General features: G+C 62.9%; 40 protein-coding genes (2 of these 40 running past the window's edge). 16 read left to right on the top strand and 24 right to left on the bottom strand.

Annotated elements, in window-relative coordinates; all coding sequences use genetic code 11:
* Window positions 1-465: the 3' portion of a CS1 type fimbrial major subunit gene (locus tag BLP99_RS12730; protein ID WP_076406331.1), read on the top strand. The gene continues 18 nt to the left of window position 1, outside the view; 465 of the gene's 483 nt are visible here — the last part of the coding sequence; the start codon falls outside the window, past its left edge; it ends in the stop codon at window positions 463-465.
* An 18-nt stretch (window positions 466-483) separates the two neighbouring features.
* Window positions 484-1752: a hypothetical protein gene (locus tag BLP99_RS12725; RefSeq protein WP_371128596.1), complete on the top strand. Its 1269-nt coding sequence runs from the start codon at window positions 484-486 to the stop codon at window positions 1750-1752.
* Window positions 1753-1821: 69 nt separating this feature from the next.
* Here BLP99_RS12725 and BLP99_RS12720 read toward each other — a convergent pair whose 3' ends face one another.
* A complete protein-coding gene (locus BLP99_RS12720) occupies window positions 1822-4929 on the bottom strand; it encodes a transglycosylase domain-containing protein (RefSeq protein ID WP_092180428.1) in 3108 nt (1035 codons plus the stop codon).
* A gap of 355 nt (window positions 4930-5284) precedes the next feature.
* Here BLP99_RS12720 and BLP99_RS12715 point away from each other — a divergent pair, with 355 nt between their 5' ends.
* Window positions 5285-5746, top strand: a complete 462-nt coding sequence (locus tag BLP99_RS12715; protein WP_072395320.1) for a RidA family protein — start codon at window positions 5285-5287, stop codon at window positions 5744-5746.
* Between the two features lie 16 nt (window positions 5747-5762).
* Here the strand turns inward: BLP99_RS12715 and BLP99_RS12710 are convergent, their stop codons facing one another.
* Window positions 5763-6752, bottom strand: a complete 990-nt coding sequence (locus BLP99_RS12710; RefSeq protein WP_371128595.1) for a LysR family transcriptional regulator — start codon at window positions 6750-6752, stop codon at window positions 5763-5765.
* A gap of 443 nt (window positions 6753-7195) precedes the next feature.
* Between BLP99_RS12710 and BLP99_RS12705 the strand changes: the two genes are divergently transcribed.
* Window positions 7196-8617, top strand: a complete 1422-nt coding sequence (locus tag BLP99_RS12705) for an amino acid permease (RefSeq protein ID WP_072395318.1) — start codon at window positions 7196-7198, stop codon at window positions 8615-8617.
* 125 nt (window positions 8618-8742) lie between these two features.
* Here the strand turns inward: BLP99_RS12705 and BLP99_RS12700 are convergent, their stop codons facing one another.
* From BLP99_RS12700 to BLP99_RS12670, 7 genes are all read right to left on the bottom strand, one after another.
* The gene (locus tag BLP99_RS12700; protein WP_256327854.1) at window positions 8743-11031 is read right to left on the bottom strand and encodes a glycoside hydrolase family 3 N-terminal domain-containing protein; all 2289 of its coding nucleotides are present in this window, start codon (window positions 11029-11031) and stop codon (window positions 8743-8745) included.
* 28 nt (window positions 11032-11059) lie between these two features.
* Window positions 11060-12712 (bottom strand): OpgD/OpgG family glucan biosynthesis protein, encoded by a 1653-nt coding sequence (locus tag BLP99_RS12695; RefSeq protein WP_072395314.1) that lies wholly within the window; start codon window positions 12710-12712, stop codon window positions 11060-11062.
* A gap of 169 nt (window positions 12713-12881) precedes the next feature.
* Window positions 12882-14288: an ATP-binding protein gene (locus tag BLP99_RS12690; protein WP_072395312.1), complete on the bottom strand. Its 1407-nt coding sequence runs from the start codon at window positions 14286-14288 to the stop codon at window positions 12882-12884.
* The gene (locus tag BLP99_RS12685) at window positions 14285-16087 is read right to left on the bottom strand and encodes a DAHL domain-containing protein (RefSeq protein ID WP_072432115.1); all 1803 of its coding nucleotides are present in this window, start codon (window positions 16085-16087) and stop codon (window positions 14285-14287) included. The genes BLP99_RS12690 and BLP99_RS12685 overlap by 4 nt, the downstream gene beginning before the upstream one ends.
* Window positions 16084-17043 carry a cytochrome-c peroxidase gene (locus tag BLP99_RS12680; RefSeq protein WP_072395308.1) on the bottom strand — a complete coding sequence of 320 codons (960 nt, stop codon included), beginning with the start codon at window positions 17041-17043 and terminating at the stop codon, window positions 16084-16086. Before BLP99_RS12680 ends, BLP99_RS12685 begins: the two co-directional genes overlap by 4 nt.
* Before the next feature lie 42 nt (window positions 17044-17085).
* Entirely contained in the window at window positions 17086-18960 is a 1875-nt protein-coding gene (locus tag BLP99_RS12675; protein WP_072395306.1) for a putative bifunctional diguanylate cyclase/phosphodiesterase, read from the bottom strand.
* The gene (locus tag BLP99_RS12670) at window positions 18957-21254 is read right to left on the bottom strand and encodes a GGDEF/EAL domain-containing response regulator (RefSeq protein WP_092180426.1); all 2298 of its coding nucleotides are present in this window, start codon (window positions 21252-21254) and stop codon (window positions 18957-18959) included. Before BLP99_RS12670 ends, BLP99_RS12675 begins: the two co-directional genes overlap by 4 nt.
* A gap of 230 nt (window positions 21255-21484) precedes the next feature.
* Between BLP99_RS12670 and BLP99_RS12665 the strand changes: the two genes are divergently transcribed.
* The 4 genes from BLP99_RS12665 to BLP99_RS12650 all read left to right on the top strand — a co-directional run bounded on the left by BLP99_RS12665 (window position 21485) and on the right by BLP99_RS12650 (window position 24635).
* Window positions 21485-22849, top strand: coding sequence for a response regulator c-di-GMP phosphodiesterase, NosR family (locus tag BLP99_RS12665; RefSeq protein WP_072395302.1), 1365 nt, complete (start codon window positions 21485-21487; stop codon window positions 22847-22849).
* A gap of 219 nt (window positions 22850-23068) precedes the next feature.
* Entirely contained in the window at window positions 23069-23485 is a 417-nt protein-coding gene (locus BLP99_RS12660; protein WP_072395299.1) for an NUDIX hydrolase, read from the top strand.
* A gap of 17 nt (window positions 23486-23502) precedes the next feature.
* Entirely contained in the window at window positions 23503-24141 is a 639-nt protein-coding gene (locus BLP99_RS12655) for a LysE family translocator (protein WP_072395288.1), read from the top strand.
* Window positions 24138-24635, top strand: a complete 498-nt coding sequence (locus BLP99_RS12650) for a GNAT family N-acetyltransferase (RefSeq protein WP_072395286.1) — start codon at window positions 24138-24140, stop codon at window positions 24633-24635. The genes BLP99_RS12655 and BLP99_RS12650 overlap by 4 nt, the downstream gene beginning before the upstream one ends.
* Before the next feature lie 66 nt (window positions 24636-24701).
* Here the strand turns inward: BLP99_RS12650 and metR are convergent, their stop codons facing one another.
* On the bottom strand, window positions 24702-25619 hold the full coding sequence (metR, locus tag BLP99_RS12645) for a transcriptional regulator MetR (protein ID WP_072395284.1): 918 nt from the start codon (window positions 25617-25619) through the stop codon (window positions 24702-24704).
* Between the two features lie 107 nt (window positions 25620-25726).
* Between metR and metE the strand changes: the two genes are divergently transcribed.
* Together metE and BLP99_RS12635 are read left to right on the top strand one after the other, a co-directional pair.
* Window positions 25727-28039: a 5-methyltetrahydropteroyltriglutamate--homocysteine S-methyltransferase gene (gene metE, locus BLP99_RS12640; protein WP_072395282.1), complete on the top strand. Its 2313-nt coding sequence runs from the start codon at window positions 25727-25729 to the stop codon at window positions 28037-28039.
* A gap of 270 nt (window positions 28040-28309) precedes the next feature.
* On the top strand, window positions 28310-29329 hold the full coding sequence (locus tag BLP99_RS12635) for an alpha/beta fold hydrolase (protein ID WP_072395280.1): 1020 nt from the start codon (window positions 28310-28312) through the stop codon (window positions 29327-29329).
* Here BLP99_RS12635 and BLP99_RS12630 read toward each other — a convergent pair.
* Window positions 29316-30203 carry a LysR substrate-binding domain-containing protein gene (locus tag BLP99_RS12630; protein WP_072432119.1) on the bottom strand — a complete coding sequence of 296 codons (888 nt, stop codon included), beginning with the start codon at window positions 30201-30203 and terminating at the stop codon, window positions 29316-29318. The two genes, BLP99_RS12635 and BLP99_RS12630, sit on opposite strands and share 14 nt — an antisense overlap.
* Window positions 30204-30360: 157 nt before the next feature.
* Here BLP99_RS12630 and BLP99_RS12625 point away from each other — a divergent pair, with 157 nt between their 5' ends.
* Window positions 30361-31998, top strand: a complete 1638-nt coding sequence (locus tag BLP99_RS12625; protein ID WP_072395275.1) for a 5-guanidino-2-oxopentanoate decarboxylase — start codon at window positions 30361-30363, stop codon at window positions 31996-31998.
* Window positions 31999-32025: 27 nt separating this feature from the next.
* On the opposite strand, the gene BLP99_RS12620 is transcribed toward BLP99_RS12625, so the two are convergent.
* Window positions 32026-32955: an AraC family transcriptional regulator gene (locus BLP99_RS12620; protein ID WP_092180424.1), complete on the bottom strand. Its 930-nt coding sequence runs from the start codon at window positions 32953-32955 to the stop codon at window positions 32026-32028.
* 326 nt (window positions 32956-33281) lie between these two features.
* Here BLP99_RS12620 and BLP99_RS12615 point away from each other — a divergent pair, with 326 nt between their 5' ends.
* Window positions 33282-33635: a putative quinol monooxygenase gene (locus BLP99_RS12615; RefSeq protein ID WP_072395271.1), complete on the top strand. Its 354-nt coding sequence runs from the start codon at window positions 33282-33284 to the stop codon at window positions 33633-33635.
* Window positions 33636-33676: 41 nt separating this feature from the next.
* The gene (locus tag BLP99_RS12610; RefSeq protein ID WP_072395269.1) at window positions 33677-33910 is read left to right on the top strand and encodes a hypothetical protein; all 234 of its coding nucleotides are present in this window, start codon (window positions 33677-33679) and stop codon (window positions 33908-33910) included.
* A gap of 51 nt (window positions 33911-33961) precedes the next feature.
* Here the strand turns inward: BLP99_RS12610 and BLP99_RS12605 are convergent, their stop codons facing one another.
* The 7 genes from BLP99_RS12605 to BLP99_RS12575 form a co-directional block, all read right to left on the bottom strand.
* Window positions 33962-34582 carry a flavin reductase family protein gene (locus tag BLP99_RS12605; RefSeq protein ID WP_072395267.1) on the bottom strand — a complete coding sequence of 207 codons (621 nt, stop codon included), beginning with the start codon at window positions 34580-34582 and terminating at the stop codon, window positions 33962-33964.
* Between the two features lie 169 nt (window positions 34583-34751).
* Entirely contained in the window at window positions 34752-35069 is a 318-nt protein-coding gene (locus BLP99_RS12600; protein WP_092180422.1) for a hypothetical protein, read from the bottom strand.
* 297 nt (window positions 35070-35366) lie between these two features.
* Window positions 35367-36686, bottom strand: a complete 1320-nt coding sequence (locus BLP99_RS12595) for an MFS transporter (protein WP_072395264.1) — start codon at window positions 36684-36686, stop codon at window positions 35367-35369.
* A gap of 299 nt (window positions 36687-36985) precedes the next feature.
* Window positions 36986-38131 (bottom strand): CfaE/CblD family pilus tip adhesin, encoded by a 1146-nt coding sequence (locus BLP99_RS12590; protein ID WP_072395262.1) that lies wholly within the window; start codon window positions 38129-38131, stop codon window positions 36986-36988.
* Complete coding sequence (locus BLP99_RS12585) at window positions 38128-40815, bottom strand: TcfC E-set like domain-containing protein (protein WP_092180420.1); 2688 nt, start codon at window positions 40813-40815, stop codon at window positions 38128-38130. The genes BLP99_RS12590 and BLP99_RS12585 overlap by 4 nt, the downstream gene beginning before the upstream one ends.
* Before the next feature lie 72 nt (window positions 40816-40887).
* Complete coding sequence (locus BLP99_RS12580) at window positions 40888-41385, bottom strand: CS1 type fimbrial major subunit (protein WP_072395258.1); 498 nt, start codon at window positions 41383-41385, stop codon at window positions 40888-40890.
* 90 nt (window positions 41386-41475) lie between these two features.
* Window positions 41476-42228 (bottom strand): fimbrial protein TcfA, encoded by a 753-nt coding sequence (locus tag BLP99_RS12575; protein ID WP_072395246.1) that lies wholly within the window; start codon window positions 42226-42228, stop codon window positions 41476-41478.
* Window positions 42229-42557: 329 nt separating this feature from the next.
* On the opposite strand from BLP99_RS12575, the gene BLP99_RS12570 reads away from it, so the two are divergent.
* Window positions 42558-42887 carry a hypothetical protein gene (locus BLP99_RS12570; protein WP_143007948.1) on the top strand — a complete coding sequence of 110 codons (330 nt, stop codon included), beginning with the start codon at window positions 42558-42560 and terminating at the stop codon, window positions 42885-42887.
* A 112-nt stretch (window positions 42888-42999) separates the two neighbouring features.
* Here BLP99_RS12570 and BLP99_RS12565 read toward each other — a convergent pair whose 3' ends face one another.
* The 5 genes from BLP99_RS12565 to BLP99_RS12545 all read right to left on the bottom strand — a co-directional run bounded on the left by BLP99_RS12565 (window position 43000) and on the right by BLP99_RS12545 (window position 55253).
* A complete protein-coding gene (locus BLP99_RS12565; protein WP_256327853.1) occupies window positions 43000-44349 on the bottom strand; it encodes a sigma-54-dependent transcriptional regulator in 1350 nt (449 codons plus the stop codon).
* A complete protein-coding gene (locus BLP99_RS12560; protein WP_256327852.1) occupies window positions 44342-46108 on the bottom strand; it encodes a sensor histidine kinase in 1767 nt (588 codons plus the stop codon). Before BLP99_RS12560 ends, BLP99_RS12565 begins: the two co-directional genes overlap by 8 nt.
* Window positions 46109-46196: 88 nt before the next feature.
* A complete protein-coding gene (locus tag BLP99_RS12555; protein ID WP_143007947.1) occupies window positions 46197-49034 on the bottom strand; it encodes an RHS repeat-associated core domain-containing protein in 2838 nt (945 codons plus the stop codon).
* Window positions 49035-49037: 3 nt separating this feature from the next.
* Window positions 49038-53492, bottom strand: coding sequence for a SpvB/TcaC N-terminal domain-containing protein (locus BLP99_RS12550; protein ID WP_092180441.1), 4455 nt, complete (start codon window positions 53490-53492; stop codon window positions 49038-49040).
* A 237-nt stretch (window positions 53493-53729) separates the two neighbouring features.
* Complete coding sequence (locus BLP99_RS12545) at window positions 53730-55253, bottom strand: fumarate hydratase (RefSeq protein WP_072395238.1); 1524 nt, start codon at window positions 55251-55253, stop codon at window positions 53730-53732.
* 486 nt (window positions 55254-55739) lie between these two features.
* Here BLP99_RS12545 and BLP99_RS12540 point away from each other — a divergent pair, with 486 nt between their 5' ends.
* Window positions 55740-56846, top strand: coding sequence for a GGDEF domain-containing protein (locus BLP99_RS12540; RefSeq protein WP_072395236.1), 1107 nt, complete (start codon window positions 55740-55742; stop codon window positions 56844-56846).
* Window positions 56839-57671, top strand: the 5' portion of a protein-coding gene (locus tag BLP99_RS12535) for an iron-sulfur-binding ferredoxin reductase (protein ID WP_076406353.1). The gene runs 103 nt beyond the window's last position; the window shows 833 of its 936 coding nt (coding positions 1-833); its start codon is at window positions 56839-56841; its stop codon lies beyond the right edge, outside the window. The genes BLP99_RS12540 and BLP99_RS12535 overlap by 8 nt, the downstream gene beginning before the upstream one ends.

The raw sequence follows: 57671 nt of genomic DNA, 5'->3' as shown, positions 1-57671 counted from the left end.
CGCTCCTTGCTGTTCAGCATCCTCACACTCCCGGCTCTCCCGGCATGGGGAGCCGTGGAGCGGGAAATATTCGAAGTTCTCGTCACCCTGCCGACCGTCGACTTTCACGTCCTGCCGGTAGACCCGCAACTGGTCGAGCGCGAGCAGCCGATGCAGTTCAACACCCTGACCTCCGGGCTCTTGCCGTTACGGGCCAACTACGAAGTCAAGAACGCCAACGGCGCCATCGATGCCCGCCTGGCCGAGCAGGCGTATTTGTCCAACGGCCGTGATCGCATCGACCTGCATGTCTTGTTCAATAACGTTGAATTGAGCCTCGATTCGAATCGGGTGGTTTCGGCCGCCGAGGCCCGGCCCGGGCGCCGCGTTGGCCTGGAGGTTTCCGCCGTCAGGACGGATGAGGATTATGCCCCCGGCAATTACCACGGCACCGTGCACATGGTGTTCGACGCGGTGGCCCCGTAGCTATTAATCGGAGAGAGTATGAGCCCTTCAAACACCATCGGACGCGGGCGTTCGTTGTGTCGCGTCGCCACGATTCTTGCCCTGCTGCTGGCCGGCATGTCGACGGCAAGCGCAGTGACCATGGACATCAGCGCAAGTTTCCGGCCCGACCCTTTGAAGCCCAGGGAGAACACGTTCACCAACACCACGCCGCTGGGGGGCTATTGTTTCCTCCATGCTGCGCAATGCAACGCCTTGGGTATCTCCAGCGTTTTTTTCCCCATTGATGTCAACGCCTCAGGTCCCATCCAGGACAACCACGCCTCCATTCGCCAAGGCGCGATGTTCAAGGTACCGGCTCAATGGCGCACGGTTACAGTGACCCACGCCATCACCGGAGAAAGCAGCGTCGTGGAAATGCGCGTGGCAGGCATCGGTGCGCAGTATCGGGATCTGGATGTCACTGCTCTGACGGGGGTGCCAAATGTGAACGTCGCGCACGGCTTGCTCTGGGGGAGCGCCTGGAACGAGGCCCCTTCGCCGTGTCGCAGTTCAGGCCTAGGGGCGGGGGTATCCGCGGTGACCTATTCGTTTTTCTGGCATTTCCCCCAAACCGGTGTATGCGCAAAACAAGCCAGATACCTGATCCCTTCGTTTCGTTATGACCAGGTCAGCTTCTCCTACGAGTTGCGTACCCCCAATCCCTTGAAGATGTCCGCTGGTCGCTACACCGGCACGATGTCTTATTCCATCGGGCCGGGCGGGGACTTTGATTTCGGCGATGTCATGGTCGCGAATGACTCCTTGCTGACGCTCAATTTCCAGCTGGAGGTCGAGCACACGCTCAGGGTCGAAGTGCCTCCCGGCGGGAACAAGGTCGTGCTGGAACCCCAGGGAGGCTGGCAGGCCTGGTTGAACCACGGGCAGAAACCGACACGGCTGTTTCGTGACCAGACTTTTCATCTCTGGGCCTCGTCGCGTTTCAAGATGAACCTGCATTGTCAGTTCGCCGACGCCAGCGACAACACCTGCATGCTCTGGGCGCCCAGCTCCGGACTTCTGGTGCCGGTCAATATCAGTGTGACCCTGCCCAGCGGCCTGACCGACGCTGCCGGCCAACCGGTCAACCGCCGTCGGCTCTATCTTGACGGCAGCGGCACGGAGCTGTTCCAGCCGGGGATCTTCATCGATCGCAAGCCGGGCATCCTGCATTTCGAAGTCGGCCGCGACCAGGTCGGGCAAATGCTGACAGGGGATGCCAAGCAGTACGGTGGCACGGTGACAGTGATCTGGGATTCGGAGGTGTAGCCCTTTCGTCCGATACTGCCGGTTATTCAAACGACGTTGTGCACACCCTCGATTCCACGGCGGTGATCCTTACCGACGAGCCACCAACGGCTGGCATTGGGTATGGGTGCCGGGTTGCAGGTAAGGGGAGAGTATGGGCGCCATGCCCTTGAGAACCTGCACCGGCAGGGCCGAAGTGAATTTGAAGTTCTGCGCCGAGGCGCCCGGAACGTAGGCGGTGAGCGTGCCGAAATGGCTGTCGCCGATGTAGAACACGAAGGTGGCGGTGCGGTTGATGGACTTGGAACTGATGACCCGTCCGCCGGCGCCGACGGCCTCGATGCGGTTGTCGCCGGTGCCGGTCTTGCCGCCCATCTGCAATGGCGTGCCATCGGCCAGTTTGAAACTCCCGGCCACCCGCTTCGCGGTGCCGGCATCGACCACCTGGGACAATGCCCCGCGCAACGCCCGCGCCACCTCGACGGGCATCACCTGCTTGCCGTTGTCCGGGTCATTGACCAACTGGGTTTCATAGGGGGTGTTGGCGGCGAAGTGCAGGCTGTCGACCCGCAGCGCCGGCAGCCGGACCCCGTCGTTGAGGATGGTGCCCACCAGCTCCGCCAGCGCGGCGGGGCGGTCGCCGGAACTGCCGATGGCGGTGGCCAGCGACGGTACGAGATGGTCGAACGGGTAGCCGACTTTCTGCCAGCGCTGGTGGATATCCAGGAAGGCTTCGATCTCCAGCATGGTACGGATGCGACTGTCCCGGGCGCTCTTGTGTCGGCTCTTGAACAGCCAGCTGTAGACCTCCTGGCGTTCGAACTCGCTGGCCTTGACGATCTGGCTGAACTTGGCGTCCGGGTTGTTGAGCAGATAACCCATCAACCACAGGTCCAGGGGATGCACCTTGGCGATGAAGCCCTGGTCCGGCAGGTCGTAGGCGCCGGGACCGTAGCTCTGGTAAAGCCGCTCCAGGCGTTCGTCGGTGAGTTTCTCGGCGCTCTTGGCCGATTTCAGGTGCGAGCGCACGAAGCGGTTGAAGCTCTCCTGGCTGTCGTTGGGAAAGAAGTAGCGGTGCACGGCAGCCAGACGGATCGCGGTGGGGTGCATGCTGTCGAGGAAGGTTTCGAGGCGCTGGCTGGTGTCCTTCTTCTGGTACTTCTTCCAGAACTTGAGCAGGAACGAGGTGCCTTCGCGGTCGGCGAACTGGGCCAGATATTCCTGGCGACGCGGATCCCTGTCGTCCTTGAGCAGCTCGGCGCTGTTGCTGGGGCCGGCGTAGGTCGCGTAGCGCACCAGGTCGCGCATCAGGCGAATGAACGGCAGGTTGATCGATTCGCGCAGGGAGTCGCGCAAGGTGGGGTTGCGGCCGTTGTCTTCGCTGCGGAAGTTGTGGAAGGTATGCAGGCCGCCGCCGGTGAAGAACGCCTCGCCGGGGCTGGCGGAATAGGTCCGGTCCAATGCCGCCTCGAGCATTTTCGGCAGGTTGCGGTCGCTGTTCTGGATCAGGTAGTCGACGGCCCAGCGGGACAGGCGGTCCTGCTCGGCGATCTCGGTTTTCTTCAACTGCGCCGGGGATTGTCCGGCATAACGTTCGTGCAGTTCGGCGATGATCTGCAGGTAGGTGGTGAGCACCCGCAGCTTGGCGGTGGAGCCCAGTTCGAGCTTGCTGCCTTCGTTGATATCGAAGGGCTGGTCGGTACTGTCGGTCTGCACCCGCACCCGCGAGCCGTCCGGGGTCAGCTCCAGCAGGGTGAAGCTGTAGCGCACCTGGGTGGTGCTGGTGGGGGTCAACAGGCGTTCGCCCATCAGGCCGATCTCGGCCGCGAAGGCCGGGTCGGCCAGGCGCTTGAGGTAGTCGGTGGCCTGGGCCTGCAGATCGCTTTGCAACGTGCTGGTGGCCGAGAGGTCCAGGCGATCGAGGTCGTACAGTGGACGGTTGAGCAGCGTGGCGAGGCGACTGCGGGCGGCGCTGATGCCTTTATTGGATTCGATGGGCTGGATCGTCGGGTCCTGGACCCAGTCGCGATAACTGACCTTGCTGGCCAGGGCGGCCTCGGCCAGGGCCGCGTCGATCACTCCGTTCTGCGCCAGCAGCCGGAGGTGGCTGTCGGTCAGGCGCGTCAGCTCGTCGCGGCCCTTGGACAGGTAATGGGAAGGGCGCCGCTGGGCGATCATCAACGACAGCATCTCCCGCAGGGCCAGGCCCTTTTCGGCCAGGCTCCGAGGGTCGGTGGCGTCGCTGAACAACCGTTCGTTGGCCCGTTTGAAATCGGCGCCGTACCAGACCCGCAAGCCTTCTGCCATGCCGTGTACTTCACCATGACCCGGAACGGCGGAGAGCGGCACGCTGTTGAGGTAGTCGCGGATGATCCGTTGCCGCGCCTCGAGGGTTTGCGGGCCGGACTGATAGGCACGCACACTGGCGGAAATCATCTGGCGGATCTTCTCCGCGCCCGAAACGGTGAGGCCATCGGGGGAATGGCGGTATTTCTCCAGTTGGGTCGCCAGCGTGCTGCCCCCGGCCGATTGCCCCGGCAAGCTCAACAACTTGGCCACCTGCGACCACGCCGCCATGCCGAAGCGCGGCCAGTCCACTGCCGGGTTGGCCTCGGGGTAGCGGGGATCGAGCAGGAAGCGGTTCTCGATGAACAGCAGGCTCTGTACCACCACCGGCGGGATGGCGTCGAAACTCGCATATAACTGTTGCGGGTACTTGAACTGATACAGCGGTGCTGCGCGGCAATCGGTGATGGTCAGGCCGGCCTGGATCTTTTCCGGGTAGGGGACGAACAGCCCTTTGTCGACATAGTCCATCAACGCCGGCGAAAACCGCGCCTGGGCCTGGATCACGTAATTGCGCTTGAGCAACCGCGGCAGGAACTCCCCCAGGGCGCTGTAGCCCAACCGCCGGTCGAACGGTCCGTCGCCGGGATAGACGATGGCATCGCTGGGGCCTGGCTGCACCGAATAGCTCAAGGATCCGGCGTACCGGCTCAGTTCACTGGCCTGGAACCTTGAAGTGCGCATCTCCTTGGCGGCCGCCAGGCCGACCACCACCACGATAATCAGCAGCAACAACCAGAAAGCTCGCCAACCATGTCGGACGCGGCGTTTTTCTTGGGGTAAAGGCGCTTCTTCCATACGCTCAGTCGGGACCACAGGTTTACTCGAATCGGTTTGCCACAAAGCGCCCATAGTCACTGATCCATTCACGCAGATTGATCGGACTTGCTTGAAGCTTAGACGGTGGTTGGCGCTGGGGGAGGGGAAATTGGGACAACTCCCTAAGTTTGAGGTAGACCTCTTTGAAATCACTCGGGGAAGGGGAGGCTGGTTTCTATATCATTCCGACCCTTTTGCTCGGCGGTGGCGAGAATTTTTCGGCGGGTTGTCGGAGCGATATCCCAGGATAGCGAAGCACTCAGCGAAACGGTGGCGTACTTTTGCGCCTTTGGAGGCGCATTAATGCACCAGGGGTAGCGTTCAATCCGGTGTTAGGCTTTCGGCCAGTCGGATCACGTCGATCCCATCATTCGCCAAGGAGAATCCAATGGCCGCTTCACGACCTTTCAACGACGACACCGCCTACTGGGGCGTTCCATGGGAAGAGGGCTACGGCTACCCGCAGGCGCGGCGGGTTGGGAGCGAGATCTTCGTCTCCGGCCAGTTCAGCCATGACGAAGAGGGTAATCTGGTAGCGCCGGCCCGGCTGGATGCTGACGGTCGCCCGAGCGATTTCTCGTCGATGGGCGAACAGATGCGGGTTTCCTACGACAACATTGCCAAGTTGCTGGCCCTGTATGGCGCCACGATGCAGGATGTCGTTGAAGAGACGCTGTATGTGTTGGACATGGACGCGGCCTTTGCCGTTGTCGGCAAGGTGCGCAAGGCGGCCTATGGCACTGAGCGCCCGCAGGCGGCCAGTAATATTATCGGTGTGTCGCGGCTTGCACAGCGTCCACAGCTCATCGAGATTGTGTGCCGTGCCGTGATTGGCGCCCAGGCCAAATGACCGACGTTCCCGGTTTCTACCAAGAAGCCGGGATGGCCTGCCGACCTTCGACCAGCGGTTTGAGGTCGGCCACGGCAGCCGCGCAGAATGTCATGAAAGCTTTCACTCGCCAGGACTTCCTGATGTCCTGATGGGTAAGCAGCCATAGCTCATCCTGAAGCTCCTGCACCACTGGGCCGGCCCGAAGCAGTCCTGGAGTAATGTCGCCCAGCATGCAGGGAAGGAAACCAAAACCCAGGCCCGCCGCAATCGCGGCGCTCGCTGCAGCCACGGAATCAGTGCGGTAGGCAATGTACTCGGGGGGAACCCGACATTCGACATAACGGGTTGCCTTCAAGCCGCACAGGCCTCCCGAGTAGGAAACCCACGACTGTCCATCGGCGAATGGATCGGCAATCGCTGCCTGCTTGGCGCTGCCATACGGGGCCCAGGCAATGTTGGCGAGCTTGCGACCTACCAGAGTATCAGCCGGCTTCTTCGTCGCGCGCACCGCAATGTCTGACTCGTCTCTCGCAAGGCTCAGCGTCTGGTTGCCGACCAACACTTCAATGGTGATCCCCTCATTGAGGGTTTTGAAGTCCGCGATGATCGGTGTAAGGAAGTACAGCAGAAGCGAGTCGCTGGTGGTAATCCTCAGTTTTCCCAGCGGGCCCTGGCCGACACGGGAAACCCTGCGAGTCACACTGACAATGTCCAGTTCGACTCGCTCTGCCAGTGCACGCAGCTCTACACCTTCGGCAGTCAGCAGATACCCCGCCTTGCGATGATCGAACAGCGCGACCCCCAGCGTTTTCTCCACCTGCGCGACCCGGCGCGAGACGGTGGAGACGTTGATGCCGAGCTTCTTCGCCGTAGCGGCGCGGTTGCCACAGTCACTCAGGATTTTGATGATCCGCAAGTCGTCCCAGGATAGCTGGCTGACCGCTTCGCCGACATCCCATTTCGGGCCAGTGGCGTCAGTGGTTTTTGGCGAGGCGCTTTCAGGTGACTGGTTCACTAACGTCATTCCGCGTGTGGTGGACTGATGATACGAGAAGGCGTCCGGTCAACCAAGGCGATGTCCGATCCCCTCGCCACAGATAATCCTCCCGCCCCGACGGTCACAGGCGCCTGAAAGCCTTGTGCCAGAGCCATCGCCCTGGCCCCAGGCATGACGCTGAATCCTCTCTGTGCAATACTGCGCGGCGCTTTTGGAAACGTCTCTCATCCAGATAATACATCTCCAAAAACACGGTTTTCCCTGAGGCTTATCCCTGAATTTCCCTGGTTTTACAGTGAATCTCTCTATCCCCGGCTTTTTATACTGCACGACCCATCGGTCTTGAGGCTCTGGTCTCCAGGACGGTCTGTCCACGAAACAGACCCGGTTTCGGCAAGGCGGCAGGCTTATCGGCCCGTGGTCTTGGAAACCTGGTGGTCAATCCAATAACAAAACGAGGTTGTATCCCTATGCCTGTCGGCAATCATCTGCCCCATGGCGAGACCGCTCAGGGTGGTCCGCTCAAACGTGAGCTCGGCGAGCGCCACATCCGCCTCATGGCGCTCGGCGCCTGCATCGGTGTCGGGCTGTTCCTCGGTTCGGCCAAGGCCATCGAGATGGCTGGCCCGGCGATCATGCTGTCCTACATCATTGGCGGCCTGGCGATCCTTGTAATCATGCGCGCTCTCGGCGAGATGGCCGTGCACAACCCGGTGGCCGGTTCGTTCAGCCGCTATGCCCAGGATTACCTCGGGCCGCTGGCAGGTTTCCTGACCGGTTGGAACTACTGGTTCCTGTGGCTGGTGACTTGCGTCGCCGAGATCACGGCGGTGGCGGTGTACATGGGTATCTGGTTTCCCGACGTACCACGCTGGATCTGGGCCCTGGCCGCACTGGTCAGCATGGGCTCGATCAACCTGATCGCGGTCAAGGCCTTCGGTGAGTTCGAGTTCTGGTTCGCCCTGATCAAGATCGTGACCATCATCGCCATGGTCATCGGCGGCGTCGGCATCATCGCCTTCGGGCTCGGCAACGATGGCGTGGCCCTGGGCATTTCCAACCTCTGGGCCCACGGCGGCTTCATGCCCAACGGCGTGTCCGGCGTGCTGATGTCCCTGCAGATGGTGATGTTCGCGTACCTGGGCGTGGAGATGATCGGCCTGACCGCCGGTGAGGCGAAGAACCCGCAGAAAACCATCCCCAACGCCATCGGCTCGGTGTTCTGGCGGATCCTGCTGTTCTACGTCGGCGCGCTGTTCGTGATCCTGTCGATCTACCCGTGGAACGAGATCGGTACCCAGGGCAGCCCGTTCGTGATGACCTTCGAACGCCTGGGCATCAAGACCGCCGCCGGCATCATCAACTTCGTGGTGATCACCGCCGCGCTGTCGTCCTGCAACGGCGGCATCTTCAGTACCGGGCGGATGCTCTACAGCCTGGCGCAGAACGGCCAGGCCCCGGCCGGTTTCGCCACCACTTCGGCCAACGGTGTACCGCGTCGTGCATTGCTGCTGTCCATCGCCGCGTTGCTGGTGGGTGTGCTGCTCAATTACCTGGTGCCTGAGAAAGTCTTCGTCTGGGTGACGTCCATCGCCACCTTCGGCGCGATCTGGACCTGGGTGATGATCCTGCTGGCCCAGCTCAGATTCCGCAGGGGCCTGAGCACTTCCGAGCGTGCCGCGCTGAAATACCGTATGTGGCTGTACCCGGTCAGTTCGTACCTGGCGCTGGCATTCCTGGTGCTGGTGGTGGGCCTTATGGCGTATTTCCCGGATACCCGCGTGGCGCTGTATGTGGGGCCGGCGTTCCTGGTATTGCTGACGGTGCTGTTCCATGTCTTCAAGTTGCAACCGAGGGGCGTTGCCCAAGGTTCGGTTGGAGCGGCTTCGTAGCCGCCCTGGATGAAACCGCAAGCCCCGATCGATTGATCGGGGCTTTTTCATAAGTGTCGTGTGCGCAAAAGGCCCTAGGCTCGCCCAGGAGCGGGTCTGGTCGTCTGGTCTGGGTGAGAGTGGGTTCAACGCGAGACATTTTCCCGCGGCAGGCGTGGAATTGCGGAGTGCTGGACCGGCAGTCGGGCACTGGTCGTGACGTCGAAGCTTGCCCCATTGGTGGTGGTGGAGCTGCCTCCGACGAACACCTGGAAAGTCCCCATTTCGACGAACCGCAGCAGGTCCGGGCCCAGTAACGCGAAGTCGTCCTGATCCAGCAGGAACTCGACGGTCTTCGTTTCACCCGGGGCCAGTCGGACCTTGGTAAAGCCACGCAACGTACGCACCGGGCGCGTGTAGCTGGCGATGTTCTGCCGTAGGTACAACTGGACGATTTCCTCACCGGCTCGTTGGCCGCTATTGCGCACATCAACCTGCACGCCGAGCGTCTCATCGAAGGTCAGTTGCCGTTTGCTGAGCTCAGGTGATCCGTAGCTGAACGTGGTGTAGCTCAAGCCGTGACCGAAGGGGTAAAGAGGGGTCCATTCTTCATCCGTGTATCTGGAAGTGAAGAGATTGGCTTTGTCCGGCGGTCGTCCGGTGTTTTTATGCGCATGGTAAAGAGGAATCTGGCCGACGGTGCGCGGAAACGTGACAGGAAGTTTGCCGCTGGGATTTACATCGCCAAACAGCACATCGGCCACGGCATTTCCCATTTCGGATCCCAGGAACCAGGCCTCGATGATGGCGGGCACTTGTCTGTCCATGGCCTGTATGGCCAACGGGCGGCCGTTCATGAGAACCACGACCATGGGTTTGCCAGTGCTTTGCAATTGCGCCCAAAGCGTGTCTTGCGCCCCGGGTAAATCAAGGGAGGTGCGGCTGCGCGCCTCTCCACTCATGTTGGCCGTCTCGCCGAGCACCGCAACAATCACATCGGCGTCGCTGGCGGCGTCCCGAGCCTCTTCGAGACCGGAAATATCGAGGCTGTCGGGAGAGGCGCCAGCCATATGGACAACGTCAGTTGTGGGCGATACCGCACGTCTTATGCCCTCTAGTACCGTTATCGACTCTTCGGCACGACCGACGCCGAACCAGGGGCCCAGGGTGGACTGGGCATCATTTGCCAAGGCGCCGACCACGAGAATCTTTCGCAGGCTTTTCGACAGCGGTAGCAAGTCCCCGTCATTTTTTAGCAGCACAATGGATTTCTGTGCGGCCTCTCGTGCCAGCGCGCGCGCGTGGGGTGTCATTGTCAGCGCTTTTTCGCGAGCCGGGTCGCTGTATCGATAAGGGTCGTCGAACAGGCCCAGCCGTTGTTTGGCCTCAAGCACGCGTCGCACCGCATCATCGACCAAGGGGGTGGGGAGTCGACCGCTACGTACCAGAGCAGGGAGCTCCGTGGCATAGTTGCCGCTGACCATGGCAATGTCCACTGTAGCGCCCAGCGCCAGTCGGGCTGCCTCTTGCTTTGTCGAGGCGACGCCATGCTGTATCAGGTCACCGATGGCCTGGTAATCACTGACGACTATCCCTTTGAATCCCCATTCACCGCGCAGCTTGTCATTGATCAGTCTTTGACTGGCGTGCATCGGCGTGCTGTCCATATCGTTGTAGCCGGGCATGATCGAATCGACGCCGGCCTGTACGGCGGCACGAAACGGTGGGAGGTAGACTTCCTCGAGCGTTCGCTCGGACATATCCGAGGTGTTGTAGTCACGCCCCCCCTCGGCGGCGCCGTAGCCGACAAAATGCTTTGCGGTGCTCAGGATGGCCGATGTATCGGGAACGCCCTGGCCGCGGAAACCGCCCACTCGAGAGGCTGCCAAGGCTGCGCCCAGGAAAGGATCTTCGCCGGCTCCTTCGACGACTCTTCCCCAACGTGGGTCCCGTGCGATATCCACCATCGGCGCATACGTCCAATGCAAGCCGCTCGCCGTGGCTTCGACGGCTGCTGCCCGGGCGGTTCGTCGAGACAGCTCCGGGTCCCAGGCCGACGCCTCGGCCAGCGGTACGGGGAATACAGTACGGAAGCCGTGAATCACATCGAAGGCGAACAGCAGCGGAATGTGCAGACGCGCATTCTGGATGGCTTCGCGTTGTAGCGCCGCCGTGTGCTCGGCGCCATAAGCACCTATCAGGGAACCTGCCTCAGTGATACCGATGGTGGGTCCATCCTTGACGTCGACAGTGGCTCTCATCGGGGTGATGTGAACGGCCAGTTGGGTCAGTTGACCGGCCTTTTCCTCAAGGGTCATCTGGTTGATCAAGTGTTCGATAAAAACCGCGTCTTCCTGCGGTTTCCCGGCTCGCTCGCCGGCCCGGGGCGCGGGATGAACACCGATCATGACGATCAAGACAACCATCAGGGTCATCGTGGTCACGCGTATGCTCGTCATGGGACTAGGCCTTGGGGGTGACGGGGGATGAGCGAAGGGACGCTTGCTGCGCCAGTGCCTGGGGTTTTGAGTTGAAGGGGTGGTACTGGAAGAGCCAGGTTTCGGAAAGCGTTTCTTTCCCAAGGCGCAAATACAGGCGCATCTCGACCGGCTCGCTGCCCTCGGCAGTCAGATCGAATTGAGCGTGCCAGTGCCCCGGCAGCCCGCTGCCTGGCATGGATGCGGTCAAAACGTTAGAGAACGATCCTCTGGACGCCCATAGCACGGCTTGTGGCTTCGTGTCGCAGGTCAGCGTTTCAAGCGGCGCTCCCATGAACTCCACAACGAATTTGCGTACTCCCTTGGGACGCGGGGAGCCTGGAATGCCCCCAGTCCCCAGGCGTGTGGCTACGCAGCGTGCCAGATTGCTGGGATACGGCTCATCGGAAAGCCAATGCAAACGATATTTCAAGCGGTAGTGATTGCCGGCTTCGGCGGGCTCCTTGGGGACCCACATCGCGACGATGTTGTCGTGGATTTCGTCGTCGGTCGGGATTTCCACCAGTTGTACGCTTCCTTCGCCCCAGTCCTCCAGAGGTTCTACCCATACGCTGGGGCGGCGCTGATACTGGACCCTGTCCAGATAATTGGCGAAAGATCGGTCACGTTGAAGCAGTCCGAATCCGCGGGGATTGTTGTCTGAAAATGCCGAAGCCATGGTACGTGCAGGATTGTTCAGTGGGCGCCAGATGTGCTCGCCCGTTCCCGTCCAAAGCGCCAGTCCATCGGAGTCGTGGACCTCGGGGCGCCAGTCGATAGCCGTCAGCTTGGCCGGTTCACCGAACCAAAACATGGACGTCAGCGGGGCGATGCCGAAGCGATCGATATCCTGGCGCAGGAACAGCTCGGCCTCGATGTCCATCAGTACCCCTTCGGTGCGGCTGATCACAAAACGATAAGCGCCACACAGACTGCTGCTATCGAGCAATGCGTAGACCGTCATGGCCGACTGTTGGTCATGGGTTGGCGTCTCGAACCAGAAGTGGGTGAAGTCCGGAAATTCTTCAGCCTTGCTCGCCGAAGCAACGTCCAGTGCTATACCCCGGGCTGAAATTCCATACTGATACTGTTCGCCAATGGCTCGAAAATACGAGGCCCCCAGAAAAGCCACCCAGTCGTTTTGTTTCCAATCAAGTTTCTTCTGGTTTCCCAGGCGACTTTCCTGGAATCGAAAACCGGCAAAACCGCTGTCGGCTCCAAGTGCCTGAGCGGGGCTGTCGGCAGGCATGCTGAATAGCGTCTTGTCGTAATCGATAGGTTGGGAGATGCCGTTGGCGATGACATGCATCTTGACCGGGACGCGGAAAAGGTCGCCCAGATGGAAAAACGTGAGCGGATATTTGCCGGGTCCCTTCGCGAACAGTGCACGAGTGGTGTCGAAGCGGATAAGACCTCGCGCGTTGTAATCGATTTTCGATAGAGAGGATTGCGCAGGAGTGGCGGGCCGTACGTACGGTTTCATCGCCATTTTTTCGGCGAGCGTGATCAGCTTTTCGTAAGTGAAACGATTGGTGTCATCGATTTGCGCGGTGTCACCGACAGCCGTCAGGGGAAGCTTCAATGAGGCAAATGTTGCGCAAAGCGATGTGAACCTGAGCAGATCTCGCCGATTCAACATGGGAGCCTTCCCTGAGAGTGAACATTTGATGCAGGGATGTTCAATCGACAGGCAATGCTCGTCTACTGTCAAACCTGACAGGTATGGGTAGGCATCCGAAGGTTGGAGTCGATTATCCAGTGGCTGCAGGTATGCCTCGTCACGGAACAGGCGACTGCATCCGGATCGCTTACCCCACCTGCTTCATCTGCCGAACCGGCAACTCCACGCGGAACGTGGTGCCCACGCCGACCTCGCTGCTGACCGTAATCTCCCCATTGTGTTTCTTCACGATCCCATAGGACAGCGACAGACCAAGCCCCGTGCCCTGGCCGATGGGCTTGGTGGTGAAGAACGGGTCGAAGATCTTTTGCAGGGTTTCCGGCGGGATGCCCGAGCCGTTGTCGGCGACTTCGATCCAGACGCGATCACCCTCCACGCCGTTGCGCAGGGTGATGGTGCCGCGCTCCGGGCCGATGGCCTGGGCGGCGTTGACGATCAGGTTCATGATCACCTGGTTGATCTGCGACGGCAGGCACTCGACTTCCGGTAGAGGGGTGTACTCCTTGACCACGTCGGCCTTGTACTTGATCTCGTTGGCCACGATGTTCAGGGTCGAATCCATGCCCTGTTGCAGATTCGCCATCTGCCATTCCTGGTTGGAGTCGACCCGGGAGAAGTCCTTGAGGTCCTTGACGATCTGTCCGACCCGGGCGATGCCATCCTTGGACTCCTTGATCAGCAGCGGTATGTCTTCGACGAGAAAGTCCAGTTCCACCTGTTCGCGCAGCTTCGCCAGGCGCACCACCGTCTCCGGCGAGGCGATGGCCTGTTCGGCGCTGCCATAAGCCAGGAGCATTTCCTCCAGTTTGCCGAAGTAACCGTCCAGCGCCCCCAGGTTGGAGGAAATGAAGCCGATCGGGTTGTTGATCTCATGGGCGACCCCGGCGGCCAACTGGCCCAGGGAGGCGAGCTTTTCCGATTGCACCAGTTGGGTTTCCAGCATCTTGCGTTCGTCGATTTCCATCTGCAGCAAGGAGCTGGCCTGCTTGAACGCCTGGGTCCGTTGTTCCACCAGCTCTTCGAGCTTGTTCATCTTCAACTGTGCGCGGGAGGTCATTTCCCACTTGGTGGTCAGGGTGTTGGCCATCTGCTGGACTTCGATGTTGTCGAAGGGCTTCTTCAGGATCAGCAGCCGGTCATGGCCGTTCAAGCGGTCCAGTAGTTCATCCCAGGAGTAATCCGAATAAGCGGTGCAGACCACCACCTGCAATTGCGGGTCGCGTTTCCAGAGTTCCTCGATGGTCCTGGCGCCGTCCCAGCCCTCGGGCATGCGCATGTCAACGAAGGCCAGGGCGTACGGACGATCCTGTTCCAGCGCCTGCAGCAGCTTGTTCAAGCCTTCCTGCCCGCCATAGGCCGAGTCGAGTTCGAAGACCGGGCCGACAGGTTTCGGTGCCTCGCCGAACAGGGCGTTCTCCATGTCTTGCAGGTCCGTGTTGCTGTCGTCCTGGGGCGTGAGGATCTTGCGGAAATCGTCATGAATGGCAGGCGTATCGTCGATCAGCAGGATGCGCCGGTTGCTCAGGCTGTTCATGGCTCACCTTCCGCGAGTTTCAGGGGCACTTGCAACACGAACGTCGCCCCCGTGCCTGGCCCGTCACTGTGGGCGGTGAGATGGCCGTTCATTTCAATGGCCGCCAGTGCGCAGCTGTGCAGGCCGAAACCGTGGCCTTCCTTGCGGGTGGTGAAACCGTGGGCGAAGATGCGGGTCATGTTTTGCGCCGGGATGCCTTCGCCTTCGTCCTTGACGCTGATCTGCAGGGTCTCGCCATCCACCACTTGGGCGCTCAGGGTCATGTTCCGCGCATGATTGGACACCCCGGCCATGGCGTACTTGGCGTTGCTGATCAGGTTGATCAGGATCAGCAGCAGGCGGTGCTTGTCGCCCATGATCCGGGGTACGTCGCCGTACTCCTTGATCACGGTTACATGGTGGCGGGTCAGGGCACCGGAATTCATGCGCAGGGCGTCTTCGAGCAGTTCGCTGACCACCAGCGGCTCCATCAGGCTGTTGGCACCGGCGTAGGATTGCTGGGTGGAGACGATGTCCTTGATGTGGTCCACGCTCTTGCTCAACTGCGCCAGTTCATCGAGCAGGCCCTGCTGTTCGACCGCCATGGCCTCCACCAGCTGGTTGAGGTAGCCGGGCAGCAGCTTGCCCTTTTCGTCTTCGGTGAGGAAATGCCCCAGGTCGTGGGGGTGCTCGTTGATCAATTGCATCGCCTTGCCCAGCCCCTGGGCTTTGCTGCCGCGCAGTTTGCGGCTGACCAGATCGGCGGAGATATTCACGCTGTTGAGCACGTTGCCCACGTTGTGCAGGACGTTGGTGGCGATCTCCGCCATGCCGGCCTGGCGGGCGGTATCCATCAGTTCGCTCTGGGTGTCCTTGAGCTGGCGGGTGCGCTCCTCGACCCGTTGCTCCAGCTCGTCGTTGGCGCTTTGCAGGGCGCTGTTGACCCGCTTGATCTCGGCGAAGCTGCGCACCAGCCGGATCGCCAGCCAGATCAGGATCAGCACCAGGAACGTGGCGAACACCAGCAGGTACACATGGTTGCGCTGGTGCTTGCTGGCCGCTGTCTCCTGGTCTTTCTCCAGCAGGTGGGTGATGGCGTCCAGGTGATCGGAAACGGGGACGGCTTCGATACCCTGCAACAATTCGTTGACCCGAGGTTGTTCGCGCAGGATCAGGGCGATGTGCCGGCTCAGGATATCGACCGAACCCCCCAGTCCCACCGGCAGGCGCTCTTTGTTGATGTCGAGCCGGTTCAGGCCCAGCAGCACTTCGGCGGCGACTTCAGGGGTGGTGAGATGGGAAAACTCCATGCTGCTGAGCAGCAGGTCGTAGGTATCGATGGTGACGCTCTGCAGTTGCAGTTTTTCCGTATCGGGCAGTTGGGCGAACTGGGCCTGGATGTCATCTTCGGCGGTCGGCAGGAAGGCCAGGGAGTTGCGCAGCACCGCATTGTGGGACTTGAACTGTTCCACCAGGCGGGTCTTTTCCTTGACGGCCTTGAGGTATTCGTCCCGCAGCCCCTCCCACCGCGAGGGTGTGTGGCGGCCCGGCTCCGACTCGATGGCGTCCAGGCGCTGCCACAGGCGCGTCATCTCGTGCAGCGGCGAGACCAGCGGGTCGTAGTTGTGGCTCAGGGCGATCCGTGACTTGAGCACTTCGTTGTCCCAGATGGCGTCCTGCTGCTTGAGCAGGCGGATCAGGTCCCGGGACTCGATGTACGAGGCGGCCTGCTGCGCACTGGAATTGACATACATGAACAGCAGGATCGAAGCGAGCAGGAGGCCGACAAGCAACAGGCTGATGCGACGAAGAGGGCTCATAGGGGCTTGCCCTCCCATTCACCGGTCAGGGTCTTGAGGAATTCGACGATCAGCTCCGTGTCGTTCTTCAAGGGCTCACGCCCTAGCTGGTACTTGAACATCACCTGAACCGCCTGTTCCAGGGTCGACGCGGAACCGTCATGGAAATACGGGGCGGTGACGGCGACGTTGCGCAGGCTGGGGACCTTGAAGACCTGGCGGTCGGCTTCGTCGCCAGTGACGTTGAACCGACCTTCGTCGGCCCGGGCAGGGTGGCCCCGGTCCTGGATGTAATCACCCATGACGCCGAATTTCTGGAACATGTTGCCGCCGATGTTCACCCCCTGGTGGCAGGCGATGCAGCCGTATTCCTTGAAACGCTGGTAGCCGAACTTTTCCCTGGGCGTGAGGATATCGGTGTCGCCCAGCAGATATTTGTCGAAGCGCGAGTTGGGGGTCAGCAGGGTGCGTTCGAAGTCGGCCAGGGCATGCTTGATGTTCGGTTGGGTGACCCCGTCGGGGTAGGCGTCGGCAAAGTCCTTGGCGTAGCCCGGGTCGTCGGCGATGCGCTTGACCACGGTTTCCCAGGTACTGCCCATTTCCGCGGGGCTGGTCACGACCACATGCACCTGTTCTTCCAGGGTGTCGACGCGACCGTCCCAGAACTGGTGGAAGTTCAGGCTGGCGTTGAACACGGTGGGGGTATTGACCTCCACCGGCTTGCCGTCGAAGCCCAGGGAAAACGGTTTGTCGTCGGCGCCGCCCTTGTCCAGGCGATGGCAACTGGCGCAGGACAGGGTGTTGTTGACCGATAGCCGTGGATCATGGAACAGGCGCTGGCCGAGCTGGACACGCTTGGGGTCCAGGGCAGGAATGGGAGGCAACGGTTTGAGCGGTTCGTCCAGGGGGGCGGCATGGGCGGTCAGGCCCAAGCCCATGAGCAGGCCGAGAGCCAATAACGATACAGATGACGCCATCGGATGCTTCCTTGAATCTCTGGGTGGATGAATCCTGGGGATTCATGAAAACGGGTTCGGACGTTGTTCCCACTCGGCTACCCACTGGACAAAGGCTTGCGGCTCCACTGCCCTGCTGAAGTAGTACCCCTGGGCTTCCTCGCACTGGTGGGCCTTGAGGAATTCCAGTTGCTCAAGGGTTTCCACGCCTTCGGCGATGATGTGCAGGTTCAGGCTCCTGCCCAGGCTGATGATGGTGCTCACCAGCTTGGCGTCGTTGCTGTCGATGCTCAGGTCGCCCACGAACGACTGGTCGATCTTCAGCACATCCACCGGAAATTTCTGCAGGTAGCTCAGGCTCGAATAGCCAGTACCGAAGTCGTCGATGGCCAGGCGTATCCCCAGTTGCTTGATGGCCTTGAGGACGGCGACGGTGGTGTCGATGTTCTGCATCAACACGCTTTCGGTGATCTCCAGTTCTAACTGTGTCGGGTCCAGCCCGGTTTCCTTGAGGGTGTGGGCGATGCCTTCGACGAAGCCTCGTTGCCGGAAATCGATGGCCGAGACGTTCACCGACAGGTACAGCGGCTTCATGCCCTGGGCCTGCCAGCGGCAGGCCTGCTGGCAGGCTTCCTGGAGCACCCACTGGCTCAGGGGCACGATCAGGCCGCTGTCCTCGGCCACCGGGATGAAATCCGACGGGTAGATCAGCCCGTGGCCGGGCCGGTCCCAGCGCACCAGCGCCTCGACGCCGACCACCTTGCCAGTGTGCAGGTCCAGCTTGGGCTGGTAATGCAGCACGAACTCCTTGCGTTGCAGGGCCAGGCGCAAGCCGGACTCGATGGTCTGTTGCTGGCGGGCCCGGCGGTTCATGTCTTCGGTGAAGAAACGGTAGTCGTTGGGCCCGGTCTCCTTGACGTTGCGCATCGCCGTCTCGGCTTTCTTGATCAACGCCACCGCATCGAAACCGTCGGCCGGGTACAGGCTGACCCCCAGGCTCGCGGTGACGGTCAGGTCATGTCCATCGATGGGGTGGGGCGTGCTGATGGCCGTCAGCAGTTTTTCCGCCACACCCTTGATCTGCTGCGGATCCGTGACGTCACCCAGCACCACCACGAACTCGTCGGAGCCGTAGCGAAACACCGAATCGGATTCGCGCACCACGGTAGCCAGGGTCCTGGCCACACGCTTGAGCATTTCATCGCCCACCGGATGCCCCAGGGCGTTGTTGATGCGCTTGAAGCGGTCCAGTCCGATGAACATGACCGCCAGTTGCCGGTCATGCCGGCGGCACTGGGCCATGGCCTGGGTCAGGCGATCGCCCAGCAACATGCTGTTGGGCAGCTCGGTGAGCACGTCGTATTGCAGCAGGTGCGACACCTTGAGCAATTCCTGGACCCGCTCCTCGATGGTGCGCTCCAGGCTGCGCATCTTGCGCGCCGCATCCTGGGCCAGTTGCCATTTCCAGGTCATGGCACTGGCCATCTGGCGGATTTCCAGGGTGTCGAACGGTTTCTTGAGGATCAGCAGCTGGTCGTCGAATTCGATGCGCTCCGACATGGTTTCCCAGGTGTAATCCGAAAACGCCGTACACAGGGCGATCTGCAGCCGCGGGTCGGCTTCCCAGAGACGCTCGATGGTCTGCAGGCCGTCCCAGCCCGGCGGCATGCGCATGTCGGCGAACACCAGCGCATAAGGCTGGCCTTCGGCCTGGGCGCGCTTGACCAGTTCCAGGGCTTCTTCGCCCTGATAGGCCGAGTCGATCTGGAACTGCAGCCGGCTCACCTGGGGTGTGCCGAACAGCAGGCTCTCGGTGTCGTCCAGCGAGTCGTCGCTGCCGGCGCTGGGGCTGAGGATCTTGCGAAAGTCCTGGTGGATCGCCGGCGTATCGTCCACCACCAGGATTCGCCGGTTGGCAGGTACCGACATAGGGTTCATGGATTGCTCTCCGACAGCTGGCTCGCGGGCCGTGTCCAATGATCCGTCACGGGAACGATGGTACCGGCCTTGAGCAGTTCTCCGGCCTGGCCGCTGTCCACCACCGTGCTGAAGTAGTGACCCTGGGCCAGGATCGGCCCGCCGCTGCCGCTGGACATCAGCGTGGTGCGTTGCTCCTGGGTCTCGACGCCTTCGGCGATGATCCCGATGCCCACGTCCCGGGCGAAATTGATGATCGCCCGCAGGGTCGTGGCGTTCTCGGGGTCGGCGTTGGCGCTGTCGAGAAACCTCTGGGCGAGCTTGAGGTGGTTGACCCGATAGGTCTTGAGGTAATCGAAGGAGGAATACTCGGTGCCGAAGTCGTCGATGGCGATCTGCACGCCCAACTCGCACAGCCGCGGCAGCACGTCGTTGTGGGTCCACTTGGTCTGGGCCAGGGTGGCTTCGGTCACGTCGAAGCGCAGGTCCCAGGGCGCCAGTTCCCAACGTGCGGTGGTGCGCAGGACATCGTAGATCAGCTCCGGGCCGGTCTTGAGCTGGGTCAGGGACAGGTCGATGGCGATGACCGGGGGCGCCATGCCCTGGTCGCGCCACTGGCGCATCTGCTGGCAGGCCTGGTCGAGCACCCAATGGCCGAGGGCGACGATGATCCCGCTCTTCTCGGCCGCCGGCATGAACGCCGAAGGTTCCAGCCAGCCCCGTTCGGGATGCTTCCAGCGCACCTGGACACCCATGCCCAGGATCTTGCCGGTGCCGAGGTCGACCTCCGGCAGGTAGTGCAACTGCAACTCGTTGTTCTCGATGGCCTGGCGCAGCTCGTTGGTCAGGGTGACCCGGTCGGTAACCTCCTGGTTGATCTCTTCATTGTGGAAGTGGTACTGGTTCCGGCCTTTTTCCTTGGAGCGGTACAGGGCCATGTCGGACTGCGCCATCAGGCTGTCGGCGCTCGGGCTCTGGGGGGTGTACAGGGCGATGCCGATGCTCACGGAAATCCGCACATCGTTGCCGTCCAGGGAGTAGGGCGCCACCAGGGTATCGCGGATCTTGGCCGCCAGGGCCGCACAATGGGTCGGCTCGTGGACGTCCAGTTGCAGGATGGCGAACTCGTCGCCGCCCAGGCGCGCCACCACATCGTTCTCCCGGGTACAGTCTTTCAGGCGCTTGGCGACCTCCTGCAACAGCAGGTCGCCGATGGGGTGGCCCAGGGTGTCGTTGATCCGCTTGAAGTGGTCCAGGTCCAGGTAGAACATCGCAAACGGCGCGGCGCCCCGACGCGCGGCGGCGAAGGCCTGGTGCAGGCGCTCGATCACCGTGGCGCGGTTGGCCAGGCCGGTCAGGCTGTCGGTGCGGGCCAGCAGGGCGATCTTTTCCTCGGCCAGCTTGCGTTCGGTGATGTCCAGGATGATCCCTTCCACCTCCAGGAGCAGACCCTGTTCGTTACGCACCGGAATGTAGCGGTTTTCCACCCAGCGGAACGAGCCGTCGCCGGTGCGCATGCGAAACTCGATGGAGGCCCCCGTCGAGTCACGATCCAGCACGCGCACCATGGCCTGGTCGATCTTGGCCTGGTCGTCCGGATGGATCAGCATCTGTGCCCATTCAGGCGAGTTGACCAGTTGCGCCGCCACATGACCGAACTTGGTGATGTTGTGGGAGATGTACATCAAGGGAAACGGCGGTTCGCCGCGCAGGCGATAGAGGATGGTGGGGCTGTTCTGCACGATGATGTTGGCGTCCGCCAGCTCCCGGGTGCGTTCTTGCACCGCCTGTTCGAGCATGTCCATTTTCAGCGCGGCGTCTTCGGTCATCTGCCATTTGACGGTCAGGGTGCTGGCCATCTGGCGGATCTCGATGGCGTCGAAGGGTTTTTTCAGGATCAGCAGGCGGTCGCCCAGTTCGAGACGATCGGCGATGTCCTCCCAGGAATAGTCCGAATAGGCGGTGCACAGTGCCACTTGCAGCTTGGGATCGACGCGCCACAGCCGCTCGATGGTTTCCAGGCCATCCCAGCCAGGGGGCATGCGCATGTCGATGAAGGCCATGGCGTAGGGCTGGCCCTGTTCCAGCGCCGTTTCCACCTTGTTCAGGGCTTCCATGCCCTGGAAGGCCGAATCGAGGAGGAAACTGTGGCTGGCCGCCGCCACCGGAGCGCCGAACAAAGCCTCCTCGGCACTGCTCAGGCTGTCTTCGGGGGCCTCCTGGGGGCTGAGGATCTTGCGGAAATCCTCATGGATCGTCTGGGTGTCGTCGACGATCAGAATCCGCCGGTTGGCCTTGTCCAGGGGCAGGCTCATGGCCGTGCACCGGGGAGATGCTGACGATTGAACCGTGGGCACATCGGATATCCCTTTCACTGGCATGAGTAATCTGGCCTGTACTTGGCCCTTCATGGGGTACAGCATAGTCGTCCGATCGGGATGCGCTCGGCCAGTGATGGCAAATCGTGCCTAAATCTTCGCGATCTACTAGCCTGTTCTTATGCGGGGGTGGGTAGAACTGTTGTCGTTTACAGGAGGGGGTAGCTATGGAAGATCAATCGCCGGACGTTCCGGTCACGAAGCCGACGGTGCTGCTGGTGGATGACGAGGAGTCGATTCTCAATAGCCTGCGGCGTTTATTGCGTAGCCAGCCTTATGAGATCCTGCTGGCCGACAGCGGTGCCAAGGCCCTGGAAATCCTCAAGGAGCGGCCGGTCGATCTGGTGATGACCGATGCACGCATGCCCAACATGGATGGCGCCACGCTGCTGGCGCACATTCGCAAGCTGTATCCGTCGACGTTGCGCATCCTGCTCACCGGCTACGCCGACGTCGACATGATGACCAAGGCCATCAACGAGGGGCAGCTCTATCGCTACCTCAGCAAGCCCTGGAACGACGAGGAACTGGTGCAGGCGCTACGCCAGGCCCTGGCCCACCAGCATTCGGAAAACGAGCGCCAGCGCCTCGAAGCGTTGAACCGCGAGCAGAACCAGCAGCTCAAGACCCTCAACGCGACCCTGGAAAAGCGCGTGGCGTCACGCACCGCCGAGCTGCAGCAGACCGCCGACATGCTCGACCTGGCCTATGAAGAGCTCAAGCGCAGTTACGTGACCGGTACCGAGGTGTTCTCGCTGATCGCCAACCTGCGCCTGCCCAAGGCCAAGCAGACCAACCGGCAGATCATCGAGCTGATCCGGGTCTATAGCCGGCTGCATTTTCTCGACGAGTCCACCGACCGCGACCTGACCATGGCCGCGGCACTGTACAACATCGGCAAGCTGAGCTGGACCGACAACATGATGACCACGCCGGCCGACCTGCTGCACCACAACGAGCTGGAGCTGTATCGCGCCTATCCCAAGCAGAGCGAATCGCTGCTGATGACCCTGGACCCGATGAAGGACGCGGCGCGCATCATCCTGCATCACCAGGAGCGCTGGGACGGCAGCGGCTTTCCCGACCATCTCAAGGGCGAGGCCATTCCCTTCGGTTCGCGGCTGTTGAAGCTGGCGGTGGACTTCATCGAGCTGCAGCGCGGGCTGATTCTCGAGCGACAGATGAACAGCGACGAAGCGCTGGTTTACATCCGCAAATATGCCGGCAAGCTGTACGACCCGGACATGGTGGAAGACTTCATCAAGGCCTGTGGCGAATACCTGGAAGACGTGACCCTGTCCGACCCGACGGTGAAGGTGATGAACACCCGTGAACTGACGGCGGGCATGGTCCTGGCCCGTAACCTGAATGCGGATAACGGCATGTTGTTGCTCAACGCCGGCAAGGTCCTGAGTGCCCCGCTGGTGGATAAGCTCATCGCCTTCGAAGCGATGGAAGGGGCCCGGTACAGCGTATTTGTCAAGATTCCCGAGGAAGCGGACCCTGCCGCGCCGAAGCCGATGCTGGGGTAAACGGAGTCTGACGGGGGCCTGGGCTGCTGTTCATTCGAGCGTTGTGCAGAGGCATCGTGGCGAGGGAGCTTGCTCCCTCGCCACGATGCTCTGCTTTAATCAATTGCATTGCCTTGCATCGGGCGGGATCTGCGGATCCTGAAACGGGCATCCGGCTTTGCTCCCCGCCACTTCGGTCTGTAACCTTGGCGGCATTTTTTGCGTCGAGGCCGAGCATTCATGAGCACTTCCGTTATTCGCATCGCCGCCGCCCTGTTGATCGGGCCGGACGGTCGTACCCTGCTGGTGCGCAAGCGTGGCACCCGGGCCTTCATGCAGCCGGGCGGCAAGATCGAGGCCCATGAACAACCGGTGCAGGCCCTGGCCCGTGAGCTGGACGAAGAGCTAGGCCTGGCCATCGATCCGACGCAGGCCCGCTACCTGGGGGCGTTCAGCGCGCCGGCGGCCAACGAGCCGGGGTTTGTCGTAGAGGCGCAAGTGTTCCTCTTGAGCATCGATGCCCCGGTGTCGCCCGCCGCCGAAATCGAGGAAGTGCGCTGGATCGATCCGGCCGGCGACGGAGGGCTTTTGCTGGCGCCGTTGACAGGCGAGGCGATCCTGCCGTTTTATCGAACCACCTGTCTTGCGACCTGCTGACTCAAGGATCGATGCCCATGATTCCTCTGCCGGACCTGCTGATCTTCGCCGCCGCCGCGTTGCTGATGGTGCTCACGCCCGGGCCGAACATGATCTACCTGATTTCCCGCTCGATCTGCCAGGGCCGCAAGGCCGGGGTCACGTCCCTGCTGGGGGTGGTCGCGGGTTTCTTCGTGCACATGTTCGCCGCGGCCGCGGGGCTGACGGCGGTGTTCATGGCGGTGCCCATGGCCTATGAAGTCTTGAAATGGGCCGGTGCGCTGTACCTGTTGTGGCTGGCCTGGCAGGCACTCAGGCCCGGGGCGCGCTCGCCGTTCGAAGCCCGGCAGCTGCCGGCGGATTCGACGCGCAAGCTGATCACCATGGGGTTTCTCACCAGCGCCCTGAATCCGAAGATCGCGATGTTCTACCTGTCGGTGTTCCCGCAGTTCATCAGCCCGGAACACGGTTCGCTGTTTACCCAGAGCATCATCCTCGGGCTGACCCAGATCAGCGTCAGTTTCAGCGTCAACCTGCTGATTGCGCTGTTTGCCGCGGGCATCGCCTCGTGGTTCGTCCATAACCCCACCTGGCTGGCGGCACAGCGCTATTTCATGGGGTTTGTCCTGGGCGGGCTGGCGCTGCGGCTGATGTTCGAGCAACGGCGGACCGCGTGAGCATTCGACGGCTGCGCGCTGGCGATGCCCAGGCGTATCGCGAGTTGATGCTGCAGGCCTACGAGCGTCATCCGCAGGCCTTTACCTCCAGCGTCAGCGAGCGGGCGGCCATGCCCATGAACTGGTGGGAGTCACGCCTGACCGGCCGGTTCGATGTGGTCCTGGGGGCGTTCGTGGCCGACGAGCTGGCCGCAATCGTCGGCCTGGCCCTGGACCATCGGCAAAAGGCCCGGCACAAGGCAACGCTGTTCGGCATGTATGTCGTCGATGCCCATCGTCATCGGGGCCTCGGTCAGCGCCTGCTGGAGGCTGCCCTGGCCGAGGCCCGTCGGCATGACTTCCTGCGCCTGGTGCAACTGACCGTCACCGCCGGCAACGACCCGGCCATCAAGCTCTACCAGCGTTGCGGCTTCGTGCTGTACGGCCTCGAGCCGATGGCGATCCGCGTGGGCGACGAGTACTTCGACAAGATTCACATGTGGCTCGAGCTGTAGGCCAACCGGCCATGAGGGTCGAGCTCTTTTCTGGCAAGGGGATTCGTCCCCTTGCCACAACGCGCTTCACCGAACGGCGCTGACCCCGTCCAGCGTGGAAAACGAGGTGTCCTTGGCCGTCAGCAGGAAGTCGCGCATATAGGGAGCATCGAGCATGTCGGTCCGTACCGCGGCGTACAACGTGGCGAACAGGCCCTTTTCTCCCAGCCGCTTGGCTTTCACATAACCCCGTGAACTGTATTCATGCAGCGCCCAGTGGGGCATGCCGCACACGCCGCGGCCGCTGGCCACCAGTTGCATCATCATCACCGTCAGTTCGGACGTGCGGACCTGGGCCGGTTCGATGTCGGCCGGTTCCAGGAAGCGGGTGAAGATGTCCAGTCGATCCCGCTCCACCGGATAGGTGATCAGGGTTTCGCTGACCAGGTCCTCGGGCACGATGTAGGGTTTGCCCGCCAGCCGATGCTGGTTGGCGACGGCCAGCATGGCTTCGTAGGTGAACAGCGGCACGTAGGTAATGCCCGCCAGCTCCAGGGGATCGGAGGTCACCACCAGGTCCAGGTCGCCCCGGGCCAGGGCTGGCAGCGGGGCGAAGGCGAAGCCGGAGGCCAGGTCCAGTTCGACTTCCGGCCAGGCATCGCGAAACTGGTCGATGGTGGGCATCAGCCACTGGAAGCAACTGTGGCACTCGATCGCCATGTGCAAGCGTCCGGCGGTCCCCCCGGCCAGCCGGGCAATGTCCCGCTCGGCGCTGCGCAGCAAGGGCAGGGTCGCATCGGCCAGTTGCAACAGGCGCAGGCCGGCGCTGGTGAACCGTACCGGTTTGGTCTTGCGTACGAACAACTGCATGCCCAGGCGCTCCTCCAGTTCCTTGAACTGGTGGGACAGCGCGGACTGGGTCAGGTGCAGGCGTTCGGCGGCCTCCACCAGGCTGTCGGCTTCGCGCAATGCGTGCAGGGTCTTGAGGTGACGGAGTTCAAGCACCGGAGGCTCCATGAAGAAAACTTGTGATCAACACGAAAAGGTTGAGTTTGTCTCATGTGGGGCTGGCTGTCGACAATGGCGGCATCTTTTACAGGAGGACGCACACCATGGCCCTGGCCCACACCTTGGGATTTCCCCGCATCGGCGCCGACCGAGAACTGAAAAAAGCGCTTGAAGCCTACTGGAAGGGCGACCTGGACACGGCCGGGTTGCAGGCGGTGGGCCGTGAATTGCGGGCCCGGCACTGGCAATTGCAGAAAGACGCCGGGATAGACCTGCTGCCGGTGGGGGATTTCGCCTGGTACGACCAGGTGCTCAGCCACACCTTGACCCTGGGAGCCGTGCCGGAGCGATTCCACGCGACCCTCGACGCCCATGGCCAACCGAGCCTGGACACCTTGTTCGCCATGGCCCGTGGCGCCACGGTGTCTTGCTGCAGTGCCGAGCATGGCCAGACGCAGCACGCCCAGGAACTGACCAAATGGTTCGACACCAATTACCACTATCTGGTCCCGGAGTTTTGCGCCGGACAGACCTTCAGCCTGAGCTGGTCGCAGCTGTTCGATGAGGTGGACGAAGCCCACGCCCTGGGACATCGGGTCAAACCGGTGATCATCGGCCCCCTCACGTACCTGTGGCTGGGCAAGGCCAAGGGGCAGGATTTCGACAGGCTCGAGTTGCTGGAGCGGTTGTTGCCGGTCTACGGCGAGATCCTCAATCGCCTGAAAGCCCAGGGTGTGGAATGGGTGCAGATCGACGAGCCGATCCTCACCCTAGACCTGCCCCAGGCCTGGAAAAACGCCTTCGAGCGGGCTTATCACATTCTTCAGTATTCACCCCTGAAGAAACTGGTGGCGACCTATTTCAGCGGCTTGCAGGACAACCTGGGCCTGGCCGTGGGCCTGCCGGTGGACGGCTTGCACATCGATGCAGTCCGGGCGCCGGAGCAACTGGGCCAGGTCCTGGATCGCCTGCCCAGCTACAAGATCCTGTCGGTGGGCCTGGTCAATGGCCGCAATGTCTGGCGTTGCGAACTGGAACAGGCGCTGGCGCAACTGCAGCCGGCCCAGGAGCGTTTCGGCGACAACCTCTGGGTGAGCACGTCGTGCTCGTTGCTGCACAGCCCGGTGGATCTGGAACGCGAAGACCGGCTCGATCCCGAACTCAAGGGCTGGCTGGCCTTCGCCGTGCAGAAGTGTGGCGAAGTGGCCGTGCTGCGCGATGCGCTGAACGATCCACTTGCCCCCGGCGCTCGCCAGGCCCTGGCCGAAAGCCGCGACGCGCAGGCCCGCCGCGCCGCCTCGACGCGCATTCACAAACCCGAGGTCCAGGCCCGCCTCGCTGCGATCGGCCCGCAGGACAGCCAGCGCCGTTCGCCTTTCGCGCAACGGATCGAGCAGCAGCGCGCGCGGCTGAAGTTGCCGGCCTTCCCCACGACCACCATCGGCTCGTTCCCGCAGACCCCGGCCATTCGCCTGGCACGCCAGGCATACCGGCAGGGCAAGCTGTCGGCCAACGATTATCAGGACGCCATGCACACCGAGATCCGCCACGCCGTGCAGATCCAGGAACGCCTGGGCCTGGACGTGCTGGTCCATGGCGAAGCCGAGCGCAACGACATGGTGGAATACTTCGCCGAACAACTGGACGGCTACGCCTTCACCCGTTTCGGTTGGGTGCAGAGTTACGGCTCGCGCTGCGTCAAGCCGGCCATCATTTATGGTGACATCAGCCGCCCCAAGGCCATGACTGTCGACTGGATCCGCTACGCCCAAAGCCTGACCGACAAGGTCATGAAAGGCATGCTCACCGGCCCGGTGACCATGCTGATGTGGTCCTTTCCGCGCGAAGACGTGTCGCGCCAAACCCAGGCGCAACAACTGGCACTGGCCCTGCGTGACGAAGTGCTGGACCTGGAGGCTGCCGGGATCCGCATCGTGCAGATCGACGAGGCGGCGTTCCGCGAGGGGTTGCCGCTGCGTCGCGGGCAATGGCAGGAGTACCTGGACTGGGCCGTGGAGGCGTTTCGCTTGAGCGCGTCGGGAGTACGGGATGAAACCCAGATCCACACCCACATGTGCTACAGCGAGTTCAATGACGTGATCCAGGCCATCGCCGACATGGATGCCGATGTCATCACCATCGAAACCTCCCGCTCGGACATGGAACTGCTCGATGCCTTCGAAGCGTTCGACTACCCGAACGACATTGGCCCGGGTGTCTACGACATCCATTCGCCACGGGTACCGGACACCGCCGAGATGGTTGCGTTGGTGAGCAAGGCGGTCGAGCGGATCCCCGCCGAACAGCTGTGGATCAACCCCGACTGTGGCCTGAAGACCCGCGCATGGCCCGAGACCGAGGCGGCGCTGGTGAACATGGTGGCGGCGGCACGGCAGTTGCGCAGCCAGCTGGCTTGAATTCCCTCGCCACAGGGGGAGGTCTGTTCACACCCCAATAAGGAATGTTGATCGTTCCCATGCTCCGTGTGGGAATGCCCTCGTGACGCTGCGCGTCACCATGCAGAAGCGGAACGCGGCGCGTCCCTGGCGGCATGCCCGCCCGGGAGCGGGGCGGGCATTCGACCGCTCGGCAATCTTCATCAAACTGTCACGCAACTGTGGCAGCGCGCTTGAACGAATTTCATCAGACTCGCGCTCTACTGGGGTTCTGCGTTTTGGTGTTTCTTCATGCGTGTGTTCATTTTCCTGACCGTCCTGATGTTCGGCTTGCCGTCGTTGGCGGCGTCTCGTTGTGATGTCAATGTCGCGACCCAACGGGTCGATCTGGACCAGGTCAGCCTGGCGTACCAGAGTATTGGCCGTGCGTCCGATCCGGCGTTGCTGCTGGTGATGGGGTTGGGCGGGCAATTGATCCATTGGCCGGATGAAGTGGTGACAGCCCTGTGCGAGCAAGGCTTCCGGGTGATTCGCTACGACAACCGGGACGTGGGCCTGTCCACCTGGCGCCAGGCTCCCGGCAGCGCCAACCTCACGTTCGAAGCCTTGCGCTACAAGCTGGGCTTGCCGGTGGCGGCGCCCTATACCTTGACCGATATGGCCAGCGACGGGCTGGGCTTGATGGACGCGTTGCAAGTGCAGCGTTTTCACATACTGGGCGCGAGCATGGGCGGCATGATCGCCCAGCACATGGCGGCCATGGCGCCACAGCGGGTCGAAAGCCTGACCCTGATCATGACCAGCTCCAGCGCCCAGGGTCTGCCGGCGCCCAGCGAAGCGCTGGTGCAGCTGCTGTCGCGACGCGGTGCGCCGAACCGAGAGATGGCCCTGGAGCAGCAGGCCGACCTGCTGGCCGCCTTGGGCAGTCCCATGGTGGTGGATGATCGCCAGGCGTTGCTGCACCAGGCCGCGCAGGCCTACGACCGGGCCTTCAATCCCGAGGGCGTCAAGCGCCAGATCATGGCAATCATGGCGGAGCCCAGCCGGGTAGCGCTGCTCAACCAGCTGCAGGTGCCGACCCTGGTGGTCCACGGCACGGCCGATCCCCTGTTGCCGGTCATGCACGGGGTGCACCTGGCGGCCCATATCCGGGGCAGCCAGTTGAAACTGATACCGGGTCTGGCCCATCGCTTCCAGGAGGCGTTCAGGGAGCCGTTGCTGGGGGCGGTGTTGCCCTATCTGCGGCAGCACCGCGAAGACACCTCCCACTGGGCCCAGCTGGAACCGGCCCAGGCGCCTAATCTGCTCTAGTGCGGGCCTGTTCCACCAGCCAGGCCATCAGCGCCTGCAACGCTGGCGAAGCCTGGGCGCTGCGTGGACAGACCAGGTAGTAGCCCAGGCCGGTCCTGACTTTCAGGTCGAACGGTGTCGTCAGTCTTCCAGCCTTGAGATCGTCGCCGATCAGCGCCCAGTCGCCGATGGCCACCCCGGTGCCCTGGGAGGCCATGGACATGGCCAGGTCCAGTGTCTCGAAATGCTGGCCGTGGGCGATCCGGGCCAGTTTCACACCGGCGGCTTCCAGCCAGGCATTCCAGTCGCGCTCATCATCGGTGGGGTGCAGCAGCAGGTGGTGCTGCAGGTCGGCGGGGGTGCGCAGCGGCACGGGGCCTTCGAGCTGCGACCGGGAACACACCGGCGTCAGTTGCTCGTCGAACAGGTGCAGGCAGGCCAGCGAGGTGTCCGGCGGCTGACCGTAGATCACCGCGGCGTCGAAGGGTTCGCGCTGGAAATCGACACCGTGCCGAGCGGTGCTGGTCAGTTTCACCGGCAGGTCCGGACGTTCCTTCTGCCATTGCAGCAGGCGCGGCAGCAGCCAGCGCATCACACAGGTCGGTGCCTTGAGCTGCAGGGTCTGGCGTTTCTCGCCGATCTGCTCCACGGCATCGCTGATCAGGCCGAACACTTCCTGGACCCTGGGCAGCCATGCCTGGCCCTCGGCGGTCAGGCTCAGGCCGCGCGCGTGGCGCTGGAACAACGCATACCCCAAGTGATCCTCCAGGCCTGCGATCTGTCGACTCACTGCGCCCTGGGTGATGTGCAGCTGTTCGGCCGCCCGGGTGAAATTGCAGCACTGGGCCGTGACCAGGAAGGTATGCAATGCCGGCAACGGAGGAAGTCGTTTCATAGAGAGCCGAGTCATGACGTGAGGACATGGCTAGTATGACTTTTTATCCATTGTTGCCGCTATGGCCTGCCCGTTCCAATAACCCCATCCCCAAGGCAGACAGGCTCTATGCCAGCGGCTGCCGGGGGCTCGTCAAGACTGGAAAAGGGCAGGGGCAATGGCAACGTGCGGCGAAGTGTTGGTCAAGTTACTGGAAGGCTATGGCGTCGAGCAGGTATTCGGCATTCCCGGAGTGCACACGGTGGAGTTGTACCGTGGGCTGGCCGGCTCCAGCATTCGCCACGTGACACCGCGCCATGAGCAGGGCGCCGGTTTCATGGCCGACGGATATGCTCGGGTCAGCGGCAAGCCCGGCGTGTGTTTCATCATCACCGGCCCGGGCATGACCAACATCGCCACGGCCATGGGTCAGGCCTATGCCGATTCGATTCCGATGCTGGTGATTTCCAGCGTCCAGTCCCGCAGTCAGCTGGGGGGCGGCCGTGGCAAGCTGCACGAGCTGCCGAACCAGAGTGCGCTGGTGGGTGGTGTCGCGGCGTTTTCCCACACCTTGATGTCCGCCGCCGAGTTGCCAGGGGTGCTGGCCAGGGCTTTCGCGCTGTTCCAGGCTGGACGGCCGCGGCCGGTGCATATCGAGATTCCGCTGGACGTCCTGGTTGAAGAAGCGGATGCCTTGCTGACCAGTACGCCGGTCAATATCAGCCGTGCCGGTGCCGCGCCGGCCGCCGTGGCTTCCATGACGGCCCTGCTGGCGAACGCCAGGCGACCGTTGATCCTGGCCGGAGGCGGAGCCATCGATGCCGCGGCCCAGCTGACCGAACTGGCCGAGCGCCTCGGTGCGCCAGTGGCCTTGACCATCAACGCCAAGGGCCTGTTGCCGTCCCGTCACCCCTTGCTGATAGGCTCCACCCAAAGCCTGGTGGCCACTCGTGCGCTGGTGGCCGAGGCGGACGTGGTGCTGGCCGTCGGCACTGAACTGGCCGAGACCGACTATGACGTTACCTTCGCTGGCGGCTTCCAGATTCCCGGTGCGCTGCTGCGCATCGACATCGACCCGGACCAGACCGTGCGCAATTATCCGCCGCACCTGGCGCTGGTAGCGGATTCCCGTACCGCCGCCCAGGCCTTGCTGGACGAACTGGGCCGCCTGCCGCTGCCTGAGCGCGACACCGATTGGGGCGCGGCTCGCGTGGCGCGCTTGCGCGTCGCCCTGGAGCAGGATTGGGATGCCCCGACCCGTGCCCAGACGCTGTTGCTCGATACCCTTCTCCAGACGCTGCCCGATGCGGTTTTTGTCGGCGACTCCACGCAACCGGTGTATACCGGCAACCTGACCTTCAACCTCGAACAGCCACGCCGCTGGTTCAACGCGTCCACCGGCTATGGCACCCTCGGCTACGCGTTGCCGGCAGCCATCGGTGCCTGGCTCGGCGGCACGGACCAGGGCCAGGGGCGTCCGGCGGTGGTGTGCCTGATCGGCGATGGCGGCTTGCAGTTCACCCTGGCGGAACTGGCCAGCGCCGTGGAGGCGTGCACACCGGTGATCGTGCTGCTGTGGAACAACCAGGGCTACGAAGAAATCAAGAAATACATGGTCAGGCGCGCCATCGAGCCGGTCGGCGTAGACATCTACACCCCGGACTTTGTCGGCGTCGCCAGGGCCCTGGGCTGCTTTGCGCAAGCCATCGATGGCGTGGAGCATTTGCGCGCGGCATTGCTGGCGGCCCGCGACCGCCAAGGCCCGACGCTGATCGAGATCGACCAGGCGCTCTGGATGGCTCAGGTGTCGCGATGAGGCCGAGCCAGGCAGCGGCAAGTCACGTCAGACCGTCAGGCGCAACCGCGCCAGGTCCCGCAACGGCGGGGCTCCGAACAACCGGCTGTATTCGCGGCTGAACTGCGAAGGGCTTTCGTAGCCCACCCGATAACCGGCCGCCGAGGCTTCCAGCCCCTCGGCCAGCATCAGCCGGCGGGCTTCCTGCAAGCGCAGTTGTTTCTGATACTGCAACGGGCTCATGGCCGTCATGGCCTTGAAGCGATGATGCAGGGTCGAGACGCTGAGGTTCACTTCCCGGGCCAGGTCATCGATGCGCAGCGGTTGTTCGAAATGACCGTTGAGCCATTTGATCGCCTGGCTGATGCGATGGCTCTGGCTGTTGGCGATGGCGATCTCGTACAGCCGGTAGCCCTGTGGGCTGCGCAGCAGGCGGTAGAGAATTTCCCTGCGCACCAGTGGCGCGAGCATGGCGATGTCTTTCGGCGTGTCCAGCAGCCGCGCCAGCCGCAGCACGGCGTCGAGCATCGGCGTGTCCAGGCGCTCCACATACAGCCCGCGTCCGGCAGGCCGGGTCGGCACTCCCAACGGTCCGGCGTCGGCGATCAGGGCGGTGATTTCCGCTGGATCGATGTCCAGGCGCAGGGCCAGGATCGGGTGTTCGGGGGACACTTCGGCAATGCGCCCGCTCAACGGCACCGACACGGAAACCACCAGGTAGTGGAGCGGATCGTAGCTGAACAGTTCATCCGCCAGGTACACCTGTTTCCTGCCCTGGGCCATGATGCACAGCGCCGGTTGTGCCAGCGCCGTCGCAAAGTCATGGGGCCGACTGTGGCGTCCCAGGTGCAGCGAACCGATGGCGGTCGCGTAGCTGCCGTCTTCGCTGGTATTGCGATCGATGATCGACGCCAGTTCGGCGCGCTGTTGTTCCTGATGCGAGTCCAGGGGGGCGTGGGCGTGGTCGAGCGGCGACATGCCGGGATCCTCGAATGTCAGGGGCGATGGGCAAAGCTTATGTTTGTGCAAGGCGCAGCGGTAGCCACATCCTGTTGAAAGCTTGCCTGATCCTGCACGGCTCGCCGTGTCGTCGCCCGGGAATATCCCTGAAAATTGCTTGAAACCTTTTGTCTCAATTTCCCGGGTCCCTGTGATGCCATCGCCGTATCTGGCGCCAGCAATACGCAGGATTGTGCAAGGGGTCGGCAGAAATCGACTAACGAACCTGGTGGCGTGGCGCTTAACCTTTGATCCTGTCGCAGCCTGTCCCCGGCTGCACAACGGATTACCTGGGAGGGTTGAACATGTCTAAGCAGATCCCCGTCAGTCACATGGCTTTCGTGCGGGCCCGGTCCGGTTGCTCCCGGGCACTGGGTGCACGCCTGAGCACGCTGATCGCGCCCTCGCGCCAGGCCCCCGGTTGCATCCACTTTGCCCTGCAACAATCGCAATGCGACGCCGACTTGTGGCTGGTGTCGGGGCTCTGGACCGATCAGCAATCGATGGACGCCTACTTCAATTCCCCGGCCATGGGCATTTTCGCCGAACTGGTGCAGGACCTGGTGGTCAGCAGCCTGGACTTCCATACGTTCCGGGAAGTGTCTGCCACCCAGGCGACCGAAGGGTGCCTGGCGGCGGTACACAAACTGGCCGGTTGAAGGTTTAATGGCGGTCATTTCCACCGCCAGGATGCGTACACATGGCACGTAAAGCCTTTGAAACCTTCGAAGCTGTCTCCGCCGTCATCCCCAAAGAAGGGGGCGGCTACCATGCCGCCATCGCCACCAAGGCCATCGGTGGGGCCGGTGCGCCGCGTTTCAACAAGGTGCTCGAAGAGCAGACCTTCGATACCGCCGCCAAGGCCGATGAGGCCGCAGCCGTGCAACTGACCCACCTCAAGGGCGTCAGCGAGGATGGCGGATTGCTCTGGTAAACCCGCGTCGCCTGTTGGGCTCGGGAACGGGTCTGCACCTGTGGCGACCCTCTACTTCGGGCGATGCATCTTGAACAACGCCTCGGGGCCCAGCTGGAAGTAATCCGCCGGGCCGCCGCCGCGCAGGATCGGTTCGGCGGCAGCGGTGTCGTAGATCCCGTCCTTCAACAGCCACTTGGCGATGTGCACGGCGACGACTTCGCCGAGGATCAGCCAACTCGGCACCAAGCCTTTGTCCGCCCGCTGCAACTGAATGATCTGCGTGACCTTGCATTCGAAGGACACCGGGCTTTCGGCGACGCGCGGCACCTGTATCACCCGCGACGCGGCCGTCGTCAAACCCGCCAGTTCGAACTCGTCGACCTCGGGTGCAACCATCGCGCAGCTCTGGTTCATCTGCTCGGCCAGCGGCCGCGTGGCCAGGTTCCAGGCGAACTCACCGGTCTGTTCGATGTTGTTGAGGCTGTCTTTGCGCCCGACGCTGGAAAAGCCAATGATCGGCGGGATGTAGTTGAACGCATTGAAAAAACTGTAGGGCGCCAGGTTCAGGCGGCCTTCGGCATCCTGGGAAGAAATCCAACCGATGGGGCGCGGGCCGACGATGGCATTGAACGGGTCATGGGGCAGGCCGTGGCCGTTGGCGGGTTCATAGAAATGGATGTCATCGGGCATGGCGGGTGATCCCTGGAAGCGCTTTCGAAAGGGGCCAATAGTGCAAGGCCAGGGCATTTATTTCCAGTTCCGGTGGTTGCAAGAAAGATCGCAGCCTTTGGCAACGCCGACGGGATCTTAACCGTCCTGCCGTCGCTGCCAGAGGCGGCGATCTCTTGATACCCACTCATCAACCAATCGCTTCAGCAGTGCCGGTCTTGTCGAAACCGTCGGCGGCAATGGCGTCAGCAGTGCCGGTCTTGTCGAAACCGTCGGCGGCAATGGCGTCTGCGGTGCCGGTCTTGTCGAAACCGTCGGCGGCAATGGCGTCTGCGGTGCCGGTCTTGTCAAAGCCATCGGCGGCATAGCTACCGACGTGGCTACGTTCGATGGCGGCGCTGGCCTCTGAGCCGAAGGCGGCGGAACCGGTCTTGTCATAACCATCGGCGGCGAAGGTGTTGGCAGCCAGCATCGACAGGGTCAGGGCGATCATCAGTTTGGTTTTCATGTCAGTACTCCGAAGTGGTTGGCGTTGGACGCCTTGGGGTTGAAACTCATGTTACGCTTGTTAAATCGATTAAAAAGCGCAAAAAAATGCTTAAAACAATCGGTTAAATAGATATGTGGGCGGCAGAGGCCCAGCGGTCGATAAAACTCATCACCGGCAAGGTCAACGGCGTTCTGTTGAGGATGAGAATGAGAGGCAGGCATTAACCAGAGATTAATGTCGGATAAATCTTTCGATACCGAACGAAAAAGGGGCGAACCCAGTAGGTTCGCCCCTTCGTTTTGTGCACCTCGGTGATCAGTCGGTCACGATCCGCGAGTGTTTGCGGGTGTCCTTCATGGTGATGTACACCAGCAGCGACACGGCGATGCACGCCGTGACGTACCAGTAGTAGCCGGTCTCCATGCCGATGCTCTTGAACCACAGGGCAATGTATTCGGCGGTACCGCCGAAGATCGACACGGTCAGGGCGTAAGGCAGGCCGACACCCAGGGCGCGGATTTCAGTGGGGAACAGTTCGGCTTTCACCACGGCGTTGATCGAGGTGTAGCCACTGACAATGATCAGCGCGGCCATGATCAGGAAGAACGCGCCCCACCAGGTCTGGATGGTGTGCAGGGTGGTCAGGATCGGCACGGTGAACAGTGTGCCGAGGATGCCGAAGGCGATCAGGATCGGCCGGCGCCCGATCTTGTCCGACAGGCCGCCGATCACCGGCTGCAGGCACATGAACAGGAACAGCGTGGCAGCGGAAATCGTGGTGGAGTCGGAGATGCTCATGCCGACGGTGTTCACCAGGTATTTCTGCATATAGGTGGTGTAGGTGTAGAACGCCAGGGTGCCGCCCATGGTCAGGCCGACCACGGTGAGCAGTTCCTTGGGATGGCGCAGCAAGGTGCGCATGGCGCTTTCCTTGGACTTTTCCTTCTTGGTGAACGACTCGGTTTCTTCCATGCCGCGACGCAGGTACAGCGCCACGATCGCGCACAACGCGCCGATGGCGAAAGGAATACGCCACCCCCAGGCGTACAACTGTTCGCTGGTGAGGAACTGCTGCAGCACGATCAGCACGCCGAGGGCGATGAGCTGGCCGGAAATCAGGGTCACGTACTGGAAACTGGAAAAGAAGCCGCGACGTTCCTTGGTCGCCATTTCGCTCAGGTAGGTGGCCGAGGTGCCGTATTCGCCTCCCACCGACAGGCCCTGGAGCAAGCGGGCGAACACCAGCAGGATCGGCGCGCCGACGCCGATGGTTTCGTAGCCGGGGCTCAGGGCGATGATCAGCGAGCCGAAGCACATCAGGTACACCGACGCCATTAATGCCCGTTTGCGGCCGGCACGGTCAGCGTACAGGCCCATCAGCCATCCACCGATAGGACGCATCAGGAAACCTACGGCGAAGATGGCGGCGGTGTTGAGCAACTGGGCGGTGGTGTCGCCCTTGGGGAAGAAGACTTTGGCGAAGTACAACGAGAAAGCGGCATAGACGTACCAGTCATACCACTCGACCATGTTGCCGACCGAGCCGCTGAAGATCGATTTGATCCGGCTGGCGGTGGTTCTTTCACGGGCGGGCACGGCAGCCGACCCAAGGGGCAGGGCGTTGGAGTTATCCATTGAAGGATCCTTCGTTTAATTGTTTTTGTGGAGCGCGCGGAAACGCAGCCTGACAGGGCTATAGCAGGAGCTGTGCCAGGAGACGAAGGGCCGGTCTAGAGCGGCTGGCGTTGGATAATGAGCGGAAAACCGCCTATCGGTGTCGTGAGGGTGAGCGGGAATCCGCTTACTAGGAGGGGCTGTGTTGTTGTGGCCGGCCTCATCGCGAGCAAGCTCGCTCGCGATGAGGCCAGGCCAGTCACTGCAAGAAGAACGACCTGACAGAAGCGCCTTGGCGCAGCTTCTGTCCAGTGCCAGCCTCAGGGTGAAGTCGTCGACGGTGTGAACTCCAGTTTCAACTCGCCCCGGTATTGCCCGGTGTTCTTGTCGATCTGGTTGAAGGGCGGTGTATCCAGGGTGATGGGCCATGGGGTGCACACGACCGGGAAGGGCACGTTGGGCAAGCGCACGGCGCGGATATCGGCATTGTCGATACCGGTATGGGCCACCGTTTGTCCCGACACGTGCTGTGTCTCCCCCAGGTTGGCGGTGCGGGTGCGAACCCGGTATTCGATCCGGTTTCGCTCACCCGTGCCGCCGGAGGCATGGTGCACGAAGAAGCGGCCCTCCATGCCGGGCACGGGGTTGGCGCCGGTGATGCGCACCTCGTAACGGTGGCTGTTGGCGTTATAGCCGTCGTAGAGGCACGCATCGACCACCGCCTGGCCGGATACCACGCCGCCCGGCCCGCTGCTCAATGGCCGGGTGCGCAGGTTCAGGTCCACCTGCGGGGTGCTGATGCCGTAGGCGGGCAGGTAGATCTGCACGTTATTGTGGTCGGTGACGTCCAGTTTGAAGTCGACGGTGTAGGTATGGGCGCTTCCGATAGGCTGCGAGTAGAACCTCCTGAGCTTCATGACCAACTGCGCCGTCCAGATGCCACCGGAGGGCAATTTGGCGAGTTCCGAGCGAGGAATCCACAGGGTGGAGGCCGTGCCCGTCACATCTACGCCCTCGCAGTTCCCGGATGAGGTTGATGTCAGCATCCAGATGCTTTCTCCCCACGTACCACAGGGACTGTTGAGCGGGTGTCTGCGTATGATGTTGCCCTTGACAGTCAAAACCGTGGAGAGTCGACTGCGTTTTTCCGTGAAACGCAGCAGTATATCAGTGGTGCCCCACCTTCCTCCGGCGGTGGTCAGGCACTGGCCTGTCGCGGGATTGGTGTTGGACAGGCAGACAAAGTGCATCGTTCTGTAGCTCGAATGTTCCACAGGCTGTTCGTGCCAGCCATGGATCATTCGCGTCCAGATGTAATGATCGGCGGGCGGAGTCGAGCGGTCGAACTGCAGCATCTCGGATTGATAGTGGTTGCCGGGATGGATGTCCCCCAGCACCGGCAGCGCAGCGAACGCGCCGATCAGTGCGCCCAGGCGACGCGCCCAACGTTGAAAGGTCGAAGTCATGGCAGGTTTCTCTTGTCTGGCGATAACGCGGCGCTGCGGCGTGCCGTCCAGCGTCCCAGTCGATCGGGGTCGTTCAGGTCCTTCGGCAATGCGTCCAGGGTGGTGCTATGGCAGGTGAGCGTGCCGACCTGCCGCAAGCTGCTGCGCGCGGTCGCCGACTGCACGGCACAGGCGTGCACCCCGTTCAGGTCCAGGGCGAACAACGGTTGCGGGTGTTTGGCCAGGTCGACGACGAAGCTGCCGTCCTCGGCGGTTTCCATCATCGCCGCGTTGAGGATGGCGGCCTGTGCCAGCGGTTGGCCCTGGGCATCCACCAGGCGTCCGACGTAGGTGTAGCTGAGGCTGGATTCGATGTACTGCACCGCCAGCTTGCCGGGTGGCAGGAACCAGTCGCGGCTGCCGTTGCCGACGTTCACCGTGCTCAGGTTCTGGCGCGAGGCATCGGCATCGCTGATGCGAGTCTGGGAAACCTGGAAGCCATTGATCGGAATCAGCCGTTTTTCACCGAAGCCGATGCTGGTCTGTGAGCCGTAGCCGCCACTGACCTTGGCCGCGGCACCGTTTGCATTGTCCGCCGGCGCCGCGACGATGCCGACGGCGGCTCCGGGGCCCGTACCGCCTTGGCCGTGGCCCCAGAAGAAACCCTCGCGCCCCAGTGCCAGGGAAGAGGAGTGGTTGCCGCTGAGGCCGGGGCGTGAATCGTTCCGGTCGCCGCCACGCTGCGACACCGCCAGGCTCGTTTCGCCCCAGCTGCGCTCGAGGCGCCCGGCCAGTTCGGCGTCCCAGCGGCCGAGGTCGTCGTAACCCAGCCCGGTGTTCAGTTCGTTGCGACCTTGTTCGCCGTCCCAGACCCGGGTGTGGGCCAGGCTGGTCCGCACGCTGTCGCTGGCGGCCCGTTCGCGGCGCGCGTCCATGCCGACACTGCTATGCCGGAAGCCGCCGGAGGTGGAGCGCTCGTTATGGGACAGGCTGAGGCTCAGGTACACGCCGTGGTCGGTGGGCCGGTTGCCGCTCTGGTTGCGAAACGCGCCCACCCGGTGGGTGAGGTGGAACTGCCCCAGGGGATGACCGCGGGAGAAGCCCACCTGCAGGGTGCGGGCCCAGGTCGCGGTGGTCAGTTCGTCGGTCAGGTCCGGCTCGCCGGGCAACGTGTTCCAGTAATAGGAAGGGTTCACCTGGGCATAACGGTTGTAGCTGTAGCCGGCACTGAGGGCGCCGCCGGCCAGGGGCAGCGAGGCGCTGGCCGTCAGCGATTCGTTGCAGCCACTCTGCTGGTAGGTACGCCGGTTGTGCTCGCAGGACGGGCTGCGCAGCGAGTAGCGATAGAGATTCCAGGACAGGCCATGGTTGAACGTCAATTGCTGGCTGTTGCCGCTCGCCCCGTCATTGCCCTCCAGGATAGCGGCCGACAATGACCAACTGCTGGCGCCCAGCGTACCGGCCCAGTCCAGGCGGCTTTCGTTGTAGAAGGCCGTGTCCAGCCAGGTGATGCCGCTGGTGAGCGCCAGGTTGTCCAGCAACGGCACCCGCAGGCCGGTCTGGACCACGGCGGCGGGGTCCTGTTCGTACAGGGAGTGCTCGGCCGTGCGCCCGCCCTGCAAGAACCATTGCACGGTGTCATCCCCCAGGCCGTTGCCGTCGGTGCGGCTGAAGGGCACGGTTTCGGTACGGGTCACCTGGCCGTTTTCGATCACCCGCAGGGTCACCGGATAACTGCCGTTGGGGAAGGTGCGGGTGTCGACGTTCTGCACGCCGGCATCCAGGTAAGACGTCGAAAGCAATTCCTCGCCGCGAAAGGCGTCGACGCGGGCGCGCTGGGTCAGGATCAGGGAGATAGGCGTGCCCTGCCCGACGACATCGCGATTGAGGTAGGCCAGGGTGGTGCCGACCCGGGCACCGTCGATCCGGCCCAGGGGCAGCAGGCTGAAATTGAAGTTGCCGCCTTCGGCGCTGGACAGGTTGCTCATGTCCATGCGACCTGCCTGTGCATAGTGTTCGCGGTCGAAATCGCGCCGGTAATAGGCGTTGTTGAATTCCAGGTTGCTGTCGCTGCCACGCTTGTTCTGGTTGGCCTGGTAGATCCAGGTGAATCCCAGGTGGCTGTTTTCACCCAGGCCCAGTGCACCGAGGCCGCTGGCGCCAAGGGCACGGTAACTGTCGGACTGGGCGATATTGATGTTCTGCCGGTGGACGAGGGCGTTCTGCGCCTCGCTCGGTGTATGCAACCGCAGGGTCGAGGCCTCGTTGGTGGGCAGCCAGTCCTTGCGCAGGAGCATCTGGAGCCGGGCGCCGGCCTCGTCGAGGATCACGGCCACTGCCTCGGTTTCCAGATAGCCGCAACTCGCCTCGCTGGCCAGACCGTAGGAGCAGGCCAGTTGGCTGTTGCTGGGCAAGGGCTGTGACAGCAGTGGCAACAGTTCCTGGGGCGTGGCCAGCGCGCCGGCCTCCACCAGCAGGGCCGCGATGCGTTCCGGTTGCTGGAATTCGATCCGGCCGGGCCGGACCAGCACTGGATGCAGGCCGAGGTTGCGATTGAACAGTTGCAGCTCGAGTTGTTCCACCTGACCCTCGACCAGGGCTTCGAAGCCAGCCGGTACCCGAGTCAGGTCGTCGGACGTGGCCGCTACGGCATCGGCCAGCGCCCATGAAAGGGAAATGGAGAGTGCGGTGAAATGGAGTTTCATACGGGGCCTTGGCGAAGAAAAAGGGGAGGTACGACGGTGCCGTACCCCCCCTCTGGGGAGGACCGACGGTCGTTACGGCTGCTGGGTCAGGACCAGGCTGACGATGCCTTCATAGCGGCCGGCGTTGGCGATGGCGCCGACGGTGGTCTGGCGGATGTCCAGCATCTGCTCGATCGAGCCGCTGGTCGGGTCGCCGCCAGGGAACAGGTCGGCAGCCGACAGGGAGACACCGGTGGTGTTCAGTGCGCGTCCACCGAAGCTGACGGACAGGGGAACGCCCGTGGCGGCGGGATTGGTCATGTTCGCCAGCACCGGGTTGGTGATCAGCCGCAGGGTCATGTCTTTGTCGGTGTCATTGCTGAAGATCCGCGTTCCCAGGCGGGTAGGCTGCAGACCCGCGCCTGGCAGGTAGGCCATCTCCATGGAAGCCGGCAGCGGGCTGCCATCGGACTGGAGCAGTTCGATCGTCGGATCGACATCGGCGTAGACCAGGATGCTTTTTTCCACCGCCAGGGCGGGCAGTGAAACCAGGGCAGCCAGTGCCAACGGAGCGATTTGGAACAGTTTCATGGGGTGTTGCCTCTTTGCTATGGATGAACAGGGCCAGACCACGTGCAAGGCACGTAGCTCAGGTGAAAAAGGGGGTAGTGGGGTGGGGCTTTAAGGCAGCACGGCCAGGGTGCGGGGCTGCTTGTCGTCGCTGGTCACGAAGCGCATCAGCACGTTGCCGTTCACGCCGGGCGGCGAGACGGGGAGTGTGCTTCCCGGGTACAGGCTGCGATTGACGTCGTTCCAGATGCAGTCTTTCTCGCCCTTGGTGTCGGCGCAGCGGCCGACTTGCAATACGCCGACGCGCAGGGTGCCGTCGTTGCGCAGGGCGCCGCCGTTCTGCTGCAGGCTGATGCTGGTGCGGCGTTCGTCGGGCAGCAGGCGTACCAGGGCGCCCCAGATCAGGTTGACCCCGATCCTGGGCTGGACGCCTTGCTCGGAGGTGACTTCATCCGCCAGGTCCGGCGCGGCCACCGGCTCGAAATAAACGCGGTAGACGGTTTCCTCGCTGGGGATCGCTTGCGCGATAATACGTACCGTACGACTGGCGCCCGGGGCGAGCACCGTGCGTTGTGGCGACACGACGATGCCCTGGGTATCGGCGGGAGACAGCGGGCTTTCATGTTCGTCCGGTGTACCGGGGCGCTGGATCCGGGTCACGCTGACCTTGATGTATTGCACCTTGTCCGATTTGGAGTGCAGTTGGATCTGGCCGATACCGTCCTGCTCGGCGCCGATGGTGCTGGTCATCGGGTAGACCACCATGTTGGCGGCCGCCGGCATCGACAAACCGAGCACCAGCGTCAGGAGTGCCAGCTTGCTCGAGACAGCCCATCGAACGGTAAATGTTTGATACAAATGCATGTCTGACCTCAAGTGGGTGAGAAAACATCAAGGTTTTCAATACGCTTGGTGGAGGATCCTGCCCTTGACCCCGGGTCCGTAGCGGTGAAGAGAAATCTCTCGTCTCGGGGGCGAGCTATATTTGTGTTACTTCCTTTTGTGCTACAGATGCATCCCTATTTCATGTAGGAAATTTCCAAAGTAGATTCAGACCCAACGCACCTGAACACGCTGGCTGCCGTCAATGAGGTGACTTCTCGGACGCGCGGCATTGGCACGGGCATGGTGGATTCCTGTGAGGCAAAGATGAGTGTTGTTTGTCCGAATTATTTTGGTGGGATAGTTACACCATGTCAATAGATTTGGTGGGATATATCCACGTTCGCTTGCGCGAAGAGATTGACCGTTGCGGTTTTTCGTTGGCGGCCGCCTCCCGGGCCGCCGGGGAGTCCAGCCCGCAACGCTTGAAGGAAGTGGTGTCCGGGCGGCAGAAATGCCCGGCCGACCTGGTGGCGAAACTGGCGGTGATCGGCGTGGATGCGCAGTACGTCCTGATCGGCGAACGCGGGCAAGCCGTGAAGCCATCATTGGCGCCTGATGAGGAAATGCTATTGGAGAGTTACCGCGCCCTGGATGTGGCCGGCAAGAAAAGGATGCTCGCCAGCCTGGTCTCAAGCTAGGCGCTGCGTCCACCGCGAGCAGGCTCGCGTCCATATGGAATGGCGGGTGTCTGCGGTATGGGGGGCCGACACCGCAGCGGTCCGAACGATGGCCGATCCAGGCCTTGCGGCATCAGCTGTCCTGCAGGAACATTTCTCGACTCAGCCCATGGCGCTGCATCTTTTCGTTGAAGGTGCGGCGTGGTAGCTGCAGTTCTTCGAGCACCGCTTTCACGTCACCCTTGTGTCGGGCCAGGGCGGCGCGCAGGCATTGGGCTTCGAACGCTTCCTGCCGGGCCGCGAGGGATTGGCCTGGCTCGCTTTCCAGTAGGTGCGGCTGGTCCAGCCCCAGTAACTGGCGTTCGGCGACATTCGCCAGTTCGCGCACGTTGCCCGGCCAGTCGTGGCTCAGCAGATGGCTCAGTTGCGGGCCGCTCAGGGGCGCGGCGCGGCGGCCGAGGCGTTCGGCGGCGCTGTGGGTGAAGTGTTCGAACAGCAGGGGAATGTCTTCGCGCCGCTCACGCAACGGCGGCAGGCGCAGCTCGGCGATGTTCAGGCGATAAGCCAGGTCTTCGCGAAAGCGTCCGGCCCGGGCTTCTTCCAGCAAGTCCGGCTTGGTGGCGGCGACGATGCGCAGGTCCACGGCAATGCTCTGGTTCGAGCCCAGGCGTTCGAGCTTCTGTTCCTGCAATACCCTCAGCAGCTTGACCTGCTGGGCCAGAGGCATGCTTTCGATCTCATCGAGAAACAGCGTGCCTCCGTCGGCGTATTCGAGCTTGCCGATGCGCTTGCCCTGGGCGCCGGTGAACGCGCCGCTTTCATGGCCGAACAGTTCCGCCTCGAACAGCGGCTCGGGAATGGCCGCGCAGTTCAAGGCCACGAAGGGCTTGCTCGCCCGCGGGCCGAAGTCATGCAGGCAACGGGCGACCAATTCCTTGCCGCTGCCGGTTTCGCCGCGGATCAGCACGTTGACCGGCAACGTCGCCAGGTCCAGTACCTGGCGCCGCAGGTTCTGCAGCGCCCGGGAAACACCCAGCAATGTCCCATCGAGTCGGGCCCTGGCGTCGGCCTGTTCGTGCAGCCGCCGGTTCTCCAGGACCAGGGCGCGCTTGTCCAGGGCACGGCGCAGGCTGCCGAGCAGGGCTTCGGGGCTGAAGGGTTTTTCCAGGAAGTCGTAGGCGCCGTCACGCATGGCTTCGACGGCCATGGGCACGTCGCCGTGGCCGGTCAGCAGAATCACCGGCAGATCCGGGTCGCGCCGCCGTACTTCGGCCAGCAGTTCCAGGCCGCTGAGCCCAGGCATGCGTACATCGCTGAGGATCACCCCGGCAAAATGCTCAGGCAAGCTCGCCAGGCACTCCTCGGCGCGGCCGAACAATTGCACCTGGAACCCCGAGAGACTCAGCCATTGCTCGACGGCGCTGCGAATGCTGGCTTCGTCGTCCACCACCATCACGTTTTGCAACAGGGACTCGCTAGGCATGCAACTGCGCCTCCTGGTCGATGGGCAAGGTCACGCAGAATACCGCGCCGTTTTCATGGTTGTCCGCCGTCAGTCGTCCGCCGGACTCATGGATGATGGCGAACGAAACCGCCAGCCCCAGGCCCAGGCCGTCGCCCACGGCCTTGGTGGTGAAGAACGGATCGAAGACCTGCGCCAGGTGTTCCTCGGCGATGCCGCTACCACTGTCGCTGACCGTCAGGCGCCACAACTGATCATCGGCCTCCAGGCGTATTTCCAGGCGTTTGAGCGGTTGTCCGGCCATGGCGTCGAGGGCATTGCGCAACAGATTGATCAACACCTGTTCGAGGCGGATCGCGTCGCCACGTACCCACGCCGGGCGGGCCAGGTGCAGCACGGTGTCGATCTGCTCATCGCGCAGGCGTGTCTCCAGCAGTTGCAGGGCCTGGTCCACCACCGCCGCCAGGTCCAGGCGTTCGCGCAGGCCGCTGGGGCTTTTGCGGGCGAAGGTCTTCAGGTGGCCGGTGAGGGCGGCCATGCGGGTGAGCATGTCGTCCACCGGCTTGAGGGCCTTGTAGGCATCATCGACCCGGCCGTGATCCAACAGCAGGCGCAGGGTCGCCAGTTGCGTGCGCTGGGCGGTCAGCGGCTGGTTGATTTCATGGGCCAGGGCCGCCGACATCTGCCCCAGGGCCGCCAGCTTGGCCGATTGCACCAGCCCTTCCTGGGCCGTGCGCAGCTCCCGGGTGCGCTCTTGCACCAGGCGTTCGAGTTCGGCGCGGCTGCGCTGACGCAGTTTCGCCAGGCGCCAGCGCTGGTTGAGAAACAGCAACAGGAACACCAGAGCCAGCCATGAGCCGGCAGCGGCGAGCCCGGCGTTGCGCAGGTCCTCGAAGGCGATCTGAGGAGGGCGCAGCAGGTGCAGCGTCCAGCCTTCGGCAGGCAGCGGCAGGGACTCCCACAAGTAATCCGCAGCGCCCTCGGGAGCCTCGACCCGGCTCAGATGGCTGTTGTCGTCAAAGCGCCGCAACGGCTCGAAGGACAGCGCTTGCAGCGGCTGCTTGTCGTATTGGCGGGTGGCCTTGAGCTCGGCGCGATCGCTGTCGGTCAGGGGGCGCAGGTGGCGATAGCGCCAACCCGGTCGGTTGGCAATGAAGATGATGCCTCGGGCATCGCTGACCAGCAGGGTGTCGCTGCCCTGGCGCCATTCTCGTTCGAGCTCGGGAAATTCCAGCTTCACCACCATCGCCCCGAGGAAGCCGCCGTCGTCGCCGGTCACCGCGCTGGACAGGAAGTATCCCGGGATGCCGCTGGTCACGCCCACCGCATAAAACCGCCCGGTGCCCTGGGTACGGGTCTGGAGAAAATAAGGCCGGAACCCATAGTTGTGCCCGACGTAGCTGCTGGGCAACCGCCAGTTGCTGGCCGCCACCGCCAGACCGGTACGGTCGAGCAATTCCAGGGTGGACGATTGCGCGGCACCGTTGATCTTTTCCAGTTTGCGATTCAGCGCATCCTGCTGCGCTGCGCTGACGGGACCGTGGAGGGCCGCGCGCAACTCCGGGTCCAGGGCCAGCACGGCGGGCAGGGCACGGTAACGGTCGATCAGGGTGTGCAGGGAATTGGCGTACAACGCCAGTTGCTGGTTCGCACGGCTGGCGTCTCCCTCCAAGGCCGCGCGTTCGGCGTGGCGCACGGCCAGGGCCGCGGCGCCGACGGCGCCCGCCAGGATCAGCAGGGTATACAACGACAGACGCAAGGTACGGGAAGTCGGCAGCATGCTGGCGCGAACCGGTAGAAAGTCGGGCGCGCACCATAGCATGCTGACCGTAGCCAGGGCCAAGATCACGCGCGTGCCGGCCAGGCGCTCAAATGTACGGCTGCAGTGCGCGGTTCCATTGTTGATGAGTCATGTTCACCCTGTCGGTCAGGACATTGAACGGGGCAGAGCCATCCTGGGACTCCATCAGGATGTTGGCGCAGTTGAAACAGGCGGGGAAGGCCGAGGCGGTCTTGGCACCCTTGAGTTTCTGCGTCACGACCAGAATCTGCGACGGATCGGCTTCACCCGTCATGGCCTTCTGAAAAGCCAGCGCAACGTGTCCGCCGACGCTCTCGGCATGCATGCCTGGAAGCCCGGCGGATTTGGGCAGGTAACTTCCCCCCGCGACGATATGGGCCTTCAACCGCCTCTGGAGCAGGGGTTGAAACGTGGGGGTTTCGTACTCCAGGCCCGCCAGGTTGATCGGGTCGGGGTTCGTGCCTTTGTAGACCTTGATGGGACGTTGGGTGTCCTGGTACGTCTCGATGAGCTTCTTCTCCAGGAATGTCTCGTAACGGTCGATATCGCCGAACTTGAAGATGCCCCCCGAGACCGGATCGTCTCTCTCCAGGCCTTGTTCGGCGGGACGATATTCCACGACGCCGTGGCGTTCCACCGTTAACTGGGGAGGCAACGGGATATTGAAGAAATCCGTCAGTCGAATCGTTTCGTCAGGTGTCGCGCCGGGTATTTCAAAGCCCGCATGGGCGACCAGGTTGTCGTCCCTGTTCTTCTTGAGAAACAGCTCGGCTTCCGGGTTGTCGCTGAAATGGATCTCGCGCATTTTTTTCACTTTGGCCGGTGAGCCGGTAATAGCGGGCAGCGGGTTGGCCCCGCCTTGCAGAATGAGCTGGGTACGCTCGCTCATGAGCGTGAGCAGCTCGTTGCCCCCCTGGAGCGTCTTGCTGTCCTTGTTCAGGCCCAGGTTGTCCGAATAGCGCATAGGGTTGTTCCCCACCATCGCATACAGGTTCAACCCATCCACCGGCCCCGCCGGGTCCGGGTTGACCCAGCGCATCGTCCACGGCGCGTAGTAACGCAATCCATAGCAGTAAAGCCCGCTGGCGTCCCGTTCCTTGCCGCTGTAGCGGATGGTTTTCTGGCTGGCCTGTACCTCGCAGTCCGCTGCCCACCATGCGGTGCCGCCGAAAGGGTAATACCCTTCATGGCTGATGAGCCGGGCGTCCTGATCCAGTTCCTTGACCAGTGAGCCCAGGTGGTCTTCCAGGCTGTAGCGCAACTGGCCCTGGTCGATTTCTTCCGGCCGGCCTTTTTCCCAGTAGAGTCCCCGCACGTTGAAGCCCAGGCCTTGCAAGGTGCAGACATGCAGCGCCTGGCTGTCGTCCAGGGTGCGGATCTCGAGGCCGGGCAAGTAGCGCACCTCGCGCACATGGCGCGTAGCGGCCGCCTGGCTGCTTTGCCGCTTGCGCACACGCAAGCCCTGGGCGTCGTAGACGTAGCGCTCCTCATCGTCGCCGCTGGCCAGGCGATGCACCTGTGTCACGCCGTGCAACTGGTTGCGCAGGTTCCAGGTCAGTTGCCTGCCGGTTCCGGGCAGTGTCAACGGGTTGCCGTCGGCATCGAAGCTCAGGTCATCGCCGGGAACATCGCCCTTGCGCCACTGCACGCAACGATTGCTCGACGGGTCCATGGTCAGGTGCAGCGTATGCGCCTGGCCCGGGGCCGCGCTGTTGTGGACCAGTGTCTGCAGATTGCCGCCTGGGTCGTAGCGATAATGCTGGGTGTAGGGCGTGCGCAGTGACAGGTCCATCGGCGGGATCAGCGCCGGCAGTTGCGGTTGAGTGCCGGCGCCGCCAGCCTCCAGGCCCGTGGCGCTTTCCAGGCGATACAGGCTGTCGTAGGTGAACCGGCGGACGCCCTCGATGCGCTGGTTGGCGTGATAACGGGTGACATGGGTGTGGTCGGTCAGGGACGTCATATTCCCCACGGGGTCGTACCGGTAGCTGAAGTGTTGAAGGACGTCGCTGTCTTTGACAGCCTTTTGTTCAAGCAGGCGTCCATTGGCAGGGTCATGGCTGTAGGTGGTCATGACCCCGTTACCGGCGACATATGCGTTCAGTCTACCGTCGGCGTTGTATTGCATGCGTTGGACAATCACCTGCGCGATGGGGCTGTCGGCCCATTGCAAGTGAGTGGCCGCGAGCTGTCCGGCGATGTCGAATTCCCGGCGTTGGGCATGGCCCTTGGCATCCCTGTGGCCCAGGATTTCAGTCAGGGCGCTGTAGAACCAGTGTGTGTCGTAGGCAGTGGGTTCGAGCAGCGCATCGCGCTCGGTTTCGTTCCGGGGCCAGTGTGGCGAGTCCAGCGTGACGAGAAAGCGCCGGGACTGATGGAGCGAGGCACCGGCCATTGAATAATCGATCATCGATAGACGCCCGGCAGTGTCGTAATGCTCCACCAGCCGACCGCATCGATTGCGCCGGGCACTGTCGCTCGAGCTGTCGCCATAGTGCAGGTATTCGACGGCGACCCAGGCCTGGTCCCGGCCTCGTTCCCGGATCGCCACGGGGCGTAGTCGCGAGTCGTAATCGATGTGTTGCTCGCTGCCGCGCCCGTCCCAGCCCCGCAGTTTCTGTCCTGCCACGCCGAAGAGCTCCCGACGCATTCCGCCGTCGACACTGTGGGTGAGCAACGGGGTTCCCGACAGGCTATAGACGCTATGCAGGTTGGCCGTTTCCGTACCGTGCAGGCGAGGGTCCCACTGGAAAATGATGCGGCCGGCCACGTCATGCGCCTGGGCAGTGATCAGCCGCTGTGTCTGATCGCCGCTGGAGTCGCGCAGGTAGTCCACGCGCCGCACCGGGCCGGCGCGTCCGTCGAACACCGCCAGCACTGGCGTGTTTGCGTGGGGCTGGCTGTTCACCTGTCAGGCCCCGGGATCCGTATCGTTGTAGTCATGGTCGCATTGATACCAGGGATGATAGACATGCCAGGCCTCGTGTCCCTTGGCATTGATGACCTTGACCAGGCGTCCCGGCGGGTCGTAGAACTGCTGGTCGTGGTAGCCGTGGGCACGCAGCGAGGCGTCGTTGATGTAGCGCCAGGCATCGGCGAAATAAGGGCGATAGACTCGGGTGACCAGCCCTTTGTTGTCGTACTCGACACGCTGGCTCACGCGCCAGCGTTGTTCGGCCAGGTGTTGCAGCGGCTGCCCGTTTTCCAGCACCAGCGAACCGTCCTCGGCCACGGCGTAGGCCTGGCCGGCCTCGACCCGTTGCTTGGTTTGCAGGGCACGACCGAAACCGTCGACGGCGCTGACGGCGATGCGGACCTGCCGTAACGGATCGTCCGGGTAGCGATCGGCGCTCAGCACCACGCTGTGGGCCGGTTCCCGGGGTGCGGCATTGACCAGCACCCAAAGCAGTTCCTCGGCGGCGCTGCGTTGTTTCAGTTGCGCCAGGCGGGTTCGGCCTGAGGCACGGACATGGCCATCGGGCAGCAGGTAACGCTCGCGGATCCACTCGTCGCGCTGCGTCGAGAGCACCAGCGTGACGTCGAGCGAGCCCATCCAGCTGAGCGCGTCGGTGCGCACCGCGCTGGCGATATTGCCCAGGGTTTCTTCCGGATAGGCGATGGCATGACCCGGCGTCAGGTCCTCGGGCGGACGGTAACGGGCGATGTCATCGAAGCCGGCCGGAACGCCGTTTTCGGTGCCATGGAAGGTGATCCCCAATGGCACCCCGCCGGGGCCATACAAGGCTTGCTGGATGTTGTCGTTGGCATCGACGATCTGCTGCGGCAACAGCGAGTGGTAATCGTATCGGACACGGGTCTTGCAGCCGTCCGGCAGGGTTATGGCGATGCTCATCAGGTGGTAAGGGTCATATTCGACCGTCGTGATGCCATGGCTTTGGGTCTCTTGCAGGGCACTGACCTGGAAAAAACCCTCCAGAGGCTGGTAGATGGCAAAGCCGAGCTTTTTCGACCAGAGGTTTTCAGCCATGTCCTCGTCGGGATCTTCCGGCAGGAACAGTTTCATGGGCTCGTAGCCTATGGTTTCCAGTTCCTCGCGAATATCGAAAGGGGGCGGCACGGTGTCGTAGGCGTCCAGAGCCTGTTTGTCGAATTCAGCCACTTCCAGAGGGCCACGCAGGGCTTGGAAGGCGATGTCATCGTGCTCGTCCAGCAGGTAATTCTGTTCCTGCAGTGCGATCAGTTGCCGGGCGGCGACCCAGGGCGCGGAATCCTGGTGTTCGAGGAACGTTTCGTAGCTGATCTGCCTGGGGTTGAGTCCCTGGGGCAGTTCGCCTTTCGGACGTTGCAACCCGTTGGCCCTGGAGCGCCATGGCAGGCCCAGACGCTGGCGCAGCCCGGTGTCGTCGATCAGGTGCAGGTGCTCGGCCCGTTTCTCGATGATATGGAACAGCTGCTGCTGCTCGTCATGGGCATCGCGCCACCAGGTGTTTTCCAGTTCGTCTTCGAAGGGCGGTGAGTCCAGGACGGTGAGACGACGGGCATAGTGAACGGCGAACCCGTGGATGAGCTGGCCGAAGAGGTTCCATTTCAGGTTGATGTCGTGCCGCACTTGCGGATCGTGGGGGAAGCCGTCGTATTGATGGGTGAGGGTCTCCAGCTCCAGCACCAGCAGGCTTTTCTGATGGGCGTGGGGATGGCGCAGCAGGTAGCGCTGTTGCGTCACGGTATAGGGCCTGGGGGGGCCGTCCGGATCGACGGGATGGGTTTCACTGCGCAGGACGTAGCCGCCCAAGGCATAGGCCATTTCCCGAGCGGTGTCCGGGTCGGGAACGATGATCTCGTTGGCCTCGTCGCTTTCATGGAAGCGGGCCAGCAGCGTCGGCCCCAATGGCACCGCGTCGGCGTCGCCTGCGAAACAGTCCCTCAGGGGCTGGTCGACGGTGCGACCGGTGTGGAACCAGGTCTTGACCAGTACCGGTGCGGTGAAGCCCTCTTGCGCCTCGTCTTCGCAGACTTCGCTGTCGAGCTGGTACAACCGGCCGAAACCACGCAACTCACGGTGACGGCTGTCGTAGTCGCCTTCGAAATAAGTGAAGCGTTGGGTCAGGCAATTGCCGGTGATCTCGTCCCGCTGCTGTTGACGCGCCACCAGCAGCAGGGCCAGCGGCAGATAGCACACGGGGAGTTTGTCCTGGGCCACGTGCTGCTGCTTTTCATCCAGCCAGTATTGGGCGCTGCTGCGGTAGGCGAGGCGGGTGCTGCAGCCCATGTTGTTGTTCGTGCCCTCCAGCAGATAGGGGCGGGCCGTGACGAAATCATAGCGCCAGTGTCTGGGCTTGCCGATATCGGTCATGTGGGGCGTGCTGAGGATCAGGCTGGCGCAACCCAGGCCCTGCAGGTCGGCCAGGGTGACCTGGCACAGATTGTCGTACCGCACACCGGTGGGCCAGGGCACCCGGACCGGTGTCTGCTCCAGGCCATTGCCGCCGCGGTTGAGGTAGATGTCGAAGCCGTCGCTGTCGAGGTAGATCAGCGCGGGGGCGCCGGAGCCGTCCAGGTCGGCGATCCGTACCCGGTCGGCGTCGAACTCACCATAATGAAAGGGCAGGGCGCTCATGACGAATCCTTCGCCGAAACGCCCGTGCCCCAGGTTCGGCCAGCACTTGATCTCATCGAAGCGGATGCGACACAGCTCAGTGCTGTCGCTGCCCAGCAGGTTGCCGAACAACACCAGCTCGCTGCGTACGTTGCTGAACAGGGGCAATTCGCTGTCCGGTTCGTGGGGCACATTCACGCCAGGGGCGAATCCTTGTTCGCGCAGGTTGGCATACAGCCGCACGCTTTTGGGCCCGATCATGGCCAGGGAACGCAAGCCGTCGCCGACAAGGTCACCCAGTTGCGCGGCCGGGTGCAGGAATTCGGTCGGCAAGCGCTGCAAGCTCTGGAAACCTGACCAGCTGCGGTCCGGGTTGAGGGTGTAGAAGCCGTTCATGCCGGGCTGGGCGATGACCCAGTTGAGTCGGCCACTGCCGGTCAGGTCGGTCAACACTTGCAGTACCGCCGGGTTGTCGCTGGCGACCGGCAGGCTCTCCAGGCGTGACCACGGGCCGTAGGCGATCGTGTCGCCACCGGCCTCGGCGCGCTCGGGTTCGCGGTAATACCAGCCGTCGGTGTACCGGCAGAGGAAACCCGGAACACCCTCGCCGTAGAGGTCGACGCATTGATAATGCCGACCGTCCTCGATGGCCGGCATCGTCTCGAACTCGAGGAAGGTTTCGGGGATGAGGTTGAGCTCGAAACCGCTGTATTGCAGTTCCACGGGCGGCCGGTATTCGACCCGACCCTCGGCGTCCCAGGCCTGGTAATGGGCGGCGGTCAGCAGACTGTAGCCCAGTGCCGTCGAGGTGTATTCCAGCAGCAGTCGTTGTACCAGGGCGGGCTCGGTGCCGGTCTCGATGGGAAAGTGATGGAACATCAGGACTTGATGGCACAGGCGCCGCGTGCCGACTTCGAACCCGTACCGGTATGCGTGGATCGGGTCGCTGCGCAGGTGCCACGGTGCCTCTTCCTTGGTCAGCCAGGAAGGTTTCTGCGCAAGGTCGAGGGTGCGCTGGCCGTAGTCCAGGAGCAGGTGGAAATGCCAGTCCCGGTCTGCCGGGTCTTGGTCTTCGAAACAGTAAAAGGTTTCACTGGCCGTGGCGTTGCCGTAGCACACCCGGCGCAGGTAACGCTGGGTGCGATAGTCGTGGGGGCCGTCGAACGGGCCGGGATCGGCCGCGTATTCATAATAGATGTGCTCGCCCGAGGGGCTGACCTCCTCCAGCAGCAGCCATTCGGCGATGCGTATCGGCGCGGGAGGATCTGCCTCGGGGTCGATGGGTTCGGCGATGCGCGAGGCTTCAGTGCTGCCGTAGCAATACAGGTGGCCGTTGCTGCCCTGGACACGCCAGAACGGCGCGCCGCCGTCCGTGGGCGTCCAGAGTTCGTAGACGTCGAAGGCGCTTTCGACCCTGGGGTAATACCGCACCACCGCGCAGGTAGTGCCGCCGGGGCCTGCCTGGGGTCGAATGATCGGCGGCTCCAGTAATTCGGGCCAACGCTCGACGCCGTCGGCATCGATCATCACATCGTCGTCGGCATAGTGCGGAACGCCCTCGCTGCTCCGGCGGGCGATGCTGGGAATGGGTAGCCGCATGCCGATACCAAAGGTGCCATTGCCGCCCTGGCTGCCATAGAGCAGTGCCAGCGCGGGGGTCAGGTGACGGGCTCCGGACAAGGGTAATGGCAACTCGAACGAGGCGGCTCCCCGGGTGCCGACAGGGCCGATCCGGTTGCCGATCGTGGCAATGGATGCACTGGTGGAGAGGGTGGGGGGCACAATCTGGAGGGGCGTCTGTTCTGCCATCGTGATCATCTCGTTCGGCAACGCCAGGGCCATACCCGGCAAAACATGAGGATGCCAAGAGATGGGCGATGGGTAACCTGTCAGATCCGACAGGTGCGCAAGCAGGTCGATAAGTGGTAGGTACCCGGACAGGGACACCGTTGCCCCGGGTGAAAAGCGCTGTGCGGCAGTCCCGGCGGACATGAAAAAAGGCCGGCAGGTGAGCCACCTGCCGGCCTTTTCGGGTTCGACGTACGGTTATTGCACTTCGATCGCCAGGTTTTCGCTGATCTTCTTCTGCCAGATCGCCGGGCCGGTGATGTGCACCGACTCGCCTTTGCTGTCGACCGCCACGGTCACCGGCATGTCCTTGACCTCGAACTCGTAGATCGCTTCCATGCCCAGTTCGGCGAATGCCAGGACCTTGGATTTGCGAATCGCCTGAGCCACCAGGTAAGCGGCGCCACCGACGGCCATCAGGTAGACGGCCTTGTTGTCCTTGATCGCTTCGATTGCGGTCGGGCCGCGCTCGGATTTGCCGATCATGCCCAGCAGGCCGGTCTGTTCCAGGATCTGGCGGGTGAACTTGTCCATTCGCGTGGCGGTGGTCGGACCGGCCGGGCCCACGACTTCGTCACCGACCGGATCGACCGGGCCGACGTAGTAGATGAAGCGGCCCTTGAGGTCCACCGGCAAGGTTTCACCCTTGTTCAGCATCTCGACCATGCGCTTGTGCGCCGCGTCACGGCCGGTAAGCATCTTGCCGTTGAGCAACACGGTTTCGCCCGGCTTCCAGCTCTGGACTTCTTCCGGGGTCAGGGTATCGAGGTTCACGCGACGGGCCGACGGGCCGGCTTCCCAGACGATTTCCGGGTAGGCGTCCAGGGGTGGCGCTTCCAGGGAGGCCGGGCCGGTGCCGTCCAGCACGAAATGGGCGTGACGGGTGGCGGCACAGTTGGGGATCATGCACACCGGCAGGGAGGCGGCGTGGGTCGGGTAGTCCATGATCTTCACGTCGAGCACGGTGGTCAGGCCACCCAGGCCCTGGGCACCGATGCCCAGCTGGTTGACCTTCTCGAACAGCTCCAGGCGCATCTCTTCGATACGGTTCCGGGGGCCGCGTGCCTTCAGTTCATGGATGTCGATGGACTCCATCAACACTTCCTTGGCCATGACGGCGGCCTTCTCGGCGGTGCCGCCGATACCGATGCCGAGCATGCCCGGTGGACACCAGCCGGCACCCATGGTCGGCACGGTCTTGAGTACCCAGTCGACGATGGAGTCGGACGGGTTGAGCATCGCCATCTTCGACTTGTTCTCGGAACCGCCGCCCTTGGCCGCCACGTCCACTTCCACGGTGTTGCCCGGGACGATGGAGTAGTGGATGACCGCCGGGGTGTTGTCCTTGGTGTTCTTGCGCGCGCCCGCCGGGTCGGCGAGGATCGATGCACGCAGCACGTTCTCCGGCAGGTTGTAGGCGCGACGCACGCCCTCGTTGATCATGTCGTCCAGGCTCATGGTCGCGCCATCCCAACGCACGTCCATGCCCACGCGCACGAACACGGTCACGATGCCGGTGTCCTGGCAGATCGGCCGATGACCGGTGGCGCACATGCGCGAGTTGATCAGGATCTGCGCCATGGAATCACGGGCCGCCGGCGATTCTTCGCGCAGGTAGGCCTCGTGCATCGCCTGGATGAAATCCACGGGGTGGTAATAGGAAATGAACTGCAGGGCGTCGGCAACGCTCTGAATCAGGTCGTCTTGCTTGATCACGGTCATGAGTCGCGCTCCTCTCAAAGACGGGAACATTCAATAAGGTGTCGCTCGTTTGGGTGCATCGGTCGACGAACGGCACCTCTTAAGACACGCCGGGCATGCTGGCGCGACGCTAAAAAGGCGCGGCAGTATATCGCAGGCGGGCATCCTGTGGGAGCGAGCTGCCTTTGGGCGAGGGGATTTATCCCCGCTGGGCTGCGCGCCATCCCCTTAACCAGACAATTCGGTGTATCAGGCTGATCTCGTTCGAGCTTTTTGGGGCTGCTGTGCAGCCCTGCGGGGATGAAATCCCTCCACACAGGGAACCATATCCATGGCCCAAACCGGGGTCCGCCCGCATCGAATAATGCGTCAATCTGGGCCATTGCTTTGACGCCATTTTTCTGCTCCAGAATTGAATGGTCATTTGCCCTGCACGCCACTAAAGTGGCGTCTGGCCTGTAGTGTAGGACTGATTTTTCAGTCTCATTTCCAACGGTGAGTCAACGATTGACCCATAACGCCATTCAACGTCTCCTGCTCAAACGCTTCGCCCTGGCGGCCGCAACCTACGCGCTGGCACTGGTGTTGTTGTGGCTGGCATATTTCAGTGGTCATTACCAAGACTCGTTGCGCGATGTGATCATCGGCAGTGGGTTGGTGGTGTTGTGCCAGGGGGCTCTGTTCGTCCTGTTTGTCACGGATCGCAACCTGCGTTTCGCCGACCCAAGCCTCACCGAGGCGCAGGTCCTGATCGGCCTGGGCTGGCAGACCTGGATGATGATGCACCTGGACCAGGCCCGGGGCGTGTTCCTGGTGTTCTACGTGCTGATCCTGCTGTTCGGGCTGTTTCACTTGTCCCGACGGGCTTTCGTGCGTTGCGCGACGCTGGTCTTCATCAGTTTCACCGGCATTACCCTGTGGGATGCCTACTTCTTCCGGCTGCCCGACCCGACCCTGGCCGGGTTGCAGGTGTGCGTGCTGTTTATCGTGCTGGTGTGGCTGGTGTTGTACGCCCGATATGTCCAGACCTCGCGCCAACGCATGCGCCAGCGACGCTTTGCCTTGCAGGCGCACCAGGACACCCTGCGCGGGATGATGCGCCAGCTCGAAGACCTGGTGGCCACCGACGAGTTGACCGGGCTGTTCAACCGCCGGCACTTCCTGCGCCTGGCCACTCGTGAACTCAACTCCCTCAGGCCTGGTGTCGCCCATGGCCTGGCCTTGATCGACCTGGACCATTTCAAACGCATCAACGACCTGCATGGCCATGCCGCGGGCGATCAGGTGCTCCAGGCATTCGCCGGCGTCGCCACGGCCTGCCTGCGCGAAGGTGACGTGCTGGCCCGCTATGGCGGTGAAGAGTTCGTGATGCTGCTGCCTGCCTGTGATCCCGCGCGCCTGACTGCCTGCTGCGAACGACTGCGGCGAGCGTTCAGCGAAGTCGAGTTGAGCGGTTTGCGACTGGGGACCCTCAGCCTGTCGGTGGGCATGACCCTGCTGGAAATCGACGACGACCTGGACGGCGCCTTGCAGCGCGCCGACCAGGCCTTGTACCGTGCCAAGCGCGACGGGCGAAACCGATGCGCGGCGGCCTGGGAGAATGTCGATGCCTGAATTGACGGTTGCCGGCCGACACTGGACGGTGGCGGCGGGAAGCAACCTGCTGGACGCGTTGAATCAGTCCGGCGTGGCCGTGCCCTACAGTTGCCGCGCCGGCAGTTGCCATGCGTGCCTGGTGCAATGTGTGGACGGCGACGTGCGCGACAGCCGGCCCGATGCCTTGAGCCCGACGCAGCGCGACCAGGGCTGGCGCCTGGCATGTCAATGCCAGGTGGTGCAGGACGTGCAGATCCACGCCTTCGATCCGCATCGCGACGGTCAGGCTGCCCGGGTGGCGGCGGTGGATTGGCTGGGGGCCGACGTGCTGCGCATCCGTATCACGCCTGAGCGGGCGCTGCGTTATCAGGCCGGCCAGCACATGGTGCTGTGGCTCGGTGACATAGCCCGGCCTTATTCCCTGGCGAGCCTGCCCGGCGAAGACCGCTTCCTGGAGTTTCACCTCGACTGTCGCCAGCCCGGTCAGTTCGTCGATGCGGCCCGATCCATGACGGCTGGCGACCCCATCCGCCTCGGTGAACTGCGCGGTGGTGCCCTGCATTACGACCCCGAGTGGCGCGACAAACCGCTGTGGCTGCTGGCCGCTGGCACCGGGCTGGCACCGCTGTTCGGCATCCTGCGCGAGGCCCTGCGCCAGCAACATCGAGGCAGCATCCACCTCATCCATGTGGCCCATGACGCTGGCGGTCATTATCTGGACAAACCCCTGGCCGCGCTGGCGGCCAAGCACCCGAACCTCACGGTGGAGCTGCTGGCCTCGTCCGACGCCCCCGCGGCGCTGGCGCGGCTGCGGCTGCCCTCGCGGCAGACCCAGGCCCTGGC

The sequence above is a fragment of the Pseudomonas sp. NFACC32-1 genome (assembly GCF_900101215.1).
In the GTDB taxonomy this organism is placed as follows: Bacteria; Pseudomonadota; Gammaproteobacteria; order Pseudomonadales; family Pseudomonadaceae; genus Aquipseudomonas.
The sequence above is the reverse complement of the archived record's forward strand: the minus strand, read 5'-3'. Positions and strand labels throughout refer to the sequence as shown.

Excerpts from the sequence above, each read along its gene's own strand:
- BLP99_RS12725 (WP_371128596.1), top strand. The coding sequence starts at position 484 with ATGAGCCCTTCAAACACCATCGGACGCGGGCGTTCGTTGTGTCGCGTC.
- BLP99_RS12720 (WP_092180428.1), bottom strand. The coding sequence starts at position 4,929 with ATGGGCGCTTTGTGGCAAACCGATTCGAGTAAACCTGTGGTCCCGACT.
- BLP99_RS12715 (WP_072395320.1), top strand. The coding sequence starts at position 5,285 with ATGGCCGCTTCACGACCTTTCAACGACGACACCGCCTACTGGGGCGTT.
- BLP99_RS12710 (WP_371128595.1), bottom strand. The coding sequence starts at position 6,752 with ATGACGTTAGTGAACCAGTCACCTGAAAGCGCCTCGCCAAAAACCACT.
- BLP99_RS12705 (WP_072395318.1), top strand. The coding sequence starts at position 7,196 with ATGCCTGTCGGCAATCATCTGCCCCATGGCGAGACCGCTCAGGGTGGT.
- BLP99_RS12700 (WP_256327854.1), bottom strand. The coding sequence starts at position 11,031 with ATGACCCTGATGGTTGTCTTGATCGTCATGATCGGTGTTCATCCCGCG.
- BLP99_RS12695 (WP_072395314.1), bottom strand. The coding sequence starts at position 12,712 with ATGTTGAATCGGCGAGATCTGCTCAGGTTCACATCGCTTTGCGCAACA.
- BLP99_RS12690 (WP_072395312.1), bottom strand. The coding sequence starts at position 14,288 with ATGAACAGCCTGAGCAACCGGCGCATCCTGCTGATCGACGATACGCCT.
- BLP99_RS12685 (WP_072432115.1), bottom strand. The coding sequence starts at position 16,087 with ATGAGCCCTCTTCGTCGCATCAGCCTGTTGCTTGTCGGCCTCCTGCTC.
- BLP99_RS12680 (WP_072395308.1), bottom strand. The coding sequence starts at position 17,043 with ATGGCGTCATCTGTATCGTTATTGGCTCTCGGCCTGCTCATGGGCTTG.
- BLP99_RS12675 (WP_072395306.1), bottom strand. The coding sequence starts at position 18,960 with ATGAACCCTATGTCGGTACCTGCCAACCGGCGAATCCTGGTGGTGGAC.
- BLP99_RS12670 (WP_092180426.1), bottom strand. The coding sequence starts at position 21,254 with ATGAGCCTGCCCCTGGACAAGGCCAACCGGCGGATTCTGATCGTCGAC.
- BLP99_RS12665 (WP_072395302.1), top strand. The coding sequence starts at position 21,485 with ATGGAAGATCAATCGCCGGACGTTCCGGTCACGAAGCCGACGGTGCTG.
- BLP99_RS12660 (WP_072395299.1), top strand. The coding sequence starts at position 23,069 with ATGAGCACTTCCGTTATTCGCATCGCCGCCGCCCTGTTGATCGGGCCG.
- BLP99_RS12655 (WP_072395288.1), top strand. The coding sequence starts at position 23,503 with ATGATTCCTCTGCCGGACCTGCTGATCTTCGCCGCCGCCGCGTTGCTG.
- metE (WP_072395282.1), top strand. The coding sequence starts at position 25,727 with ATGGCCCTGGCCCACACCTTGGGATTTCCCCGCATCGGCGCCGACCGA.
- BLP99_RS12635 (WP_072395280.1), top strand. The coding sequence starts at position 28,310 with ATGCGTGTGTTCATTTTCCTGACCGTCCTGATGTTCGGCTTGCCGTCG.
- BLP99_RS12630 (WP_072432119.1), bottom strand. The coding sequence starts at position 30,203 with ATGAAACGACTTCCTCCGTTGCCGGCATTGCATACCTTCCTGGTCACG.
- BLP99_RS12625 (WP_072395275.1), top strand. The coding sequence starts at position 30,361 with ATGGCAACGTGCGGCGAAGTGTTGGTCAAGTTACTGGAAGGCTATGGC.
- BLP99_RS12620 (WP_092180424.1), bottom strand. The coding sequence starts at position 32,955 with ATGTCGCCGCTCGACCACGCCCACGCCCCCCTGGACTCGCATCAGGAA.
- BLP99_RS12615 (WP_072395271.1), top strand. The coding sequence starts at position 33,282 with ATGTCTAAGCAGATCCCCGTCAGTCACATGGCTTTCGTGCGGGCCCGG.
- BLP99_RS12610 (WP_072395269.1), top strand. The coding sequence starts at position 33,677 with ATGGCACGTAAAGCCTTTGAAACCTTCGAAGCTGTCTCCGCCGTCATC.
- BLP99_RS12605 (WP_072395267.1), bottom strand. The coding sequence starts at position 34,582 with ATGCCCGATGACATCCATTTCTATGAACCCGCCAACGGCCACGGCCTG.
- BLP99_RS12600 (WP_092180422.1), bottom strand. The coding sequence starts at position 35,069 with ATGAAAACCAAACTGATGATCGCCCTGACCCTGTCGATGCTGGCTGCC.
- BLP99_RS12595 (WP_072395264.1), bottom strand. The coding sequence starts at position 36,686 with ATGGATAACTCCAACGCCCTGCCCCTTGGGTCGGCTGCCGTGCCCGCC.
- BLP99_RS12590 (WP_072395262.1), bottom strand. The coding sequence starts at position 38,131 with ATGACTTCGACCTTTCAACGTTGGGCGCGTCGCCTGGGCGCACTGATC.
- BLP99_RS12585 (WP_092180420.1), bottom strand. The coding sequence starts at position 40,815 with ATGAAACTCCATTTCACCGCACTCTCCATTTCCCTTTCATGGGCGCTG.
- BLP99_RS12580 (WP_072395258.1), bottom strand. The coding sequence starts at position 41,385 with ATGAAACTGTTCCAAATCGCTCCGTTGGCACTGGCTGCCCTGGTTTCA.
- BLP99_RS12575 (WP_072395246.1), bottom strand. The coding sequence starts at position 42,228 with ATGCATTTGTATCAAACATTTACCGTTCGATGGGCTGTCTCGAGCAAG.
- BLP99_RS12570 (WP_143007948.1), top strand. The coding sequence starts at position 42,558 with ATGTCAATAGATTTGGTGGGATATATCCACGTTCGCTTGCGCGAAGAG.
- BLP99_RS12565 (WP_256327853.1), bottom strand. The coding sequence starts at position 44,349 with ATGCCTAGCGAGTCCCTGTTGCAAAACGTGATGGTGGTGGACGACGAA.
- BLP99_RS12560 (WP_256327852.1), bottom strand. The coding sequence starts at position 46,108 with ATGCTGCCGACTTCCCGTACCTTGCGTCTGTCGTTGTATACCCTGCTG.
- BLP99_RS12550 (WP_092180441.1), bottom strand. The coding sequence starts at position 53,492 with ATGGCAGAACAGACGCCCCTCCAGATTGTGCCCCCCACCCTCTCCACC.
- BLP99_RS12545 (WP_072395238.1), bottom strand. The coding sequence starts at position 55,253 with ATGACCGTGATCAAGCAAGACGACCTGATTCAGAGCGTTGCCGACGCC.